Raw genomic sequence first — 57,671 nt, forward strand, 5'->3', positions numbered from 1 at the left:
GTTTGCGGCTCGCCATCCGGTTACGCTCAAGGGCGAGCTCAAGAAGTGGCTCGGGCAGGACGAGATCATCGTCAATTCGCTGCACGGACAGGGCATCAAGTCCCTTGCCGAGCCGCTCGTCGCCGAAGCATTCGCCGAAGACGGGTTGATCGAAGCTGTGCGGGCGGCTTCCGGGCATCCGTTTTCGCTTGGCGTGCAATGGCACCCCGAGTGGCAGATCCATTCAAACCCTCAGTCCCTGGCTCTGTTCCGTCGCTTCGGCGACGCTGCGAGAGGCAAGATCGCAAAAGGACAGGCCGCATGACCGACACTTTCATCACCATCGACGAAGCGGCCGCGTTCCTCGACGCCAATCCGACCGTCACCTGGATCGACATCGTCCTCTTCGACATGAACGGCATGGCGCGGGGCAAGCGGGTCCGGCGCGCCGATCTCGTCGGCGCCGTCAAGAACGGCCTCCTGCTTCCGGCGTCGGTTTACGTGCTCGACCCGCGCGGCAACTCGATCGCGGAGACGGGCCGTCTTTGGGAAACCGGCGATCACGACATTCCATTCCGCATTCTCGCCGGCACGCTCAAGCCGGTGCCGGCGGGCGCGGGAACGCACGCGCAAGCCGTGATGGTGCCGGTGGATTTCTGCGATATGTGTCCGCGGGCCGTGCTTCGGGGGCAAGTCGATCGCCTCGCTGTCGCCGGGCAGACGCCTGTCGTCGCCGTGGAGCTTGAATTCTACGTCACGCGCCGCTCGCCCGATGGTCATTTCACTCTCGAGACGCCGCCCGGTCTCTCGTCCGATCCCGAACGGCCGATGACCTTCCAGTTCGAGGAAATGGATACGCTCGGGCCGTTCATCGACGACGTTTACCGGATCGCCGAGGCCCAGGGCCTTCCGGTCGATGCGGTGATGCAGGAATCCGGTCCCGGGCAGTTCGAGATCAACCTCAAGCACAGCGATGCCATGTCGGCGGCGCTCAACGGCGTATTGCTCAAGCGGGCGGTAAAGGCTGCGGCGCGCGCCCACGATCTCGAAGCGACCTTCATGGCCAAGCCGCATCACGACTGGACCGGCTCGGGGATGCACATCCACGTCAGTCTCGTCGACAGCCAAGGCAAAAACCTGTTTGCCGGCGAGCCGATGGCGCCGATGTTCCGTCAGGCCATCGGCGGCTTGTGCCAATCCATGCCGGACTTCATGGCCATCTGGGCGCAATCGGCCAATGCCTACCGGCGCTATGTGCCGGAATCCTATGTTCCGATGGCCGCCCACTGGGGCTTCAACAACCGCACCGTCGCGCTGCGCATTCCAGCCGGCTCAGGCCCTGCGACGCGCATCGAACATCGCGTTTCGGGGGCGGACGCCAACCCGTTCCTCGTCGTCGCCGCGATCCTGGCCGGTATTCGCCACGGCTTAACCAATGCGATCGACCCAGGACAGCATGCCGAAGGCAACGCGGAAACGCTCGACGGCGCCTCCCTTCCGACAGCCTGGGTCAACTCGCTTGAGAAATTCCGCTCATCGAAAATCGTGCGGGAAGCATTCGGCGCGCCGTTCCAGGACGTCTATTATAGGCTGAAGCAGACCGAACGGATCGCGTTCGAACGCATCGTCACCTCTCTCGACCACGCGTGGTACGCTCAAGTTGCATAAGGCATAGCGTCATGACATCGCTCGCGCATTTCGAAGCGATAGCTGGCTCGATAAAGCTTCCGGGAGAGGCCGTCATCGACGGCCGCCTCGCCGGTAGCGCGTCGGGCAAAACGTTCGACAACGTCACGCCGCGGAACGGACGAATTCTCAATCGCGTCGCGCAGTGCGATGCGGCCGACGTCGACGCCGCCGTCAGAAGCGCACGCCGGACTTTCGAGAACGGGTCATGGCGGAAGCTCCATTATCGCGAGAAGAAGAAAATACTTCTCAAGCTCGCGGACTTGATGGAGCGCGATATCGAGACCTTGGCGGTTCTCGAAAGTCTCGATGTCGGCAAGCCGATCTCGAACGCGCTCGGGGGCGATGTACCGAATGCGATCCGCAGCCTCCGTTATTACGCCGAAGCACTCGACAAGATTTACGGCGAGGTCGGCCCCGAAGCGCCGGACCGGTTTTCGTTCGTGGTGCATGATCCGCTCGGCGTGGTCGGCGCCATCGTGCCGTGGAATTTTCCGCTCCACATGGCGATGTGGAAGGTTGCTCCGGCGCTCGCGATGGGGAACTCCGTCGTTCTGAAGCCCGCCGAGCAGTCGCCTCTCACGGCGCTGAAACTTGGCGAACTCGCGCTCGAAGCCGGGCTGCCGCCCGGCGCTCTCAACGTCGTCCCCGGTTTCGGCACTGAAGCCGGGAAAGCTCTCGCGCTGCACAACGACGTCGACATGATCGCCTTCACCGGATCGGGCGCGGTGGGTCGACTGCTGATGCAGTATTCCGGACAGAGCAACTTGAAGCGCGTTAGCCTGGAGCTCGGCGGCAAGTCTCCGCACATCATCTTTGCAGATTGCCCGGATCTTGATCGCGCTGCCACGGAAGCAGCCTGGGGCGTCTTCTATAATTCAGGGCAGGTATGCACTGCCGGGTCTCGTCTCCTTGTGCAGGAATCTATAGCGGATGATTTCCTCGATCGGCTCATAAGGATCGCCCGCAAGATCGTTGCCGGTGATCCCCTCGAGCCTTCGACCGCCACGGGCGCCATGGTGAATGAAGAGCAGATGAAAACGGCACTACGCTACATCGAAACGGCGAAGCGCGAGGGCGGGTCCCTGGCGCTCGGGGGTAGTCGCACGCTGGCTGACACCGGCGGCTTCTATGTCGAGCCGACGGTGTTCGATCAGGTCAAGCCTGAGAACACGCTGGCGCGTGAGGAAGTTTTCGGTCCTGTGCTCGCCGTCACCCGATTCAAAGAGCCCGATGACGCCATTCGCATCGCCAACGATACGAACTATGGTCTCGCAGCCGGACTCTGGACGAAGGACATTTCGCTCGCGCACCGTGCCGCCCGCGAAATCCGCGCCGGCCTCGTCTGGATCAACGGCTGGGACGCCTGCGATATTACGATGCCGTTTGGCGGCTTCAAGCAATCCGGCTTCGGCCGCGACCGCTCGCTTCACGCACTCCATAAGTATGCCGACCTGAAGTCGGTATCGATCACGTTCTGACGCCCCCGGAGACGATAATGAATATCAAGCCCTCGACCCCCTTCCCGACCGCCGCACTCATCGACGGACAGTGGGTCAACTCGCCGAAGACGTTCGCGGTTCTCGACCCGGCGACGGGCGAGAAGATCGCAGATGTGCCGGATCTGACGCCGGAGGACACCAAGCGCGCCATTGATGCCGCCGCCAAGGCGTTCCCGGCCTGGGCCGCCAAACCCGCGAAGGATCGCGCAGTCATCCTGCGGCGCTGGTTCGATCTCATCATTGCCGAGACGGAGTCGCTTGCGCAGCTGATGACGGCTGAGCAGGGCAAGCCCATCGCCGAAGCGCGCGGCGAAGTCGCCTATGGTGCGTCGTTCATCGAGTGGTTCGCCGAAGAAGGCAAACGTGCCTACGGCCATACGATCCCGACGACGGTTGCTTCGCGCCGCTATGTGACGATCAAGCAGCCGATTGGCGTTTGCGCCGCGATCACGCCGTGGAACTTCCCGATCGCGATGATCACGCGCAAAGTCGGCTGCGCGCTTGCCGCCGGCTGCACGATCGTCGTCAAGCCTTCGGAAGAGACACCGCTTTCGGCTATCGCCCTCGCGAAGCTCGCCGTCGATGCGGGCGTGCCTGCCGGCGTGTTCAACGTCATCACGACGCTCGATGGTCCAGGGTGCGGCAAGGTTCTGACCGCTGACGACCGCGTCCGGAAACTGACGTTCACAGGGTCGACCGAGGTTGGCCGCATCCTCTATCGCCAGTCCGCCGATACGATCAAAAAGCTGACGCTCGAGCTCGGCGGCAACGCGCCGCTCATCGTCTTCGACGACGCCGACTTGCAGCAGGCGGTCGCCGGAACGATGGCTTCGAAGTTCCGCAACGCGGGCCAGACGTGCGTCTGCGCCAACCGCATCCTCGTGCAGGCGGGGATCTTCGACAAGTTCGTCGCTAGCCTGAAGGAAGCCGCCGGAAAGCTCGTCGTTGCTCCGGGCCGGGAAGCGACGTCCACCATCGGGCCGCTGATCAATGGGGACGCGATCGAGAAGGTGAAATCTCTGCTTTCGGATGCCGTATCCCATGGCGCGAAAATCGAGATGGGCGGCAAGCCCGACGATCACGGGGCGCTGTTTTTCTCGCCGACCATCGTGACAGGGATCACGGACAAAATGGCCATCGCGACAGAGGAAATTTTCGGGCCGGTCGCTTCGATCTTCCGCTTCGAGACGGAAGCCGAGGCGATCCGGATCGCCAACGACACCCCGTTTGGCCTTGCTGCCTACCTCTTCAGCCAGAACCTGTCGCGGGCGTGGCGGGTGGCGGAGGCGCTCGAAGCCGGCATGGTCGGCGTCAACGAGGGCGTCTTCTCCAACGAGGTCGTGCCATTCGGCGGCATCAAGCAGTCGGGTCTCGGCCGCGAGGGCGCCCAGGAAGGTCTCGACGAGTACCTCGAGACGAAATTCATCTGCCTTGGCGGCATCAGCGCCTAGCAGTCAAGTTTCGGCGGGGCAATTCGACTATTGCTCCGCTGAGCCATCATAGACAGCCAGCCCATTTGAAGGACCGACAATGGCTACCTCCGTCGAACTCCAGGCCCGCCGCGTTGCCGCCGTTCCGCGCGGCGTCGGCAACGTCACGCAGATCTTCGCCAAGACGGCGAAGAATGCCGAAATCTGGAGCGAAGACGGCAAGCGCTACATCGACTTCGGCGCGGGCATCGCGGTCGTCAATACCGGGCATCAGCATCCTCGCCTCGTGGCCGCGATCCAAGAGCAGCTTAAAGCCTTCAGCCACGTCTGCTTTCAAGTAACGCCGTACGAGAATTACGTCAGCCTCGCCGAGCGGCTGAATGCCATCGCACCCATTCCGGGGCCCGCGAAAACGATGCTCGCCTCGACCGGCGCCGAAGCGGTCGAAAATGCCGTCAAGGTCGCGCGTGCGTTCACCGGCCGCTCCGGCATCATCTCGTTTGCTGGCGGTTTTCATGGCCGCACGCACATGGGCATGGCGCTGACGGGCAAGGTCGTTCCCTACAAGAAGGGCTTCGGACCGTTTCCGTCTGACGTCTACAATGTCGAATTCCCGAACCTCTATCACGGCGGCAGCACCGAGCAGAGCATCAGAAGCCTGAAGTCTCTCTTCAAGCACACGGCCGATCCGTCGAGCATTGCCGCAATCATCATCGAGCCGGTGCAGGGCGAAGGCGGCTTCAATGTCGTGCCGAAGGATTTCATGGTCGCGCTCAGGAAGCTTTGCGACGACAACGGCATCCTGCTGATCGCGGATGAGATCCAGACCGGCTTCGCGCGAACCGGCAAGCTCTTCGCGATGGAGCACTACGGCGTCAAGGCCGACGTCGTCACCATGGCGAAGGGGCTCGCAGGCGGCCTTCCGCTCTCGGCCATCGTCGGGCGCGCCGACGTGATGGATGCGTCGAACCCCGGCGGTCTCGGCGGCACGTATGCCGGCAATCCGATCGCCTGCGCGGCCGCTCACGCCGTGCTCGACGTGATCAACGAGGAAAAGCTCTGCGATCGCGCCAACGCCATCGGCAAGATCATCATGGATCGGTGCGCGTCGCTTCAGAGCAATTCGAACCTCAATTGCATCGGTGACGTGCGCGGTCTCGGCGCCATGTGCGCGGTGGAACTCGTCAAGGACAAGGCGAGCGGGGAACCCGCGCCCGAACTCACCGCCGCGCTGCTCAAAGCCGCCAACGAGCGCGGGCTGATTTTGCTATCGTGCGGCACGTACGGCAACGTCGTCCGCTTTCTCGTGCCACTGACGGCGAGCGATGAACTGGTTCGCGAGGGCATGGATGTTTTCGAAGCGGCGCTGACCGACGCCGTCGCTCGCGCTGCTTGATGATTGGCCTCGGCGACTCCCCTCCGGGGAGCCGGCCGCCGAGGCCGAAGAGAATGATTGGCCTCAGCTGCTCCCTCCGGGGAGCCGGCCGCCGAGGCCGAGAAGAGATGAAATAATTGGCCCAGACGGCTCCTCTTCGGGGAGCCAACTGGCGAGACCGAAATAGAGGAAAGAGACCCATGAACGTCCAAATCAAACCGAACGATCTTGCAGCGTTCTGGATGCCGTTCACCGCGAACAAACAGTTCAAGGCGAACCCGCGCTTGTTCGTCGGCGCCAAGGACATGCACTACATCACCAACGATGGACGGCGCGTTCTCGATGGCACGTCAGGTCTCTGGTGCGTCAACGCCGGTCACTGCCGGCCGAAGATTGCCGAAGCCATCAAGGCGCAAGTCGATACGCTCGACTTCGCAGGCACCTTCCAGATGGGGCACACACGCGCTTTCGAAGCCGCGACGCGTCTCGTCGATCTCGCGCCTGAAGGGTTCAACCAGGTATTCTTCACCAACTCGGGATCGGAGTCGGTCGAGACTGCCCTCAAAATGGCGATTGCGTATCACCGCGCGAAGGGCAACGCTTCGAAGGTGCGCCTGATCGGCCGTGAACGCGGCTATCATGGTGTCAACTTCGGCGGCATGTCGGTCGGCGGCATCGGCCCGAACCGCAAGATGTTCGGCGCGCTCGTCGCGGGCGTCGATCATATGCGCAACACGCATGATATCGCCCGCAACGCGTTCTCGCGCGGCGAACCGGAACATGGCGCCGAGCTTGCCGACGATCTCGAACGTCTCGTCGCGCTCCACGACGCTTCGACGATCGCGGCCGTCATCGTCGAGCCCGTCGCCTGCTCGGCTGGTGTTTTGATCCCGCCGAAAGGTTACCTGAAGCGCCTCGAAGCCATCGCGCGCAAGCACGACATTCTCTTGATCGCTGACGAAGTCATCACCGGGTTCGGCCGTCTCGGCACCTCGTTCGGGTCGGATTACTTCGGCATCTCGCCCGACATCATCACGACGGCGAAGGGTGTGACCAACGGCACCGTTCCGATGGGCGCGGTGTTCGTCAAATCGCACGTCCACGACGCCTTCATGAACGGCCCGGACTGGATGATCGATTTCTTCCACGGCTACACGTATTCGGGCCATCCGGTCGCCTGCGCGGCCGCCATCGGGACGCTCGATACCTATGCCGAGGAAGGCCTGCTGACGCGCGCGGCCGAGCTTGCGCCCTATTGGGAAGAGCGCGTGCATGCTCTCAAAGGGCTTCCGCACATCATCGATATTCGCAACATCGGCCTGATCGGCGCGGTCGAATTCAATCCGGATCCGGCGCAACCCGGAAAGCGCGCCTACGAGCGGTTCGTCAAAGCCTTCGAGGCAGGCCTTCTCGTCCGGCAGACGGGCGACATCATCGCTCTGTCCCCGCCGCTCGTTATTTCGAAGAGTGAGATCGACCAGCTGTTCGACATCTTCACGAAGGTGCTGAAGGCGGATTACTGATGAGAGCGGCGCCTCATTCCTCTTTCCCCCTCCCCTCCAGGGGAGGGGTTAGGGGTGGGGTGATACTCAGCGGACGGTGGAAAAACGCAGGCAGTCACTAGCCTCGTCTCCCCACCCCCGACCCCTCCCCGCTGGGGAGGGGAGAAGAGAAACGGTACATCCAAGCTCGCACGATCGAGCGCGACGATATTGGAAGCGAGATACCCATGCACATGATCGAGAATGCCATCAACGGCCGCCGCGCCGCCGTCCACGCTGCGCGCACCGCGCCCGTCTTCAATCCGGCGACGGGCGAGGAAGTCGCGCGGCTGCCGCTGTCGAGCGCGGAAGATCTCAATGCGGCTGTGGCCGCGGCGAAGGCTGCCGCCGCTTCGTGGGGCACGACGCCCCCGATGAAGCGCGTCCGGCCGATGTTCAAGTTCAAGGAGCTTCTGGAGAAGAATGCCGACGAGATCGCACGGGCGATTTCGCGCGAGCACGGCAAGACGCATGCGGACGCGCTCGGCGAACTGGCGCGCGGGATCGATGTCGTCGATTTCGCCTGCGGAATTCCTCATCTCCTGAAAGGCGAGTTCAGCCGCAACGTCGGGCCTGACATCGACAGTTGGTCGGATCGCCAGCCGCTCGGCGTCGTCGCCGGCATCACGCCTTTCAATTTCCCGGCCATGGTGCCGATGTGGATGTTTCCGGTCGCCATCGCGTGCGGCAACACTTTCATCTTGAAGCCCTCGGAGCGCGACCCGTCGGCGCCGATGCTGCTCTGGGAGCTTTTCCAGGAAGCGGGCCTGCCGGCGGGTGTTTTCAACATCGTGCACGGCGATAAGACGATCGTGGACGCCATCCTCGACCATCCGGATATCTCGGCTGTGTCGTTCGTCGGCTCGACGCCCGTCGCGCAGTACATCTACGGCCGCGGTTCGGCCAACGGAAAGCGCGTCCAGGCTCTGGGCGGCGCGAAGAACCACATGATTGTCATGCCGGACGCGGACATGGATCAAGCCGTCGATGCTCTCATGGGCGCGGGTTACGGCTCGGCCGGCGAGCGCTGCATGGCGATATCGGTCGCGGTTCCGGTCGGCGAGAAGACGGCGGATCGACTCGTCGAAGCTCTCGCGCCGCGCGTCGCCAACCTGAAGGTCGGCCCCGCATCGGATGCGGCATCCGAAATGGGCCCCGTGGTGACGGCAGACGCGAAGCGGCGCATCACGTCGCTCATCGACAAGGGCGTCGCTGAAGGCGCCAAGCTCGTCGTGGACGGCCGCGGCCTGAAGCTTCAGGGCTATGAGAACGGCTACTTCCTCGGCGGCACGCTGTTCGATCGCGTCACGCGCGACATGACGATCTATCGCGAGGAGATTTTCGGGCCGGTTCTTTCCGTCGTTCGCGCCCAGAACTACGACGAAGCGGCCGATCTCATCAATACGAACGAATACGGCAACGGCACCGCGATCTTCACCCGCGACGGCGATACCGCGCGCGCCTTTGCGGATCGCATCGAAGTCGGCATGGTCGGCATCAACGTGCCGCTGCCGGTTCCGGTCGCGTATCACTCATTCGGCGGATGGAAGCGGTCCGCGTTCGGAGACCATGCGATCTACGGTCCGGAAGGCGTGCATTTCTATACGCGCCTGAAGACGGTCACCTCGCGGTGGCCGGCCGGCATCCGCAAGGGCGCGGAGTTCAATTTCCCGAGCTTGAAATAAAATAAATGCGGCGCCGGGATCATCCGATCCGGCGCCGCACTTCTTTAAGAATAAGGAATGTTCCGCGAGCGAACGACTTTAGCTCGCGAATGCCAAATCAGCGAAGATACGGGCAGACCCGTTCGATGCCGCGGCGATCGATGTACGTGCCGGTCCGATAGCTGAAATCCGGGAAGTCCCGCGCGCAGCGATTCATATCAGCCCGATCAGCGCGTTGCTCGGCGACTGCGGACGCGATCAACGCGCCGCCGACGATACCGCCGATGAAGGCTCCCGGTCCCCAGCCCCAACCACCGCCGCCGCCGCGCCAACCAACGTTCGTCACGCCGTTGTGTTGCGCCAAAGCCGGTACGCCAGCACTGAACGGGGCTGCGGCTGCTTGCTCGGTCGCTGCAAACGTTGCCGTCATCGAGACGGCGACGAGAGATGATGCGATCAGTTTTTTCAGTTTGGTCATGGATGCGTTCCCACCGTGAAACGATGTGCCTTTCCCGCCTAACGCGGCCAACGAATTGATCCGTCGCTAAACCGCGAAACGATCACAGGCATTGATGAATCGTTGAAAAAAAACATCGCGCGCGTTCGCGACATTTCGAAGGCACACCTAGTGGCGCAATACGTCGCCGATAGAACGCTTCGGAGAACAAGTACCGGAAAAGAAAACCGGCCGCTCCGGGGGGAGGAGCGACCGGTTTGATGGCCGCCGGTGAGGGATCCGGCGGCACGGGGGTTCTTCAAATTACTCAGCAGCGAGACGAACAGCGCGACTGGTTTCTACACTGTCGAAACCTAACGATGCGGCCACTGCCGCATGCATTATGCGTCCATCCTTGACGTTCAACCCAGCTGCTAGATGGGGATCTCTATCAAACGCTGCAAGGCCTCTTTCCGCAAGCTTCAGGACGAATGGCAGTGTTGCATTATTGAGGGCCTGCGCCGACGTGACGGGCACGGCGCCCGGCATGTTGGCGACGCAGTAATGAATGATGCCGTCGACTTCGAATGTCGGGCGGGCGTGGGTGGTCGGCTTCGATGTCTCGAAACATCCGCCCTGATCGATGGACACGTCGACGAGGACGGCGCCCCTTTTCATGTCCTTCAGCATCGCGCGATTGACGAGCTTCGGCGCGCTCGCGCCTGCGATCAACACCGCGCCGATCACGACATCGGCTGCGAGCACTTCGTGCTCGATCGTCTCCATCGTCGAGGCCAGCGTCGTGGCGCGCCCTTTGAAGACTTCGTCCAGCTGACGGAGACGCGGGAGCGACCGATCTATGATGGAAACCTCGGCTCCGAGACCGACGGCCATGCGGGCCGCGTGCGTGCCGACGACCCCGCCGCCGAGCACGACGACCTTCGCGGGCTTCACGCCCGGAACGCCGCCCAGCAGAACGCCACGCCCGCCTGTCGGGCGGCGCAGAGCAATCGCAGCTGCTTCAATCGAAAGACGGCCGGCGACTTCGCTCATTGGGGCGAGGAGCGGCAGGCCGCCCGCGGGATCCGTGACCGTCTCGTAGGCGATCGCCGAGACGCCCGATTCCATCAGGCCAATTGCCTGGGGGGCGTCGGGAGCAAGGTGCAAATAGGTAAACAGGATTTGATCAGACTTCAGGCTCTTCCACTCGGCCTGCTGGGGCTCCTTAACCTTCACGATCAACTGAGCTTCGGAGAACACTTCGTCCGCCGTCTTGACGATGCGAGCGCCGGCCTTTTCGTAAACGGCGTCGTCGGCGAAAATGCCGACTCCGGCGCCGGACTGGACGATGACCTCATGACCGCGGGCAGCCAGCTCGCGAACGGAGCCTGGCACCAGACCCACGCGAAATTCGTCAGTCTTGATTTCCGTAGGAACACCGATCCGCATCTTCGATCCCCTCGGTTGGCGCCTCAATAGGCCGCCGTGCTCTTCTACGGTGTAGGTTGGCACAAAAGCTGCGCCGTTACCCAGCAATTCCGCTTGCCCTGGGCTGATATTTCGCAGCAAATCATCGTCACTTGGCTGAAGGACGCTGGAAAATGGCGGAAATTGCGATGGATGCGCTGGATAAGGCGATTCTGACCGCGCTCCTCGCCGATGGCCGCCAGAGCCAAGTCGAACTGGCGGAGCGGGTGCCCCTCTCGCCCACGGCTATCGGCCGGCGGATCCGCGCACTCGAACAGTCAGGCGTGATCTCGGGTTATGAGGCCAAAGTCAATCGCAAGGCCCTCGGCTTTACGATGATGGTCGTCGTGCAGATCAGCCTCGAGAGCCAGAACCAGGATCTGCTCGTGGCGTTCGAACAGGCGGCTGCAGCGGCGCCGTCGATCGTGTCCTGTTACATGATGTCGGGGCAGGACGATTATCTGATCACGGTGCTGGCGCGAGATCTTGCCGATTTCGAGCGGATCCATAAGGAGCAGCTGTCGCGGCTCCCCGGTGTTTCCCGACTGCATTCGAGCTTCGTGCTGCGCGAGGTCACAAGCCGATCCCTGCCGGGATCGGCCTTGCTACGTTAGGGTGCGAGAGCCGCCGCGGCCGATGCAGGCGGGGCATCATCGGCGTCGCGCTGATAGGACATCTGCATCGCAGAGCCGTCGCGGCCATAGATGTCCGGGCGGAATTCAATCGCGCCGGTGGACGGCTCGGCCCACGCCGTGATGTAGGTGAAGTAAACCGGAATGGGACGCGTCAGCTTCAGTTCCATGGGCTGGCCCGAATCGAGCTGCTGACGGACGCGGCCCGGCTGATCCCAACCCGCCTCGTAATGGGCGATCCAATCGCCCAGATCGAATACGTTCTGCACGCGAACGCATCCGGCGCTGAAGGCGCGGCTGCGCTGGTCGAACAGATTCTTCATCGGCGTGTCGTGCATGTAGACGCCGTATTGATTGGACATGTCCAAACGCAGCAGACCGAGCGCGTTCTTTTCTCCCGGATCCTGCTTGAACTTGTAGTTGGCGGTCTGGGGCGACGACCAATCAATGGTCTTGCGATCGAGTTCGGGGCCGTTGTAGCCGTTGTAAACGCGGATGCCTTCTTCCTCGAGGTAGCCGGGTTCCTTCCTGAGGCGCGGGATGAGGTCGAGCGTTGCGACACTGTCGGGCACGCGCCAGAATGGGAAGAAGTTGAGCGCCTTGATCGTCGCGCGGACATCGGGCGTTTCGCGGCCCTGCCGTCCAACGATCACGCGATGGCGAAGCTGCACTTCGAACTTGTCGACGGCTTCGAGCTGGAATGCCGGAACGTTGACCAGCACGTACCGCTCTTCGACGCCTTGCATCAGGCCGCGAAGCCGTTCGTAGTTCAGTTTGAGCTGCGCCAAGCGCTGTTCGGCCGTGATGTTCAGTACGGGATAGACCGATTGCTCGATTCGCCCCGTCTCGCGGATGCCGTTGCGCTTCTGGAAGCGCTTCACGCCTTCCGTCAGTTCAGAGTCGAACGTTTGAACATCGTAGTAGGAGCCCTTTGCGGGCATGTCGCCGCTGATCCTCAGACGCTTCCGCAGAATCGGAACGCGCGGATCATCATCGCCTTCACGCAGCATGCGTCCTTGCGGAACGACCGGCCAGCCGCCGCTATCGACGATCTTCTGGTAACGCTCGATCGCCGCGGCGACGGCATTGAGCATCACGTCGCTGCGCCACGGGGTTGCGTCCGGCCTCAGGTCATCGAGCGCAACCGGTGTCGGCGGCGGCGGGGTATCGCTCGCGCCACGACCGAAGCTCGGTCCCTGGATCTGATCCCAAAGGCTGATCTGCGCGTGACCCTCGGTCGCGAACTGCGGGAGAAGCTGAATGACCGAAACAACCAGCATCAGCGCGGCAGCCTTCAGAACCGAAGTTCCAAACCGCGTTGTCAAAACCAAATCCCTCATCCCGCTTGCCCGGCTTTCCGCTAAATGATGCGTACCAGTTATAAAACTTCTTCCGGCTACGCTTTTGAATTTCGACGCCGCTCATCTATGTGGCAGCACACGTGCCTTTTCAGCCACTTAAGTACCAGCACCCATATGGCCAAACAGTGACGATCTACCAACCCAATCCCGTCGCAGCCAGAGGCCGAAATGCAGATCTGTGTTGCAGGCGAGCCCCGCTTCGCCGCCTGTTTACGGCCTAGCGGGAGAAATGGTCGTAGCCCAACTGCTGCCCGTCGATCAGCGTTCCGTGTTGGTCGCGAATTTCGAATTTCCGCCCGGCCTCGAGCACACCCAGACGGCTGATCGCGATGCCTGCTCGTTCGGCACCGATTTTGAAATCCGCGATTGCGGCGGGAGGGACGGCAACAAGCAGCTCATAGTCGTCCCCTCCGGTTAGGACCGTTTTCGCGACGGCGGCGTCATGGGCCAGTGCGGCACCGACGGCCGGAGACATGGGGACGGAGCCGAGGCCGAGAGAAATTCCCGATGGTCCGGCGAGCCGGGCGAGGTCCTTCATCAGACCATCAGAAATATCGAGCGCGGCGGACGCATGATTTCGCAATGTTTCAGCGAGCGCCAGCCGGGGCTTCGGACGGAGATAGCGGCCGAGAACGAAGGCGCGCTCGTCGTCGCTCAAAACCCCTTCGAAAGCCGAGGCGTCTCTGCGGACGGCAAGTCCGAGCGCCGCATCGCCAATGGTTCCCGTGACGAAGACGTGGTCGCCGGCTGCCGCTCCCAGGCGGGGCACGAATTTACCGGCCGGCACGGCACCGAAGATCGTTATGCCGATCGAAAGCGGACCGGGCGTGCGGTCCGTATCGCCGCCAATGAGACGGCAGCCGAAGCTTTCCTGTGCGCTTCTGAGGCCATCGGAGAATCTCGTCATCCAGGCACGGGTGGGCGCATCCGGCAGGGCGAGCGTCAATATGTAGGCGAGCGGTCTTGCGCCCTTTGCAGCCATGTCCGAGGCGTTGACCGCGAGCGCTTTCCAGGCGACGTCCTCGGGCGCGTCGTCGATGAAGAAATGTACGCCCGCGATGATGGGATCGCTGCTGACGACGAGATCGGTTCCGGGCTCGGGAGAGATCAGTGCGGCGTCGTCGCGAAGTCCGAATGCGCCCGCGCTACCTGCCGCGAGCGGCGCCAAATAGGTCTGCACGAGATCGGTTTCGCTTTCGACGCGATCTGCTGGCCGATCTTCTGGCCGATCCTCTGATCCTGGCGCGTTGGCGTGCGTTGGCGGCATACTCTCCAAGCCCAGCGCTCGCGCGCTACGTCCTCAGGATGGCGTTACTCGCCTGACGAATTCGTGTCCCCGAACCTTTCGCGCGATCTTGTCGAGCACGCCGTTCACCACGCGGGGTTCTTCGTCGTCGAAGAAGACGTGCGCGACATTGACGTACTCGTTGATGGCGACGCGGGCCGGAACGTCCGCCCGATCAACGAGTTCGGCGACGCCTGCCCGGAGAATGGCCCGCAAGATGGAATCGACGCGTATCAGGCTCCAGCCGATCGCGAGCTGCTCGTCGATCATCGGATCGATTTCGCGCTGCCGGCGCAGAACCGCACGCAGGATGTCGGCGAAGAAAACGCGATCAGCCGTCGCCAGAACTTCATCGCGATTATCGCCTTCAAAGCGCTGTTCGATGAACTCGGCTATGACATCGTTGACGTCCGTTCCCGCCATGTCCATCTGATAGAGCGCCTGCACGCCCGCAATCCGAGCTGCGGTACGAGGCGTTATTTCCTCCAGCCTGGATTTGCCTTTGGCGGTCATGCCGTCGTTTCCCAGAAAGCGCGCTTCGCCTCGATAAGCCGCAAGCATGCGCGCGCGGCATCGCCGCCTTTACCTGTAATTCCGCCTTCGGCGCGTGCCACTGCCTGCTCGCGCGTATCGACTGTGAGAATGGCATTGCCGACGGGAATGTTCTGGCGCATGGCCACATCCATCATCCAGTGGTTCGCGTTATTGCACACGATGTCATAGTGCGCTGTCTCTCCGCGAATGACACAGCCGAGAGCGACGGCACCGTCGAACGCGGTCCGTCCGGCTGAGCGCGCGTCCGCCGCGGCGGCCAAAACCTGGGGAATTTCGAGCGCACCCGGGACGGCAATCCGCTCGTATGTGGCGCCGCGCTTTTTGCACTCGGCGATCGCCCCTTCGATGAGCATATCGGCGATGTCGTCGTAGTAGCGCGCCTCGATGAAAAGGATATGCGCGCGAATCGGAGCCGCGCTCTTTTCGTCCCGCGGTGCTCCTGGGGTTTTCTGAATCATGTGTCGTGCTACTCGATTTTTCTTGTGCCGGTCACACGCAGCCCGAACGCTTCGAGGCCGACGTAGACATGCTGCGGTTGTGTCGTGAGAAGCACCATGTCCTTGACGCCAAGGTCCGCAAGGATCTGCGAACCGACGCCGATTTCGACTTGGCGCCGTTCCTTGCTCAAGTCTGCGAGCGCGCCCGGTGTGTTTCTCCGCGTCACCCAATCAGACACGGATTTGGGACGCAAGTCTCGAATGAGAACTAAGACGCCGCGGCCCTCGGCTTCGATGGCGCGCATCGATTGTTCGATGACCGTGCCGCTCTCGGTGTGGCCGTCAATGCCGAGCACGTCGTGCAGCACGTTCAAGGCATGGACGCGCACCAGGACGGGACCGCCCTTGGAGACGTTGCCTTTGACGAGCGCCAAGTGCTCTCCGGTCTCGACCGTCGTCTCGTAGACGTGCAGATCGAAGCTGCCGGCCGTCGTCGTCTCGACGGGTGTCTGAGCGATGCGCTTGACGATGCGATCGTTCTTGAACCGGTAGGCGATCAGATCCTCGATGGCGCCGATCTTGAGGTCATGGTGCTTGGCGAAGCGGGCGAGGTCTGCCATGCGCGCCATCGTGCCGTCTTCGTTCATCACTTCGCAGATGACGGCGGCAGGCGAAAGACCGGCGAGCTTCGCAAGATCGATCGACGCTTCGGTGTGGCCTGCGCGGACGAGGACGCCGCCGTCGCGCGCGATCAGCGGAAAGACGTGACCGGGAGAGACGATGTCGGCTGCGCCTTTCGTCGGATCGATGGCCGTCGAGATCGTGCGAGCCCTGTCGAAAGCGGATATGCCGGTCGAGATGCCTTCGCGTGCTTCGATCGACTGCGTGAAGGCGGTGCGGTTGCGCGAGCCGTTCGAGCGCACCATGAAATCGAGATTGAGTTCGTGGGCGCGCGCCGGCGTCAGCGCGAGACAGATCAACCCACGGCCATGCTTGGCCATGAAGTTAATGGCGTCGGGTGTCGCCATCTGCGCCGGGATGATGAGGTCGCCTTCGTTTTCGCGATCTTCGGCATCAACGAGAATGACCATCCGGCCATTCTGCATTTCCTCGACGATCTCTTCGATCGGCGAGAGCGCGCTGTTGCTACCCGCGGATTGCAAATTTGTCGTGCCCGACATCATGGGCGAAACTCCATCAGGCGCGCAACGTAGCGCGCGAATACATCGACTTCGAGATTGACGAGATCGCCGGGGGTTTTCGCGCCCCAGGTCGTCACCGTCAAGCTGTGCGGAATGAGATTGACGCCGAAACGGGCTTCCGCAACCTCGTTGACCGTCAGCGAGGTCCCATCCAACGCGACAGACCCCTTGGCAGCTATATAGCGGGAAAGATGCTCGGGCGCTTCCAAAAGAAAGCGTTTGCTGTCGCCGTCGCGGGTGATTGCGATGATTTTGGCGACGCCGTCGACGTGGCCGGACACGATGTGACCGCCGAGTTCGTCGCCAGCCCGCAAGGATCGTTCCAAATTGACGCGCTTGCCGGGTTGCCAGCTGCCGAGCGTCGACTTGGCCATCGTCTCGTTGGAAACGTCGACCGAAAATTCGGCTCCATCAGCACGCGGCGTTATGGCCGTCGCCGTGAGGCATACGCCGTCGCAGCAGATTGAAAGCCCTGTCTCTTCAGGCTTGAGCGCGTAAGCCGTTTTCAAGGTAAAGCCGCCGGGCGATTTCGCGATCACCTCGCCGACATCCGTAATCAATCCGGTAAACATCTGATCAGCGTCCTTCCATGTCCGCTAGGCCTTGTCCGCCTTGTCCGCTAAGCGGCGAAGCCGCCACATCGTATCGGTGCCGATTGTCCGCCGTTCGACGGCCGTCATTCCGAGCGGGCCGAGCCAGCGCGAGAGTGTATTTTGTGCATCGAGATCGGTCGGGTTGCCGGCCATGTAAAGAACGATCTCGTCGACGAGAGAGGCTGCCGCGAAGGAGCGCCATATCGCCGGGCCGCCTTCGACGAGCAACCGGGTTATTCCGCGCGCAACGAGTGCTTCCATGATCGAGGGCAGCCACAGCGTATTTCCGACGACGCCGACGTCGACGATATCCGTGCCTCCGGCCGCGATCGCACTTTTCCTTCCGGAGTCGGCGTCTCCAGCCGTCATCAACCAAACCGGAACTTTGGCCGCGCTCTGAAACAGCTTCGCGCGCGGCGAAAGATCGAGCGAGCGCGAAAGAACGATGCGAACGGGCGAGCGGCCTATCAGGCCCGGCAGTCTGCACGTCAGTTCCGGATCATCGTCTCTGACCGTCGCGCTGCCGACGAGGATCGCGTCGAATTCACTGCGCAACAGCATGCCGTGAGCGCGCGCTCTTTCACCGGTGACCCAGACAGGTGCGGTGCCCGAGCCACGCGCGATGTCGCCCTTCTCGTCGACGGCGAGCTTCAGGGTGACGAGCGGACGGCGCTCGGTGATGCGAACGACGTGGCCTCGCGTCAGCCATCGCGCCCGGCTAGCGCCGACGCCCCGAACGACCTCAATTCCCGCTTGTCTCAGCCTATCGAGACCGCGGCCGGCGACGCGGGGATCAGGATCTTCGATCGCGACGACTGCACGTTTCAGTCCTGCCGTTACGATCGCATCGGCGCATGGGCCCGTCTGGCCGTAATGGGAGCACGGCTCAAGCGTGACGTAAATCGTGGCGCCGCGCGCTCTTTCTCCCGCCGTTGCAATCGCGGTCGTTTCGGCATGCGGACGGCCTTTGTCTGCCGTCCTCGCGCGCGAGATCAGCTCGCCTGTCGCCTCATCGGCAATGACGGCGCCGACGGATGGGTTCGGTGCCGTTGCGCCAAGTCCGCGCTCGGCCATACGGAGCGCGATCTCCATCATCTCGTCGTCGAACGCACGACTTGGGAAACTCGACATAGGCTCCGCTCAGTGCTTCTTCTGGCTCACGATCTTGTCGAGAGCGGGAGTACCGAACCGCTCGTTGAGATCGAGCGGCTCGAGGGTATCGCTCGCGAGCTCGCGGAGGACGGCATGGAAGTCCGCGGTATCGCGAAAATCGCGATACACGGACGCGAAGCGCACATACGCTACGGGATCGAGCTCGCGCAAGGCCGCCATGACGAGCTCGCCGATTTCGGCAGACGTTATTTCCGTTTCGCCAGAGCTTTCGAGCTGGCGTACGAGGCCCGAGACGAGACGATCGATCCTCTCGGGCTCGATCGGACGCTTGCGCATCGCGACCGAGATCGATTTCGAAAGCTTGTCGCGATCAAACAGGACCTTGCGGCCCGAGCGCTTGACGACGGTCAACTCGCGAAGCTGGACGCGTTCGAACGTGGTGAAACGACCGCCGCAGTCGGCGCAGATGCGCCGGCGCCTGATCGCGGCGTTTTCATCCGACGGCCGGCTGTCTTTGACCTGGCTATCCTCGCTTCCGCAAAATGGACAGCGCATCTTTAGCTCCTCGCAATCGGCGACCGCTCCCTATCGGCGCCGCCTCTTTCTCGCTCAAACTGGCCCGCTCAAACCGGCTTCGTCTTAACCACAAGCCAGATTCCGGCGGCGGCACACATTCCCGAGATGGCCTACGGGGAGGTTTTCAACAATGAGAAAAGACGTGCTTTGACCCATCGTAGCCCGGAACGCGAGATTATCGTTACTTATAGCGTGTTCCGGGAGTGTTCGCGCGAAGCGGTGTCACACCGCGAAGAGCATTACGAACATCGTGCCCAAATAAAAAGAGCGCCGGACGTATCCGGCGCTCTCGATCGAACAAACCGAGCGTTCAGCTCAGGCTTAAGTTCAGCTTAGGCGTAAATCGGGAAGCGTTCGCAAAGCGCCGTCGCCTTCGCCTTGACGGCGGCTTCAGTTGCAGCGTTGCCCTCTTCGCCGTTCTTCGCCAAGCCCTCGAGAACTTCGGTGATCAGACGGCCGATCTCCTGGAATTCCGCGACGCCGAAGCCGCGCGTCGTGCCGGCGGGCGAGCCCAGGCGAATGCCCGACGTCACCATCGGCTTCTCGGGGTCGAACGGAATGCCGTTCTTGTTGCAGGTGATATGAGCGCGTTCGAGCGACTTCTCGGCCTTGTTGCCGGTGAGCTTCTTCGGACGGAGATCGACGAGCACGACGTGCGTGTCGGTGCCGCCGGAGACGAGCGCGAAGCCGTTCTGGACCAGCACTTCACCCAGCGCCTTGGCGTTGTCCATGACGCCCTTGATGTAGACCTTGAAGTCGGGACGCAGCGCTTCGCCGAAGGCAACGGCCTTTGCGGCGATGACGTGCATCAGCGGGCCACCCTGGATACCAGGGAAGATCGCCGAGTTGACCTTCTTCGCGATGTCTTCGTCGTTCGTCAGGATCATGCCGCCGCGCGGACCGCGCAACGTCTTGTGCGTCGTCGTCGTGACGACGTGAGCGTGCGGGAACGGGCTCGGGATGAGACCGGCTGCAACGAGACCGGCGAAGTGCGCCATGTCGACGAGGAAGTGCGCGCCGACTTCATCGGCGATCGCGCGGAACGCGGCGAAGTCGATCTTGCGCGGATATGCCGAACCGCCGGCGATGATGATGCGCGGCTTGTGTTCGTGGGCGAGCTTCTTCACCTCATCCATGTCGATCAGGTGGGTGTCAGGCTTCACCATGTAGTGCACGGCCTTGAACCACTTGCCCGACTGGTTGACGCTCGCGCCGTGGGTCAAGTGACCGCCGGCTGCGAGCGACAGGCCGAGGATCGTATCGCCGGGCTTGGCGAGCGCGTTGAAGACGCCCTGGTTCGCCTGGCTGCCCGAGTTCGGCTGCACGTTGGCGAAGCCGCAGTCGAACAGCTTCTTGGCGCGGTCGATCGCGAGCTGTTCTGCGATGTCGACGTACTGGCAGCCGCCGTAATAGCGCTTGCCCGGATAGCCTTCCGCGTACTTGTTCGTCAGGACCGAGCCTGCAGCATCGAGCACGGCCTGGGAGACGATATTCTCCGAAGCGATCAGCTCGATCTCGTGCTGCTGGCGTCCGAATTCCTTCTGGATGGCGCCGAAGACTTCGGGATCGGTTTCAGATAGGTGCGCCTTGAAAAAGCGCGAGGTTTGCGAAGTTGCTGCCGGTGCAGTCGACATGGGCTTTCCTCTAAATTGGGGAAACGTTTTTTTAGCGCTGGCGGGCACTTTGGAGCAAGCCCGGACCGGCTTTCAACCATAGTTGCGAGCTACTATGCCAGCGCTCAACTCTATCCGCACCCGCGTAATAAAGGCGCGGGCTGCAGGTATTGCAGCGCAACTGAGGCGGTGCCTCTCCGGGCGTTCCCGCGAGGCCTTACTCAGCCGCTTCGGCAAGGCTCTCGATCAGCGCCAGCGGGCACTGAGACCAGAGATCCGTCAGGGCGTTGACCAGATGCTCCATATCGGCGTCGGTGTGCTGGGGTGATGGTGTCAGCCGCAGCCGCTCGGTGCCACGCGGAACCGTCGGATAGTTGATCGGTTGAACGTAGATACCGTAGCGATCGAGCAGCACGTCGGTCAGGGCCTTGCAACGCACCGGATCGGCGACGAGCACGGGCACGATATGGCTCGGCCCCGAAATGACCGGGAAATCGGCCGCTGCGAGGCGCCGCTTCAGAGCACGGGCGCGCTCCTGGTGCTGCTCACGCTCGAGGTTGCTCGACTTCAAATGGCGGATGGACGCGAGTGCGCCGGCCGCGATCGCGGGCGCCAGCGAGGTCGTGAAGATGAAGCCCGGGGCATACGACCGGATGGCGTCGCACAGCGTCTTGGACGCTGCGATGTAGCCGCCCATGACGCCGAAGCCCTTCGCGAGCGTGCCGTTGATGATGTCGATCCGATGCATGACGCCGTCGCGCTCGGCGACGCCGCCGCCGCGCGGGCCATAGAGCCCAACCGCATGGACCTCGTCGAGGTACGTCAGCGCATTGTACTTTTCTGCGAGATCGCAGATCGCAGCGATAGGCGCCACGTGGCCGTCCATCGAATAGACGCTCTCGAAGGCGATGATCTTCGGCGTGTCGCGCGGCACTTTCTGCAGGCGCGCTTCGAGATCGGCGAGGTCGTTATGAACGAAGATCTGCTTCGGCCCGCGGCCGTTGCGAATGCCAGCGATCATCGACGCGTGATTCTTCTCGTCGGAAAAGATCACGCAGCCGGGAAAGAGCGTTGCGAGCGTCGATAGCGCGGCCTCGTTGGCGACGAACGCCGACGTGAAGAGAAGGGCCATTTCCTTGCCGTGGAGATCGGCAAGCTCGCGCTCGAGTTCGACGTGGTAATGGGTGGTGCCTGCGATGTTGCGCGTGCCGCCGGAACCGGCGCCGACGAGATCAATGGCCTCGTGCATCGCTGCGAGCACCTTCGGGTGCTGGCCCATGCCGAGATAATCGTTGGAGCACCAAACGGTTATCTGCTTTGCAGCTTCACCTTTGACGACTTCAGCTTTGGGGAAGGCGCCTCTGCGGCGCTTCACATCAGCGAAAACCCGATAACGTCCCTCACGCTTTACAGTATCAAGGGCGTCCGAGAGCATCTGCTCGTAGTTCATCAGTCGGTTTCCGCTCCCTAAAGCACGGCCGTTCATTATTTTGGTCCTTTTATGTACCCAGGGGCCTGAAAGGACCAGTGCCGTTTCGTCGCGCAGAGGATGAAAATTTGGTCAGGTCAGAAGACCTTTCGTCTGAGTCTGCGGTTTTGTTTCTGGCAGCTCAAGGCTCTGGCGGCAAGTCGACGGGCGCATATCAGCCCTCCCGCATCTTGAAGTTATGATGCCATCGAGACGGTATGGTGGCATCGAGACGTTAATAGGACGCTGCCACCTCGCCGATGCCGTCCTTCTGGTAAATGTCGCGCCGGAATTGCACGACCCCATCCTCGGTCGCCCAGGCGCTGATGTAGACAAACAACAATTGAACGGGCTTTTTTAAGCGAACGTCCAGGCGCTGCCCCTTCTCCTTCAGCTGCGCGATCCTGTCGGCATTCCAGCCTTGCTGATCGGCGAGCAACCAGGCCGCCAGATTTTCGATATTGTGGACGCGGATGCAGCCCGAGCTTTCGGAACGAAAGTTGCGGCCGAAGATACGATCCGACGGGGTGTCGTGCATGTAGACGGAGTGGGCGCTGTCGAAGTTGATCTTCAGGAACCCGAGCGGGTTCTCCTTGCCCGGCTGCTGGCTGTACGTGTAGGTGCCCGGCGTCACCCGCTCCCAGTTGATGCTTTGCGGATCGACCTTCTTGCCGCCTGCGTAAGCGTCGATGCCGAACTTCACCAGAACGTTCTGGCCCTTCTTCTGCATCTCGCGCCCACGCGGGATCAGATCTTCCGAGACGACCGTCGGCGGCAGACGCCACATAGGGTTGAAGTTGAGGTCGGTGATCGGCGTGCGCAGAAGAGGTGTCGGACGCTCGGGCTTGCCGACGACGCCTGCGTACCGGGCAACGATGGCGCCATTCTCGACGGCTTCAATATGTGCCGCCGGAATGTTGACGACGACGTATCTCTTCGATGTTGTCGGAATGGCTTCCTGCAAGCGCCCCAGATTGACCTTCAGCTGCTTCAGGCGGGCGTCCGCGGACACGTTCAGGGCGGCGATCGTCCGCTTGTCGGCGATGCCGGTCGGCGTCAGGCCGTTCGATGCCTGGAACCGCTGAAGCGCCTTCTCGAGGTCGTTGTCGAAATAGCTCGAGGTTGTATTGGCGCTGCGCAGGTCTCCCGAGGCCGCCAAGCGGGCGCGCAGCAATGCGACGGCGGGATCGGTTGTCCCGTACTGCATGAGACTGTCACGGGGTGTCTTTGGCGGGGGCTCGGGAATTTGCGGCCAGCCGCCCTTCCCCACGATCATCGTGTACTGGCGGACCGCCATCTTGGTCGCTTCGATATTTGCCTTGGCGAGCGTCGCGTAGCCTTTGGGCGGGTTGGCTTCCCATTCGCGGACGAAGTCTGGATCGGTGCGGTTGCTCGTGTATGACGGGCCGTCGTTGCCGGAGCCAAAATTGAACCAGCCGAGCCCTTGGGCTGCCGCGCCGCCGGAACCCAGCCAGCCGACGGCCGATATCGCAATGAATCCAATGCCCAGGACGCTGGCTACGAGCCGGCGGTCTGAGAACCGGTTTGGCAGGCCGATGCCTGCCCTAAGCTTCCGTTCCCCCAAGCCCACGTCCGTCCCCCGGCGCTTGCGATTCCTATCTGCGTTGCCGCTACCCTATCTGAAATCCGAGCATTTGACATCGGATAGATGCTAGCCCGGCTTTCGGCAGCGGGCATGTCCACAGGCGCTCATCGCTGCCGTATTCGCGAACGAAAAAGGACCTCTCCGCGCATGCAGAGAAGTCCTCAACGCCCGTCAGACGACGGCGTTCAAAAGCAGGCTATTGGCGTCGGCCGTTTTTAGAGGCGGTAACGAATCTGATCCGACCAGAAGCGTTCCAGGCGTACCAGGGCCTTGTTCAAGCCTTTGACGTCTTCGTTGGAAACTTCACCGACGGTCTGCACCGAGCCCAGCTGACGAAGATAGAGCTTCGAAACGATGTCCCGCGCCTCGAGACCCTTGTCGGTCAGGCTCACACGCACCGACCGGCGATCCGTGTCGGACCGCTTGTAGTGAATGTATCCCATGTCGACGAGCTTCTTAAGATTGTAGGACACGTTCGACCCAAGGTAGTAACCCCTGGTCTTCAGCTCGCCTGCCGTCAGCTCACTCTCGCCGATGTTGTAAAGGAGCAAAGCCTGCACGCTGTTGAGCTCGGCTCCGCCACGACGATCAAACTCGTCCTTGATGACGTCGAGCAGAAGGCGATGCAGGCGCTCGATCAAACGCAGCGCCTGAAGGTATTCACCGCGAAACCCTTCTTCCTGGGCCGGCGCGCGGTGACGCGCCATATCGTACGCTAAACTCATAACCCTGCCTCGCAATTGTTTGACGCCACCCGGTTTGCCCGGGTTTTGACAAATTGATAACTCGGAGGCCTGAATTTCGGCTAAATAGATATAGTAAAAGAATAGTAGGGGGGTGTGTTTGGAATGAATTTTTAACCAATATTCAGGTGAATTCTCCGGATTGGTAACTATCGTCCTAACGCAGCGACGACAATTAACAACAATATAGCCAGATTTTTTAAACTCGCGCTGCCTGCATCTCAGTTCTCTTAGGCAATTCGAGCTCTGCCCCTGGCAATGGCGCAAAATACGCTTCGACTACATCAGCAATACTATCATCATATCGATTTGGTTTCCATGCTGGGCTGCCATCCTTGTCGATGAGCAGCGCGCGAACGCCTTCGTGGAAATCGTGGCTCTCAATACAGCGCACAGCTAGACGATAATCTTCGATGAGTGTTTGACGTATATCAAACGAAAGCGCCGATTGAATATGGCGGATCGTAATGGCCAGCGATATCGGCGAACACTTCGCGAGATCCGCCAGCGTCTTCTTCGCCCACTCCGAGCCTTTTGCCTCCGCGTTCGTCAGCGACCGCAGAATACCTTGGAGCGTCGGCTCCGAAAAATGCTCGAGGATATGGCCTCGGTCTTTTTGCAAATCGCCGGGCGCTTGAATTTCGTTAATGGCGTCGAGCATGGGGTCGACGGGTTCGGCGTCTTTCAATTTCGCGAGTATGCCGGGAAAATGCGTCGCGGAAATGCAATGCGTAACGAGACCTAGCCATTGCGCATCGGCGCGTCCGATCGCGCGGCCCGTAAGACCCAAATAGATTCCGATGGGCCACGGCAGTTTCGCCAGCACGCGCGATATGCCGACGTCAGGGAACAGTCCGATCTTGGTTTCGGGCATCGCCCATTTGAAATTTTCGCCGGCGATGCGATGCGTGTTGTATGCGGTCAAGCCGGCGCCCGACCCCATGCACAGCCCATCGATGAACGACACGGTCGGCTTCGAGAAGCATTCGAGAAGCCAGTTGAGCGAATACTCGTTGCGGAAATAGCTCTTCGCGGTCTCGATATCGTCCTTTGCGGCAGCCGACAGCGCCCGCACATCGCCGCCGGCACAGAAGGCCCGCGGATTATTCGAGAGAAGTGCGACGATGTAGACGTCGGGATTGCGAGCGACAGTCGGGATGGCGCTGCTCAACGTCCGGCACATCTCATCGTCGAGGGCGTTGAGGACGTTCGGCCGGTTCAGCGTGAACGTCTGCAGCGCCTGCGATCGGTCCGCGATGATCTTCGGAGACTGTCCGACTGTCGACGTTTTGAGATCGGTGTTGTGCTGGTTCACTGCATGCTCGGTATGTATCGCTGGCGCGACTCGGTTGTGAAATTCGATGCTATGGCCTGTTTCATGCGAACCCGCCATATTTTGCGGCTATGGAATCGTCTTCCACACTCCAGACGCGTGCCGTATCCCCGATCGGATCAACGGCTGAGATCAGTATGAGCTTGGCCTGAAAAGGGAATTCTGGAATATTCAGGCTCCCGCCAAGATCAACGCTCGCGTCGACTTTGTAGAGCGGCCGTGAAGGATGTACAGACAGAAATGACGACATCCCCCAGCGCGGGGCACGACACCAGACAGTCGCGCCTTCGGTACATCGCAACCGCCGCCATTTTTGTCGTCTCATTGCTTGTCGGCGAAATGCCGGTTGATGCTCAGGCTAAGCAAAAGGCAACGCCTCCCGCATCGGAGGCGACTTCCGCGGCCGAGCCCGGTGCCGCAGCACCACCCGTTCAGGCTCCGTCAGACGCGGCGAAGGCCGCTCAGAAACCGGAGGATGGCGCAAAGCCAGCCGATCCCGCGACGACTGCCGCAGCGCCGAAGGAGCCTCCGACGTGGTCCGCAGCGGAGATCGCAGATGCCAAGGCGCATTGCGCGGTCGTACTCCAGCGCATCCACGCCGTTGCCTTGCCGCATGAGCCGATCAAGGAGGGTGCATGCGGTACGCCTGCTCCCATCGAACTCATCAGTATCGGTCAGAACCCGCAAGTCGCGTTGTCGCCGCCGGCGATCGTGACCTGCGATCTCGCCGAGTCTCTCGTGAATTGGTTCGAAGGCGACGTGCAGCCGCTCGCTCGCAAGCACCTCAAATCCGAAATCATCACGATCCAGACAATGAGCTCCTATTCGTGCCGCAACGCTTACGGCCGCAAGAAGACGAAGCTCAGCGAGCACGGCTTGGCGAACGCGCTCGATATCGGCGGTTTCGTAACTGCGTCGACGAAAACGGCCGATGTGCTTAAAGACTGGGGAAAGCCGCAGCGCCAAATCTTGGCCGAGGCTGCCGCTGAACAGCGCGCCGCAGAGGAAGCGGCTGCCAAGGCCGCAGGCACGGCCATCGCGGCCAATCCGGCTCAGGCCGCGCTCCCGTCAGCTCTACCGTCAACCGCGGGAGCAGCTGTTACTTCACTCGCGCGTTCGACAATCATCGACGGCGTCAGCGAGGCCGAGATCGTCGCAACGCCGACTTTGGGAACGTCCGATCCGGTCGTCGCGAACAAACTTGGCGGGCCACTCGTGAAGCTCAATAAGGGCGCGCCAGCTCAGAAAACGTCGCAAGTGGGCGGGCGTTCGACGTCCAATCCGAAACCCGAGGTCAAGGCGTTCCTGCGCGAGGCGCACACCGCTGCATGCCGGATCTTCGGAACGACGCTTGGGCCGGAAGCAAACGACGATCACCGGAACCATTTCCACATCGATATGGCGCAGCGGAAGTTTACCAAGATCTGCGATTAGCGGGTTTTGCGACCGGTAAACTCCTGCAATCGGGCGGCGTCATTCCCGCCCTGCATCTCTGACATCCCTGACCGGAGATCTGCGGCACGTCGGGCTGCTTGCGCCCGGGCGCGGCTCGTGTCCATTGTCGGCCGAAATTCGAGCGGCGCGGAATTCGCTGCCTTCTGCCCAGGAAACCTGTTCATGTCCTCCCGCACACGTTCATCGACCCGGACCACGACTCCGGGCCCCGAAACAGAGACGCTTTCCGGCGGCTTTCCGGCGATCCGTATGCGCCGCAACCGGAAGGCCTCGTGGTCTCGCCGGCTCGTCGCCGAACACCAGTTATCGCCCGCCGATCTGATCTGGCCGATGTTCGTCGTCGACGGCGCGGCGCTGCGCACGCCTGTCGCGTCCATGCCAGGCGTCGAACGGCTGAGCGTCGACCTCATCGTCGAAGCTGCGAAGCACGCCGTCGATCTCGGCATTCCGGCGATCGCGCTCTTTCCTTTCACCGATCCGAAAAAGCGCAGCGAGGATGCAGCCGAAGCTTTCAACCCGGACAATCTCGTCTGCCGGGCGACGCGCGCGATCAAGGCTGCGAACCTCGATCTCGGCGTCATCCTCGACGTCGCTCTCGATCCCTACACGAGCCACGGGCATGACGGCCTTCTCGTCGGCGACGAGATCGTGAACGACGAGACGAATGCTGCTCTCGTCAAGCAGTCGCTCGTGCAGGCGGAAGCGGGCGCCGATGTTCTTGCGCCATCCGACATGATGGACGGACGCATCGGCGTCATTCGCAGCGCGCTGGAAGGGAAGGGATTCAAGAACACGCAAATCATGTCGTATGCAGCGAAGTATGCGAGCGCGTTTTACGGTCCGTTCCGCGACGCGGTCGGATCTTCGGGACTTCTGAAGGGCGACAAACGCACCTATCAGATGAACCCCGCGAATACCGAAGAAGCGCTTCGCGAAGTCGCCATCGATCTCGACGAGGGCGCAGACATGGTGATGGTGAAGCCCGGGATGCCCTACCTCGATGTCGTGCGTCGCGTATCGGAAACATTCGGGGTGCCGACGTTCGCGTATCAAGTCTCGGGCGAGTACGCGATGCTTGCCGCGGCTTTCGAGAAGGGCTGGCTCGATCCGGACAAGACAATGCTCGAAAGCCTGCTCGCCTTCAAACGCGCGGGCGCTTCCGGCGTTCTCACGTATTTCGCACCAAAGGCGGCGCGGCTGCTGGCGGAATAGCAGCATTCGTCCGAGGGTGACGGTGACGGCAAACTAGCGGCGGACGCGACGGCGGTAGTCCTGGTCGACAGGCGCTTCGCCGTTGTCCTGATAGCCACCATCCGGCGGTTGCTGGCCTTCGGCAGTGGCGGGCGCGTCGGCCGGAGCGGCCTCGGGCGGGACGGGCTTCTGCTCAACGATCGTGCGGGCCGGCTTGTTGCACTCGGTCAACCAGACGTCATAGGTCGGATGCTCGAGGCCATAGATGCCGGGGCTCTCGGCAAACATCCAGCCAGTGAAAATTCGCTTTTCCGAGCCATCGAGCTGCGTTTCGTCGATCTCGACGAACGTCGTCGTCTTCGGCTCTTCCGTCGGCGGGCGCGAGTAGCAGGCGCGCGGCGTGATCTTCAACGCACCGAACGTCGCCGTTTCGCCCAGCGCCACCTCGAATTTCGATATGTGCGCCGTCACCTTGTCGAGCGCGGAAAAGACGGCAACCTGATTTTCGATGCGATCGGCCTTGGCGGGCGCCGTCGCTACGGTCATTGCGCCGGCGAGCAAAAGCGTCAGCGACGTCAGGGCCGCTCCGCGACGGTTAAGCCGTACGCTCAGCGCAAAATTCAAAAGCAACGGCTTTCTCAATTCAGAATCCAGTGAGGGGGGCGCTGCCCGGCGGAGGCCCTCGATTGAGCCTCAAAGCGGGCGAATTTTCGATCAGGCGGTCAGTGCGGCTTCCACGCCTTGTAGTCGCTGGTCGACTTAGCGCGCTCGCCTTTACCCAAGATCGAGCCTTTCGGGCGATACGCGAGCGGCGTTCCCGTCAGATTCGCTTGGTGCGGCTTCTGCCACGGGCGGCGATGATAGCGTTCGTCGGTCGGGATCGTATCGACGGTGTAATGAAGCCAGCCGTGCCAATCGGGCGGCACCTGGCTCGCCTCGGAAAGCTTCGGGTATATGACCCAGCGCGCGGGCACGCCGAGCGGTCCGACGCCCGACTTTTGGACGAAGTAGCGATTTCCAAATTCGTCCTGGCCGACCTGCTTGCCCTTACGCAGCGTGAAAAGTCTGGTTCCCCAGGTATTTCCGCCCCACCAGCTGAAGATTTCGCTGAGTAAGCCCATGTCTTGAAGGTCCTTTTCCCGCCGCGCCTCAGTTTCGACTTAGCTGCACCGTGGGGCTTATGTCCAGACTGTAGGAAGGAGATGCAGCCGCGCAACAGCCAGTGTGCGGAATCGCACTAAGCTCCGGGTCGTCAGGGTGAGCAAAATCGAGAAATCCCACCTCATCCACATGGTCAACGGCTTAGAACCACGTTGAAACATACGGAAATCGGCGCGAAACGCGTCATCCGCTCAAAATTACTAACAGCACAAGATATAGTATGTGTTGCGGCTGCTACCCCAATATATATCCCAGAAAGCGTGACGAGCGGATCGAATCGTCCTACCTTTGATGAGTGTTCGGCGAGCGTGCGACAGTCCCAGGGGAAGCTGTGGACCAAGCCATCGTCGAGTTGAGACTAAGCATTTCGGAGCGTTATTTCCTGTCGCGTCCAGCGTAGCGCACGAGCACCTCGTCGCCACCAACCAATCATGTGGTCGGCAGAACGCCGGCGGATTGCGGCCATTGGCCGTCGTCGCTGGCGCGGAGAAGTGCGCGCTCTAAACGCGGCAAGTTGTGTGCGTCTCAGTCATGCGTCGTCGTCATCACGCCTGAGCGCCGGAAAGCAGGGTCCAGCGCTAGGCAATCATTCCATACGGCAGGCGGACGAGCGTCCGTTTGCCGCGAAATCTCGGGGGCACTTACATATGAAGATTACGCGGCGTTTCACTGAAGCCGGACTCTCGCCTTATGCCTCGATCCCGTTCCGCCGTGCGACGTCCGAAATCAAGAACCCCGACGGCTCGGTCGTTTTCAAACTCGACGGCTTCGACGTTCCAGAGCAGTTCAGCCAGGTTGCAGCAGACATCCTCGCGCAGAAGTACTTCCGCAAAGCCGGCGTTGCGCGCCGCCTAAGGCGTTGCGAAGAAACGCAGGTTCCCTCGTGGCTCTGGCGCTCGGCTCCCGATGAAGCAGCACTTGCGGAGCTTCCGGAAAACGAGCGCTTCGGCGGCGAGACGGACGCGCGGCAGGTGTTCGACCGCCTCGCCGGCACGTGGACCTATTGGGGCTGGAAGGGCGGCTACTTCACGTCCGAAGCCGACGCTCAGGCCTTCTTCGACGAGCTTCGCTATATGCTCGCGATGCAGATGGCGGCGCCGAACTCGCCGCAGTGGTTCAACACCGGCCTGCACTGGGCCTATGGCATCGACGGCCCGGGCCAGGGCCACATGTACGTCGATTATCAGACGGGAGAGCTCGTCAACTCGACATCCGCCTACGAGCACCCGCAGCCACATGCCTGCTTCATCCAGTCGGTTGCCGACGACCTCGTCAACGAGGGCGGCATCATGGACCTCTGGGTTCGCGAAGCACGTCTCTTCAAATACGGTTCCGGCACGGGTTCCAACTTCTCGTCGCTGCGCGGCGCCAATGAAAAGCTTTCGGGCGGCGGACGTTCGTCGGGGCTGATGAGCTTCCTGAAGATCGGCGACCGGGCGGCTGGCGCCATCAAGTCTGGCGGCACGACGCGCCGCGCGGCCAAGATGGTCGTCGTCGACGTCGATCATCCCGATATCGAGGAATACATCACCTGGAAGGTGCGCGAGGAGCAGAAGGTCGCCGCCCTCGTTACGGGTTCCAAGATCTGCCAGAAGCGGCTCAAGGCCGTGATGAAGGCCTGCGTCAACTGCGAAGCCGAGGGCGATGCCTGCTTCGAGCCGACGAAGAATCCGAAGCTCAAGATCGCCATCCGCGAAGCCAAGCGCGACGGCGTTCCCCAGAACTACATCCTGCGCGTCGTCCAGTTCGCGAAGCAGGGCTACAAGGAAATCGCGTTCGACACCTACGACACCGATTGGGATAGCGAAGCCTACCTGACGGTCGCCGGCCAGAACTCGAACAACTCGGTGCGCGTCACCGACGAATTCCTCAATGCCGTTGCCGACGACAAGGACTGGCAGCTGCGCGCCCGCCTCGGGAACAGAGTGACAAAGACGATACGCGCCCAAGACCTTTGGGAGCAGATCGGGTTTGCGGCGTGGGCTTCGGCCGATCCCGGCATCCAGTTCCACACCACGATCAACGACTGGCACACGTGCCCGCAGTCGGGGCCGATCCGCGCGTCGAACCCGTGCTCGGAATACATGTTCCTCGACGATACGGCGTGCAATCTCGCGTCGCTCAATCTCTTGCGCTTCCGCCGCGAAGATAAGTCGTTCGACATCGAATCCTACGAACACGGCTGCCGCATCTGGACGATCGTGCTCGAAATTTCGGTGCTGATGGCGCAGTTCCCGTCGCGCCAGATCGCCGAGCTCAGCTATCGTTACCGCACGCTCGGTCTCGGCTTCGCGAACATCGGCGGATTGCTGATGTCGGAGGGCATTCCTTACGACTCGGCTGAGGGCCGCGCGATCTGCGGCGCGATCTCCGCGATCATGACCGGCGTTGCCTACGCGACGAGCGCGGAAATGTCGGCCGAACTCGGACCGTTCCCAGGATACGGGCCGAATGCGCAGGACATGCTGCGCGTGATGCGCAACCACCGCCGGGCGGCTCACGGTGAAACCGAGTTCTACGAGAAGCTCGCGACCGCGCCCGTTCCGCTCGACCATGCCTCGTTGACGGACGCGCGCCTCGGTGAAGCTGCGAAGCGTGCGTGGGATAACGCGCTCGAACTCGGGCAGGAGCACGGGTATCGCAACGCGCAGGCAACCGTCGTCGCGCCGACCGGCACGATCGGCCTCGTCATGGACTGCGATACGACGGGCATCGAGCCCGACTTCGCACTCGTCAAGTTCAAGAAGCTTGCGGGCGGCGGCTACTTCAAGATCATCAACCAGTCGGTGCCGGAAGCGCTGCGCGCCGTCGGCTACCGGGAAAGCCAGATCGCAGAGATCGAGGTCTATGCGGTCGGTCATGGGTCGCTGAAGCAGGCGCCTGGCATCAACACCCAGACGCTCAAAGCCCGCGGGTTCACGGATGAAGCGCTTGCCAAGATCGAAAAGAGCCTCGCTACGGCGTTCGATATCAAGTTCGTTTTCAACCGCTGGACGCTCGGCGATGCCTTCCTGATCGAGACGCTCGGCGTACCGGCCGACAAGCTCAACGATCCGACGTTCGATCTCTTCGCGCATCTCGGCTTCTCGAAGAAGGATATCGACGCCGCGAACGAGCACGTCTGCGGAGCGATGACGCTCGAAGGTGCGCCGCATCTGAAGCCCGAGCATCTGCCGATCTTCGACTGCGCCAACCCATGCGGCAAGAAAGGCAAGCGTTACCTTTCGGTCGAGAGCCACATCCGGATGATGGCGGCGTCGCAGCCGTTCATCTCGGGCGCCATCTCGAAGACGATCAACATGCCGAACGACGCGACGGTGGAGGATTGCAAGCAGTCCTACATGCTGTCGTGGAAGCTGGCGCTCAAGGCCAACGCGCTCTACCGCGACGGCTCGAAGCTCTCGCAGCCGTTGAACAGCCAGGTTCTGGGCGATGACGTCGATGATGCGGAAGAAGCCGCCGACGCGCTGATGGCGCAGCCGATGGCGGCGCGCACCGCGGCGATTACCGAAAAGATCGTCGAGAAGATCGTCGAACGCATCGTCTATGTGAAAGAGGAAGCAGCCGCGCAGGATCGCGCCAAACTTCCCGGACGGCGCAAGGGCTACACGCAGAAAGCCGCTGTCGGCGGCCACAAAGTGTACCTCCGCACCGGCGAATACGACGACGGGCGCCTCGGCGAGATCTTCATCGACATGCACAAGGAAGGCGCCGCCTTCCGGTCGTTGATGAACAACTTCGCCATCGCCATCTCGCTCGGCCTGCAATATGGCGTGCCGCTCGAAGAGTACGTGGAAGCCTTCACCTTCACGCGCTTCGAACCGGCCGGGCTCGTGCAGGGCAACGAGACGATCAAGAACGCGACGTCGATCCTCGACTACATCTTCCGCGAGCTCGCAGTTTCGTACCTCGGCCGTCACGATCTGGCCCACGTCGATCCGCGCGAGATCGTCGGCGAGACGGGTCTCGGCTCGAGCGACGACACGACGGATGAGCAATTGGCGCTGGATCTGCCGGAAGCCGTTCTGAAGAACGTGTCGAAGGGTCTTGTTCGTGGCAATCCGATCGTTCGGCTTGCCAGCAGCAACACGACGAGCGGACCGAAGGCCTCATCGCTCGGTGCCGCCGCCGTTCAGAGCAAGGGCAGCTACGACGTCAGTTCCCGGTATGTGGAGCAGACGTTGACGCATGGCGCCACCGCCCTCGCCTCAGACAGCGAAGAGGTGCACGCCGTTGCGTCTTCGTCGCCCGTGCTGACGAAGTCGGAGATCTTCAAACAGCGCGTCTCGGAAGCGAAATTGCGCGGTTACGAAGGTGTTTCGTGCAGCGAGTGCCACAACTTCACGATGGTGCGGAACGGCACGTGCTTGAAGTGCGACACGTGCGGATCAACGAGCGGATGTTCTTGATCGCGCGCTCGTGAGGGCGACCTTGAGGATTCTCATAGGCACCTTCTTGCGTCCTCCGCGATTTGAGGTGAGCCCCTGAACGACAAAGGCCGCAGCCATGCTGCGGCCTCAACCAAATCACCCGGGACAACATGGATGAGCGGCGAGCGGATAACGGCCTCCGGCAACGCGATACCGCACCGGTTCTACCACGGCACTCGTGCTGACCTGAAACCGGGAGACCTTATCCTGGCCGGGCGCCGCTCCAATTTCGGCACGCGAAAGCAGTCGTCGTGGGTCTATCTGACAGGCACCTTGGATGCGGCCATCTGGGGTGCCGAGCTTGCCGTTGGCGACGAACGGGAACGGATCTACGTCGTGGAGCCGACCGGTCCGATCATGGATGACCCCAATCTGACGGATAAGAAATTCCCAGGCAATCCCACTCAATCCTATCGCTCCCGAGAGCCCCTAAGGGTCACTGGTGAGGTCACAGGCTGGCAGGGTCACTCCCCCGAGCGGCTCAAGGAGATGAAAGATCGTCTCGAACAGCTGAAGGCGCAAGGCATCGAAGCGAACGACTGATCCCATATCGTCAGACGGTTTTGACTCATCGAAGATGACCGGGCGCCTCGCAAGTGGCGCCTTGTTTGTTTTTGGCTTGTCTGGATCCCGGCCTGCGCCGGGATGACGATGGTTCTAAATTTGCGCGAAGCAAACAAAAGCCGCCAAGGGCACTTTCCGAACGCGGAACGGAAAGTGCCCTTGGGCGGCGGCTGATAACGCTATCCCGCCCCCCGGCCGGAACGCGATCAGGAGTTAGTGTTTCACCTTCTTGACCTTGTGTGCACGAGCCTGATGCGCGGGCGCCTTGTGCGGTTTGGGCTTCGCATGCACTTCAGCGACCTTGTGCTTGTGCTTGTGTTTGTGCGCGCGGTGCGCGTGAGCGTGCTTCTTCTTCTCGTCCTTCACCGTATGCGCGGCGAGCGTCTTCACGCCCGGAGCATGGAGCTTCGGCGCTGACGTTGCGGCTTCGGCGGAGATGCTCGCGCCCAAAACGAAGGCCCCAAGCAAAGCCAATTTCGCGATCTTCATTTTCATTTTTCCCCGAGCTAGTCCCAGCCGTCTTGAGCTGTCCCACAAGGCTAGGGACCGGTTCCCCAAAAGCGAACGAAGAAAAAGTGAAATGCTCTGCAAGAAACTTTTCGTATGACGACGCCTATCAATCGGGATTTCCCAAGCCGCCAATAGCGGCAGCACGGGGCTAAATCGTTCGAGTACGAATAATTTTACCGCCGACAGTTGACGCGCCGCGGCGTTTTGAGGACGTTGTTCATCGTAGCGTTGCTGTTGGAGGTTCCTTTGCCGCCGGAAGTCCTCGCCCTCTCCTGGGCCCTGCTCTTCGTCGTCGCCAGCGGCCTGGTTTTCCGGTTTTACTTCTGGCTCGGCCGTCGCTCCCGAGACCGGCAATCGTCGAGCATCACGCCGAATAGAGCGGAAGATGCAGTTGCTCCGAAAGCGGCCGCGCCCGTTCCCGTTACTGCGCCGCCACCTGCGCCCCGGGCCGTTGATGTGCCGCGAACTGCGTCGCGCCCAGCGGTTGCCGCAAATGTGCCGAAGCCGGCACCTGCCCGGGCTTACGCTTCGCCGCGATCATCAATCGAACCTATCGCGCCGAACGTCGAGCGCTCCGTTGGCATTGCCGATAAGCCGGTCGCGGAAGCTCTGGAACCGCCAAAGCCTTCCATCCGCGCTGCGCTGAAGCCGAGCATCGGGGCGACCCTCGCTCCAACGCCACCGCCAACGGTGCTGCAAAAGCCGAGCACTGCGGCCACGCTACCGCCTGCGCAGGCTGAGCCGACTGCGCAGATTGCGGAGGTGATTGCGGAGCGCGTCGCAGAGCCGGCCGCTCCGGCCATTGCGACAGCATCCGATCCGGCGCCGGATCTTCCCGCACCTGCCGCTCCTTTCGTCGCGCGCACGACGTTGTTCAATTCAAAGCTTCTTCGAGCCTGGAAGCTCGGCGCGATCGCTCAGCGGCTCGACGTTCGCCTCAAGGAATCGCGGAACCGCAAAGTGGTTTCGGGTCCGAAGACGAGCCGGAAGCCGCCAGAGGCGGTTAGTACGAAGGAATTGAAGGTGCTTGCGCAACGAACCGCCCCGGACCGGGCACCGGTTCGGCGCATCCGTCGTAAGGCCGGAGCGGAAAACATTCTGGCTTCAGCACAGGCTCAAACGCGGATCGTTGGGGTGCCTCCGCGCGGCTATCGCGTCCTCGCGGCGAATGAGCTGTGAATTTCTGTGTGACTGTGGCTGATTGAGCGAGCCAAAACCGACCTTCTCGAACCGTCTCCCTGCACCATTTTCTCAATCGTGATTCTTCCGGATCAGCGGCAGACGCTCGGTTTTGTGCGGTTTTCCTCACGTTCGGCATAACCGGCTGAGCACGGTCCACACCTTATCCTCATCTCTCCCCATTGTTCGTCGGCGACTCGGTGTCCGGCTGGCTCAGGGCCCGCGAATCAGGGCAATTTCCGGCCAGATTAATCTTTGAGAAATGCGGAGTTAGAGATGGCACAGCAGGTGCGGGCACCCCTGTCGGTTTACATGCTCGCTGATCATCTCGATGCCGCGCTTGCAGCGGGCGAGGACTTGATGGCTCGCGGCGGCGACTGGCGCGCGCTTACCGAGACGCCTGCCGATCCGAGCGACTTCATCCTGCGTCAGCGCGCTGTTGCGGAAGAGGTCCGCAGCTTCGAACTGATGATCGTCGCCCGCATCCTGAAGGCACGCACCCACGCAAGCTCGCTCGCCGAATGCGACGACCGCTTCCGTGTAATTGCCAAGCTCTTCGTCTCGGGCACCGCTATCCTGCTTGATGCCGTCGAGGAAAGCGGCGACGCCAGAGCCACGGATTTCGACACAGCGGACGACATCGTCGCCTATGTTCGGAGCCGCGGCCTCATCGCGCCGGATGCCCCGGCTATTCGCGTGGCTTCGGATCTGACGATCGACGATAATTTCCTCATCGCGAAACGCATCGCTCTCGGGCCGCTTCTCGATATGGCGGCGGCTTTTCTCGATGCGCTCGACGTTCAGTACGAGCTTTTCGGCGGCGACGCGCCGGTCACGTCGAACGTGCGCACGGCCGATGCCGAAGAGAGCGAGCGGGCGCGACTGAACTGACGCGATCGGCGGCGCCTCACACGCCCAGCGCCGCTTTGAGCGTGTCGACCGCCTCCCGCAGGCGGTCTTGATCGGAACAGCGCAGCACCAAATCGGACGCCGGGCGGCCATCGCGCAGCAACGGGTAGCTTCCCATCTGCACGTCCCGGTAGCGGCTCTGATGCGCGGAGAATATCTCGGCGATTTCGCTCTCGGGACGATTGACCGGTATCGTGACGGACAAGAGCTTGGCGCCGGTCTCCAGCATCGGCGTCAGGCATTGGAGCATCTCTCGCATGATGCTCGGGACGCCGGCCATGACGAAGACATTCCCAAGGCGAAAGCCCGGCGCGGCCGACACAGGATTTTCGATCAAGTCCGCGCCTGACGGTATCCGCGCCATGCGAAGTCGCGCCGGCGTCAATTCGAGGCCCTTCGCGGCGTAATAATCGCTCAGAATTTTCTCGGCGCGCTCATCGAGGACGATCGGCACTCCGAAGGCCTTCGCAATACTGTCGGCCGTGATGTCGTCGTGGGTCGGACCTATGCCGCCGGTTGTGAAGAGATAGTCGTAGCGGCGGCGCAGGGCATCGACGGCGGCGACTATATCGGCCTCATCGTCCGGCACGACGCGGACTTCGCGGAGCCTGATGCCGACATTCGTCAGATGCTCGGCGAGGGCTCCGATATTCTGATCTTTGGTTCGCCCGGAAAGGATTTCATCGCCAATGACGAGCAAAGCCGCCGTCACGATCCGTTCTTCTGCCAAGGTGCTGCTCGCCGATATGTGCATTGCTTCCTCGTCTTAGCATTCCCGGCCCCCGCACGAAAACACTTGCCCGCCGGTCCCGCCGGCCGATATGGGCTAGCGATGAAATTCGCACATCCCCTCGTCCCCGGCATTCTCATTCAACGCTACAAGCGGTTCCTCGCCGACGTTACGACATCGGGCGGCGTCACGGTGACGGCCAGCTGCCCGAATACGGGCTCGATGCTCGGGCTCGCGACGCCCGGGTCCCGCGTTTGGCTCTCCGAAAGCGACAGCCCGACGCGCAAATATCGCCATACGTGGGAAATGATCGAAGCCGATCTCGGCCAAGGGTCTCATATCGTCGGCATCAATTCCGGGCGTCCGAACGGGCTCGTGACCGAAGCCATTCAGGCGGGACTAATCGCGGAGCTTTCAGGCTATTCGACACTGCGGCGCGAGGTGAAGTACGGGCTCAACAGCCGGATCGACATTCTGCTTTCGGGCGGCCCCGATAAGCGCGATTGCTATGTCGAAGTGAAAAACGTGCACCTTATGCGGACTGCAGGGCTCGCAGAATTTCCGGACAGCAAAACCGAGCGCGGCGCCAAGCATCTGCGCGAGCTTTCGAGCATGGTCGAGCAGGGACATCGCGCGGTGATGGTGTTTCTTGTGCAGCGCAGCGACGCCCAGAAATTCACGGTCGCCGCGGATATCGACGCCGCATATGCCGCGGCATTTCAGACCGCGGCGGCTTCCGGCGTCGAAATGCTCTGCTATACGTGCCGCCTCAGCCCCATGGAAATCGAGGTTGAGAGGCGGATCGAGATTGCCGATCTTCCATAAGAAAAAGCCGAACAACGGCCGAAACGAAAAAGAGAGAGCCAACGTACTCTCCACAAGACGACGGCGTTAGGGCGCCGAAAAGGAAACGGAACCCAAGGTGACGAGCCATGTATTCACGGCGCGATTTTTCACGATTGGGCATCGCTCTGGGCGGAGCCTTCGCGATGCTGAAGTCGGCTTCGGGGTATGCTGAAGCGGCACCTGAGACGTTCGAGATTACCAAGTCCGATGACGAGTGGAAGAAAGAGCTGACGCCGGAGCAGTTCGACGTCCTGCGCAAGCATGGCACCGAGCGCGCCGGGACATCTCCCCTCGACCAAAACGATGCCGCCGGCATTTATGACTGTGCGGGTTGCGATTTGGCGCTTTTTTCTTCGGCAACCAAGTTCCACAGCGGCACAGGCTGGCCGAGCTTTTGGAAGCCTCTCGATAACGCCGTCGCCACAACCACCGACAACAGCTTTTTCATGACCCGTACGGAGGTTCACTGCCGGAGATGCGGCGGACACCTCGGGCACGTCTTCGAGGACGGACCGAAGCCCACGGGCTTGCGCTACTGCATGAACGGCGTGGCGCTCAAGTTCATCCCGAAAGCAATCGGTTAATCATCGCCCAAACACTGGCGAGCAACACTCTTCATGGGCCGTCGCGCAATTTCGCGGCGGCTTTTTGCGTTCCTGGGTCGGGGGATCGGTGGCTGCCTCCGCCCCCGGCCTCCACCAGGATGACTGGGCGGGTGTTCGCAGACTCGTTATCTCTTAACTGAGTGCTACCGACGCAGCGCTGTCCTGACCGTTTGAAATAAGACGCTAATTTTACAATATGGGGCGTTCGCGCCTTGCGCACAGCGCGCGACGAGCCCGTCCGAGCATATCCGAGCATAAAAGGGCCTCGGATGTAGGCCTTTTTCGAAAGATTAGCCTGGTAGTCTGGAGCGCGGCGGCCACGCCATGCGTTGCATGTCGCAGGCGAAGCTCGGCCGGTATAGATGTGGGACTTACGGGGGCAACGGATTTCTCCGAACCGTGCGTTTCATGTCCGGGTGACAGGACGAACAGAGCCGATGCGTGCCGTGTTGTGACGGCATCCGGCAGAGTTGAAGCGGAAAAGAGCGACGATGACGCTACTTCGGTGGGTTTCTATGGTTGTCCTTGTCGGCGCTCTCGCCGGTGGCGTTTATTACACGATGCAAGGCCGAACGCCTGATGGCGCCGCCGCCAGCCGGCGCGGCGGCATGGGAGCCGGCGGCCCCGTCGCCGTGGTCGCCAAGAAAGCCGATACGGCGGACGTGCCGATTTATCTGGAGGGCGTCGGCTCGGTCAAAGCACTCAACACGGCGACCGTCCGCGCGCAGGTCGACGGAAAGCTCTTGAGTGTCAACTTCACCGAGGGCGAAGACGTCAAGAAGGGCGATGTGCTGGCGAAGATCGATCCCGTGACCTACCAGGCGCAGCTCGATCAAGCCATCGCGAAGAAGGCTCTGGACGAAGCACTTCTCGCCAACACCAAGCGCGATCTCGAACGGTTCCAGAAGGTCGGCACGCTTGCGATTTCACAGCAGCAGATCGATACGCAGGTCGCGCTCGTCAAGCAGCAGGAAGCACAGGTCAAATCCGATGCGGCGGCGATCGAGAATGCGACTGCGATCCTCGGATATACGACGATCGTCGCGCCGTTCGACGGCCGCACCGGCATCCGCCTCGTCGACGAAGGCAACCTCGTCCATGCGGGAGACGCGGGCGGCATCGCCGTCATTACGCAAGTGCAGCCCATCTCGGTCGTGTTCACGCTGCCGCAACAGCAGTTGCCGACGTTGACCAAAGCGAGTTCGGAAGGGACACTTCCGGCGCATGCGCTGTCGACCGACAGCCAGACCGAGCTCGATACCGGCGCGCTCAAGGTCATCGACAATCAGGTCGATCAGCAGACCGGCACGATCCGTCTCAAGGCTGAGTTCCCGAACGACAAGCGCCAGCTTTGGCCGGGACAGTTCGTCAACGTCCGGCTTCTCGTCGATACGCTGAAAGGTGTCATCGTCGCGCCGGCGGAAGCCGTGCAGCGGGGCCCGGACGGCACATACGTTTACGTCGTCGGCGCCAACAACACAGCCGAGATGCGTCAGGTGAAAATTTCGCGGCAAGACGACAAGTTCGCCGTCATCGCCGAAGGTTTGACGGCTGGAGAGAAAATCGTCACGAGCGGTTTCGGCCGGCTCAAGGATGGTGCGACCGTTTCCGTTACCGACGGCTCGGCGGCTCCGGCGGACAAGCCCGCGATACAGAACAAACCGTCGGACGGCAAGAAAGCCACGCAGGCGGACAAAACCGCGAGCAGCAGCGTGCAAGCGGCACAAGCCTCGGCTCAGGCTGCCTCTCCGGCCTCACCGGAAGCGGCTCTCGTGACGGGCTCGACCAGCGAGGGCGGCAAGCGCTCGGGCAAGCACAATCAGTCTCACCGGGATAGCGGCGCATCGCCATGAGCGTTTCCCGGCCCTTTATCGAGAGGCCGATCGCGACGTTCCTACTCGCGGTCGCGACGATTCTCGGCGGTATGCTCGGCTACTTCGCCTTGCCGATATCGTCCCTGCCGCAGGTCGATTTTCCGACCGTCGAGGTCACGACCGAACTTCCCGGCGCGAGCCCGGAGACGATGTCGACACTCGTCACGGCATCGCTCGAACGCCAGTTCGGGCAAATTCAATCGCTCGCGTCGATGTCGTCGACCAGTTCGTTCGGCCTCAGCCGCATCACGCTGCAATTCAATCTCGACCGCGATATCGACGCGGCGGCCCAGGACGTGCAAGCCGCCATCAACGCGGCCGGATCGACGCTGCCGCGCAACCTCCCCTACCCTCCGACCTACTCGAAAGTGAACCCAGCCGACACGCCGATCGTTACGCTCGCGCTGACGTCCGACACCCAGTCGCTGCGATCGCTTTCCGATCTTGCGGATACGCTGCTCGCGCAGCGCCTCGCCTCGGTGTCGGGCGTCGGGCACGTTGCGATCGAGGGCGGCATCAAGCCCGCTGTCCGCGTCGAAGCCGACGTATCGCGTCTTGCGAGCTACGGCCTCAGCATGGCCGATCTCAGCACCGCCATTGCCAGCGCCAACGTCGCCGGGCCCAAGGGCTCGCTCGATGGCGCAAAGCAGTCCTACACGATCGCCGCCAACGACCAGATCGATCAGGCAAAGGCCTACGAAGACGTCATCATTGCGTATCGCAACAGCGCGCCGGTTCGCATCAAGGATGTCGCTCGCGTCGCCGATGGTCTCGAAAATACGCGTGTCGGCGGCTGGTACAATGGCAAGCCCGCAGTCATAGTCGACGTTCAGCGCCAGCCCGGCGCCAACGTCCTCGACACCGTTTCGCGCATCAAGCAGGAATTGCCGCGCGTCGAACGCAGCATGCCGGCCGGCGTGAATCTCGCAATCGTCAGCGATCGCACGGGCACGATCAAAGCGTCCGTCAATGACGTACAGTTCACGCTGGTTCTGAGCGTCGGCCTCGTCATCATGGTCGTGCTTTTGTTCCTGCGCTCCTTCCGCGCAACGATCATCGCGGGCGTGGCGTTGCCGGTGTCGTTGATCGCCACGTTCGGCGTCATGTACTTCTGCGGCTTCAGCCTCGACAATCTCTCCTTGATGGCCTTGACGATCGGCACCGGCTTCGTCGTCGACGATGCGATCGTGATGATCGAGAACGTCGTGCGCCACATCGAAAAGGGCGAAAAGCCGATGAAGGCCGCCCTCGACGGCGCGCGGGAGATCGGCTTCACCGTCATCTCGCTGACGCTGTCGTTGATCGCGGTTTTCATACCATTGCTTTTCATGACCGGCCTCGTCGGACGCATGTTCCGCGAGTTCGCCATGACGCTGACGATCGCCGTCGTCGTCTCGGCCGTCGTGTCGCTGACGCTGACGCCGATGATGTGCTCGAAGCTCCTGCGCAGCGGCGGCCATGACGAAAAGGAAGGCGTGATTGGCCGGTTCTTCGAGCGGGTCATCAACGGCTACGGACGCTCTCTGGAATTCGTGTTTCGCCACCAAACGGCGACACTTCTTGTGGCGCTGCTGACGGTCGTCATCACGATCTGGCTCTATGTCATCATGCCGAAAGGCTTCTTGCCTGACCAGGACACCGGCGCGATCACGGCCGTGGTCGAAGGTGGCCCGCAAATCTCATTTTCCGAGATGTCGCGCTTGCAGGAGGATGTTGCCGCCATCGCCGCGGCCGATCCGGATGTTACGGGCGTCGCGTCCATCGTCGGCATAGGACAGCTCAACGCCACGCAGAACGTCGGCAGCCTCAAGATCATGCTGAAGCCGCGCGATGAACGAAAATCGAATGTGGTGCAGGTGATCCAGCGCCTGAAGCACGCCGTCAGGCCAATTCCCGGAGCGATCGTCTACTTCCAGCCCGTGCAGGACGTGCAGATTTCGACGCAGGCGAGCCGCGCGCGCTACCAGTACACGCTCGCGAGCACCGACGCCGAAGAGGTCTCCGAATGGTCGAAGAAGATGGCGGCGGCACTTCATGAGTCGCCGTTCCTTCGCAATGTCGCTTCGGAGGAAGTCGACGGCGGGCTCATCGCTCGCATCGACGTCGATCGCGTTACCGCCGGCCGGCTCGGCGTCACGATGCAGGCCATCAACGATGCGCTGAGCAACGCATTCGGTCAGCGTCAGGTGTCGACGATTTATGAACAGGCCAATCAGTATCGCGTCGTTCTCGAAGCGGCTCCCGAATATCGCAGCGATCCGTCGCGATTGAACCGGCTCTATGTTCCGTCGAGCACGACGGGGACGCAGGTTCTGCTGACCTCAGTTGCAACGATCGCATACGATACGGCGCCGCTCGCGATCAGCCATCAGGATCAGTTCCCGGCCATCACGATCAGCTTCAATCTGGCGCCCAATGCGTCGCTGAGCGATGCGCTTGCCGCAATCGACACTGCAAAGAATGAGATCGATCTGCCGGCATCGGTGACGGGGACGTTCTATGGCGATGCGGCTGAATTCTCGAAGTCGCTCAACAACCAACCCTGGCTGATCCTTGCCGCCATCGTTACGATCTACATCGTCCTCGGCGTTCTCTACGAAAGTCTCATTCATCCGTTCACGATTCTGACGACGCTGCCGTCAGCCGGCATCGGCGCGGCTCTGGCGCTCGAACTCACCGGCAACGATCTCTCGTTCGTCGCGCTCATCGGCATCATTCTGTTGATGGGCATCGTGAAGAAAAACGCGATCATGATGATCGACTTCGCGCTCGACGCCGAACGCGAGCGCGGACTTTCCCCGCGAGATTCGATCAAAGAGGCGGCGCTGCTCCGCTTCCGGCCGATCATGATGACGACGCTTGCCGCGCTGTTCGGCGCGCTGCCACTCGCGCTTGAAAGCGGAACGGGTTCGGAGCTTAGAAATCCGCTCGGCATCACGATCGTCGGCGGTCTGCTCTTGAGCCAGCTTCTGACACTCTACACGACGCCGGTCATTTATCTCACGATGGAGCGGCTTCGCGCGCGCCTCGGCGGCGGCCGGTCTGTCGATAAGAGCGAAGAGATCGAGCCAACTGCTGCCGGGCTGACAGGCAAACCAAACAGCCTCCCGGCGGCTGCGGAGTAGGCGATGAACGTCTCGCGCATCTTCATCGAGAGGCCCATCGGAACGGCGCTGCTCGCCATCGGCCTGTTTCTCGCGGGCGCGGTTGCTTATGGGCTTCTGCCGGTCGCGAGCATGCCGGCGATCGAGTTTCCGACGGTGCGCATCATGGCGTCGCGTCCGGGCGCCGACCCGACCACGATGGCGTCGAGCGTCGCCTCGCCGCTCGAACGGCGTCTTGGCGAAATCGCGGGCGTCACGGAGATGACGTCGACGAACTCGCTCGGCTCGACTTCCATCGCGATGCAGTTCGACCTCAATCGCAACATCGACGGCGCGGGCCGCGACGTGCAGGCGGCCTTGAACGCAGCGACCGCTGATCTTCCGGGCGACCTGCCGCAAGTTCCGACATTCCGGAAAGCGAATCCTTCCGCCTCGCCCATTCTCATCCTCGCGTTGACGTCAAAGACGATGACGACCGGCGCCATCTACGATACCGCCGACACCGTCATCGGCCAGCGTATTTCGCAAGTCGAGGGCGTTGCAGACGTGACGGTGAGCGGCGCCGACCAACCGGCGACCCGCATCCAAGTCGATCCCACGCTCGTTGCCGCGATGGGTGTCAGCTTCGAAGACGTGAAGAATGCCGTCTCCAACGCCAACGATCTTTCGCCGATAGGCTCGGTGGACGGTGATCGGCAAACGATCATCCTGCAGTCCAACATGCAGATGACCGAGCCCGATGAATACAAAGACATCGTCGTCAAGAACATGCCGAACGGCGATATCGTCAAGGTCGGCGACGTCGCGAAAGTCATCAAGGCAACGCGAAACGCGCGCTCATCGGCGCGGTTCGGCCATGATCCCGCGGTGCTTCTGATCATCACGAAGACGCCCGAGGCGAATGTCATCGACACGGTCGACCGGGTGAAGGCGCTGCTTCCCCAGCTCAAGGAATGGATTCCTGCAGGGATAGAGATTTCGATCCTGACCGACCGGACGACGACGATCCGTGCCTCAGTTCACGACATGCAGTTCACGCTCGGGTTGACGATCCTGCTCGTCATGTCCGTCGTGTTCGTCTTTCTCAGACGCCCGACGCCCACGATTGCGGCCGGGATAACGGTGCCGCTGTCGCTCGCGGGTACGTGCGCTGCGATGTGGGCCGCTGGTTTTTCGATCAACAATCTTACGCTGATGGCGCTTGCCGTCGCCGTCGGCTTCGTCGTCGACGATGCGATCGTGATGATCGAGAACGTCTATCGCAACATGGAAAAGGGCATGAAGCCCTATGCGGCGGCGCTCGCGGGATCCTGGCAGATCGGCTTTACCGTCATTTCCATTTCGGTATCGCTGGTCGCGGCATTCATCCCGGTTCTGTTCATGACCGGGATCGTCGGCCGGTTGCTTCACGAGTTTGCACTGACGCTGACATTCGCCATCGCCATCTCGGCCGTCGTATCGCTCACGGTCACGCCGATGATCTGCGCTCACTTCATCAAGGCTGGAGCCGAGGAACACAGGAATCTCGCCGACCGCATTTTCGAAGGCGCGCTTGCTCTTGTCGTCAAGGGCTACGCGTTCACGCTCAGAATTGCCCTTCGCAATCAGCTCGTGATGCTCGCGGTGTTCGTGGCGACGATCGTGCTGACGATCCATTTCTATACCGTGCTGCCGAAGGGCTACCTGCCCGAGGACGACACCGGCCTGATTATCGCCGCGACGGAAGCCAACGCCGACGTGTCGTTCGCGGAGATGAGCCGGCTCCAGAGGCAAGCTCTCGACGTGATCCTCGCTGATCCCGCGGTCGACAATGTCGGCTCATCCATCGGCGCCGGCGGCCCCAATCCGACGCAGAACCAGGGCCGCATGTTCATCAGCCTGAAGCCGATCGAAGAGCGCCACAACGTTTCGACTGCGGTTGTGATCGATCGACTGCGCGCGCCTCTCGGCAAAATCGTCGGACTGGCGACAAGGCTCATGCCGTCTCGCGACATTCGGGCCGGAGCACGCTCGGGCAAGGCCGATTATCAATATACGCTGTGGGCGATCAACGCCGAAGATCTCTACGAGTGGGTGCCGAAAGTCATCGACGCGGTTCGTGCCGTTCCTGGACTTGCGGACGTGACGTCCGATCGCGAGGCGGGCGGGCTGCAGCTCAACGTCAACATCAATCGCGACGTCGCCTCACGACTGAACGTCGCCATCGTCGATATCGACAACGCGCTCTCGAACGCCTTCTCGCAAACGCAATTCTCGACGATTTACGGCGATCGCAACCAATACAAAGTCATCCTCGAAGTCGATCCGAAGCTCCAGGTTCATCCCAATGACCTGTCGCGGATCTATGTGCCGACGATCGACCGCACGCAGCAGATCCCGCTCTCGAGCGTCATTTCGACGAGCGAAGGCATCGCGCCGCTGGTCGTCAACCATCAGGGCCCATTCCCTGCCGTGACGATCAATTACAATCTGCGGCCTGGCGTCAGCATGGATACGAGTCTCCAAGGCATCGACGCCGCTCTCCAGGCTTTGCATATGCCGGAGACAATTCACGGTGAACCCGCGGGCGATGCCAAGGCGTTCATCGAGCAGGCACGCCAACAGACGCTGCTGATCCTGGCGGCACTCGTTGCGATCTATATCGTGCTCGGCGTGCTCTACGAAAGTCTCGCGCATCCGCTGACGATCATCTCGACGCTGCCTTCGGCGGGACTCGGCGCGTTGCTCGCGTTGCAGATGGCAAGCATGGACCTCTCCGTCATTGCGCTCATCGGCGTCATTTTGCTGATCGGCATCGTGAAGAAGAACGGCATCATGCTCGTCGATTTCGCGCTGAATGCGGAACGTGAGCGCGGGCTCTCGCCGCACGCTGCGATCTACGATGCCTGTCTGCAGAGGTTCCGTCCTATCTTGATGACGACGCTGGCCGCGCTACTCGGCGCTATTCCGCTCGCCGTTGCGGTGGGCCCAGGGTCGGAATTGCGCCGGCCGCTCGGTATCACGATTATTGGCGGGCTCGTCGTCTCTCAGGTCCTGACGCTTTACACGACGCCGGTGATCTACCTGCTGCTCGAGAAGCTGAAGGCAAGATTTGCGCGCGACGGCGAGAAGAGTTCGCCGGCGGGCTCCACAGCCGAAAGCGCCTAATCGGCTGCTGCTACAGATCTCCAGCACTTCTTTCCGGCTATCCCAGATGGCGGATGCACGCCGGCACATTAGCCAAATCCTGTAATTCGGCCGCACACAGATGGAATCGCTCTCGACACTGTCGCGATTGGTAAGATAGCGTTCTTTGCGTTTCCTTGCCGTTCAGGACTGGCGGATTTCTCGTCAGCCATGGCGGCATCAGGAAGCGGGGCTCACTTTGAGCGTTGACGCCCTTCCTCGAGCGTCGCCCCAGTTGAGATCGAGCGGGATGAACGATCACCCCGTAGAGATGTGCGCATTCGGAACGGCGGCGCCGCCGGTGGAAACACAAAAGCGGCGAGAGGCTTCCTGTTGGCGATTGCTCAACATCCTCAGCTCTTTTTTATTACCGGACTGGCGCGAAGAGACTTTCGCGTCCGCCAACGACGTCGAAAAATTGTTTGGCTGCGTCGCGCGCCGGGATTCGTTCGACTGGTTTACCATCGCCCGTCAGCTCGGGCATCCGTCGGCTCGGCTCGCGGCGACCATTGCAGCGGAAATCCGCGCCCTCAGTGCCGCAATCAAAGACAGGGATCGGGACGCTTTTGCTGATGCGCGGACGGTTCTTCTCGAACTCCCCACTCGCCGCTGTATCTATGCCTTTCTGAAGCGGAAAAAAATTGCGGACGAGCCGAAAGCCGGTTGGATTTTCATGCTGGCCAATGCCGATCTGATCTCGGCCGGGATAACGACCCACACCGTCGAGCATCGGCTCGAGGAAATCAATCGGGCAACAGACGTAGAGAATACGTTCGGGATTTACCGTTGCTGGCGCGTTTCGGATCCGGTCCGCGCCGAAAACATCGTGATCGAAGCTCTCTCCAAAAGTGGATGCTTCCGGGCGCCAACTTCCGTCGCCGGAATGAAGTTGGACGCCGCCATTGACGAAAGTGGGCTCGAGATCAGGACGCTGAATGCCTTCGGCTCTTTGGAAGAGCGTCACCTCTGGGCAATTTTCCCTCGTCATTTCGTTGGCGGATACCGCAAAGCGTCGAGCCGCCACTAGCTCCGCATTTCGGTTACATGGGCACGCCCTAAAGAGAGTTGGTAATGCCACTTTGTTGCAGCTTAACGCAGAGGAACGTATACTGCCTTTCTTGCCACATCAGCCACGGCATTCGCCGTGATTCACCTATAATTTCTAAATCTCGATTTAGAAATGGAATTACAACGATTTTCCGTTGGCTGAGAAAAGATTGCAGTGTTCAATTCCGACACCCCAAGTGCGATGTCTACGACCGGAATGATGATGAAATCAAAAGCAGGCATCGCAAATTCCGCACATTTTTGCGCCGAAGGCGATCCGCTGCTCAGCGTCGAGACGATAATTGACGACTCCGGCCTGCACGATTCGATTGCGCAGTGGGATTCGCTGCACGAGCGCATCTCGCCTCGCCTGCCGTTTACGACGCATTTATGGGTTTCCACCTGGTGGCGACATTACAAACGCAACAACGTAAAGGCGAAAGATTTCCCTCGCCTTTTTCTATTGCGTAACGACAGCGGCGAGCTTGTCGCGGTTGCACCGATGGTTGTGACGCAACGGCCCGGCTATGGGCCGCTGAGCTCGAAGGAGCTTCAGTTTTTTGGAGCGGACGCAAACGTTACGGAATTCCGCGGTCCCCTCTGTCTCCCCGAGCACACCCCAGCGGTCGTTCGCTCGATTTCTGATTTTCTGGACAACGCGAACGGAGCCGACTGGGTGCAGTGGCGCGGGCTGCGATTGCAACAGGCGTCGACGATGTTGCCCGCGAGAATCCGTCAAAAACCTTACCTAGACACGACGGTTCATATTCTCCATCTGACATCGACCTGGGAGCAGTTCAGAGCGAACCTATCCAGGAACATGAAGCAGGCCATTAGAAAGTGTTACAATTCCTTGGCCAGCGAAAAAATCACGCCTCAGCTCCGCATCATAAAGAAGCCTGAGGATGTACCATCAGCACTTGATCGACTTTTTGCTCTTCATGCAGCGCGTGCCAATGCGGCCGCTTCGATCAAACATGCCAATGTCTTTGCTTCGCCTGTCAGCCGTTCCTTCATGCTTCAGTACTGCACGGAACTCGCTCGGCGCGGGGCGCTGCGAATTTTTCAACTCGTGATAAACGACGAGGTCGTGGCAACCAGAATCGGCTTCAAATTCGGGGACGAATTATATCTCTATTACTCCGGTTACGATCCCCGCTGGGGCCGCTACAGCGTAATGACGACGGTCGTCGTGGAAGCCGTTAAATGGGCGATCGACAACAAGTTGCGGATCGTGAACCTATCGACCGGAACCGATATTTCGAAAGCTCGCTGGGATCCGCACGTCATCTCCTATACGGGAGGCTTTTCAGTCCGCAAAGGCTACAGGAGCCGAACCCTGTTCGATATGGTTTCCCGCTATCGGGAGCGATCGCTCCGAGCAATCATTACTGCGACTCTCGTAGCTCCCCAGCTTCAGGATAAACTGGGGTTACTTGTCATATAATCGCTGAAGCCCCGCCCGTGCATGGAAGCGTGCCTGCGGATCGATCAACTATCGAGCACGTGCTTCGCGCCGACGCTGCATCAAGTCTCTGCGGAAACTGGCGCGGTTCTGTTCCGGGGCAACAGATGCCGCATCACGTTCGCGGTTTGCGAACGAAGCGGCCAAGCTTCGCAAAGTCGGGAACTGAAACAGGCGCACAAGCGACACTTTCGTACCCATGCGCGTGCGGATCTTCTCCACGACGCTGACCATCGTCAAAGAACTGGCGCCGAGGTCAAAGAAGTTGTCATCGAGCCCGACCTCAGCCAATCCCAAAACGTCCTGGAAGATGCTCGCTAGCTCGCGTTCCACGTCCGTCGCCGGCGCGACAAAGGCCGTCGCGGTCTCGTGGCGCGCGCGATCGGGCGCGGGCAGAGCTTGGCGATCGAGTTTACCGTTGGGAGTTAAAGGCAACGCATCGAGCAAGACAAATGCCGACGGCAGCATGTACTCCGGCAGCGCCTTGCGCAGATGCTGACGCAAGGCCGGCATGAGAGAATCTTCCCCTGCGGCCCGGAGCACAGGGCGATTGGCATACTGAGACCAATCCGGCGAAGCGCTATCATCGGTGTTGGCGACACCAATGACGCCCGTCTCAGTCGCGCGTGTCACTCCCGGCACGCGAGGACGATAGACTGCATCGAAGAATTCGCGTCCGGCGGCTGACCACTCGATGGCCACATCGCCGTTTTCAGCGAGGGATCTCACGTCTTCGGGGTCGATGCCCTCGGTTTGCAGACGGCTGTCGGTGGCGTGACCGGCCAGAGAGCCCAATCTCGCCGAAGGTGGCAGCGCGTTGAGCGCGTCAAGTGCCGCTACCGCCGATGCCACGCGGGCATTCGGGATTCCGGTCACGCGAATGGGTGATTGTGCAGATCGCAAGATGTCGCCCAACGCTTCGATCGTGCATAGTTGCGGCGCCTGCACCGTCGTCGTTGCGACGGGCGAAAGCGATATTCCACCTTGCTTACGGATGACGACGTCGTACCGGAAGCGCGTCATCTCGGTCTGCGCGCGCCCGGTCTTCAGTTCCACTTCGACACCTTCGACCGAGGGCATGAACTTCGGTAGTGCCTGAAACAGCTCTGGGTCCAGAACCAACTCCGCCTCGTCATCGACCCGCTTGCGCAGACGTGCGCGAAGCTCGTCAGCCTGCGTTTCCGGCGAGGCTTTGAGCAATTCGATCTCTGCCAGCATGACCTCAAGAAGGGCCCGGCTACGCACATCGCCCACGAAGATCGCCCCGCCCGGCGCCAGCTTTTCGACGCACTGCGTGAGAACATCGACGAAGTAATCGACGTTCGGAAAGTACTGCGCCACGGAATTTATGATGATCGTGTCGAACGGTCCGCCATCCATGGACGCGAGCGTGTTTGCCGCTCGCTGCTCGAGAACGACGTTGCCTAGCCCCTTCTGATCAGCCTCGTTTCTCACGCGGGCAAGTGCCGCCGCGGAGAGGTCAATGCCGTGGTAGCGATCGCAGTTGGGCGCAACGCGCAACAGGATCATGCCTGTTCCGCAGCCGATCTCGAGGATGCGTCGTGGCCGCAGATCCCGGACCCGCTCAACCGTCCGTTCGATCCAATCCTGCATCTCGGCGTCGGGGATTTGTTCGCCGGTGTAACTGCTCCGCCAGCCCACTGTTTCAGAGACCGCGTCACCGGTACCGCGATACGTTTCGTCCCAGATCGTTTCCCAATGCGCCGTGCTCGGAGCGGCAGACGCGCGGCTCCCATTGGCTGCAGGCACGACATAGGCAATGAGGCGTTGCTCGCCGCTACCTTCGTCGGACCGCGAGACGACTGCGCTTTGTTTCACCGAGGGATGCCGGCTCAGCACCGACTCGATCTCGCCGGGCTCAATCCTATGACCGCGAATCTTAACCTGCTGATCGAGCCGGCCGAGGTACTCAATCGTACCATTGTGGAGCCAGCGCCCGAGATCGCCCGTGCGGTAGAGACGCTCATCGCCCCGGCCGAACGGATCGGGGACGAACCGCTCTTCGGTCAGTTCGGGCCGTCCGAGGTAGCCGCGCGCAACTCCTGCGCCACCGATGACGATTTCACCGGGCACGCCAATAGGCAGTGGACGCATGGATTGATCGACCACGTAGACACGGGTGTTCGCGATCGGCCCGCCAATGGTGATCGGATCGCCGGCGCCGCCGACCTTGGCCGTCGTCGACCAGATGCAGGTTTCGGTTGGGCCGTACATATTATGGATCGGTCCCTGGTATCTGGAACGCAATCGATCGATCAACACGCCCGGGAGCGCCTCCCCGCCCAGCAGCAGCATACGCAAATGCCCCAGCGCATTGAGTGAAGCATCGTCGGACGCCAGGATGCTCGCAAGAGATGGCGTGGCCTGCAGGTGGGTCACGCTGTGGCGGGTGATTTGAGAGGGAATATCCTGGTTCAGCTCATCGTCGCCAGGATTGGCCATCCGGCGCAATTCATCGAGGTTTGGAAGGTTGGCCAACACGTCTTCAGTCGAGATGCCGAAATCGATCAAGCAGGCGATTTCGTCGACGCCATAGGCCTTAAGCTTCTCGATCTTGGCGACGCAGGATGCCGGCGTACCAAATAGACCTGCCGTTTCGAAGTAGCGCGCGAAGGCGTGCTCCATGATGGCGTCGAGTTCTTCCGGCTGCAGATCCGACAAGGCCATACGAGGGTCGGAAGCGTCGCGGTCATCGCGCTTGGCAAAGGGCGTCAACTCCCACCGCATTTTCGCAACCAGGTCGGTGGACGTCTTGAGGTATTCAATGAAGGGGCCGCGAACCGTGCGACGCACTTCTTCTTCATCTGCACCGACGAAGGTGTGCAGCATCAGCGACACCGACCCCCGACCCTCATGGCCCGCATCGGCCCAGGCCTTGCGATAGACGGCAACGTTTTCGATGAACTGCTCGGGCTTCATCACCAGCAGGTTCGTCAGCACGTTGGCGCCCATTCTCCCTGCGAGCGCAAACGTATCGGGGTGAGAACTGGCAGTTACCCATAATTTGGGTTCTTTCTGCACCGGCGGCGGGAAGGTCTTCAGCTGAACCGTCTGCCCATCGCCATCGATCGTCTCGACGGCCTCGCCGCGCCACAGCGCTTTGACAGTCTCGATACCGCGAGCAAAAAGCTCGCGCCGGTTTTTGTAGTTTTGAGGCTGCAAAGCGAAATCACGTACGTGCCAGCCGGAGGCGAAGCTCAGACCGACGCGGCCGTTGGACAGATTGTCCACTATCGACCACTCTTCGGCGATACGAAATGGACTGTGCAACGGGAGCACGACGCTGCCGGCGCGGATGGCGACGCGCTTGGTGACGGCCGCGACTGCCGCACCCGTCACCGCAGGGTTCGGGTACAGACCGCCAAACGGATGGAAGTGACGTTCCGGCGTCCAGATAGCGGAAAAGCCATTCTCGTCAGCGAATTTTGCGCCCTCAAGCAACAGACGGTATCTGCCGCTGGCTTTGCCCGCAGCATCGTCGGAGTCGGCTGCAAAATAGAACAAACTGAAGTCGATGGGTGTGGCGCTCGCTCGTTGCTGGGCTGCGCGTGCCTCGCGCTCAGCTTCTTTCTGGATCACCACCTTAAATCCGCGCGCCAGCGTCCAGAACAGCTCAAGCACCGATATGTCGAACGAGATGCTGGTTGTTGCGAGCCACACGCCGGGTGCCGTTCCGAGCGCTTCATCCATCCCGGTGAAGAAGCTCGTTACGTTACGGTGCTCCAGCATCACGCCTTTGGGGCGTCCTGTGGAGCCGGACGTGAAGATCACGTACGCCAGGTTGTTACCCGTCACCGCAACCCGCGGCCGCTCGCCATTTCCATTCTGACCGGTTGGGTCGGCGCAGATGACATTCAATCCCGCGGGCAATTTGGTGCGCAGGTCCGATGTCGTAACGACGATGCGCGCTTGCGTGTCTTCGAGAATGATCGCGAGGCGCTCGCTCGGGTATGCCGGGTCCATCGGCACATAGGCCGCGCCGGCTTTCAGAATGCCGAGCAGGCCAACCACCATCTCGATGGAACGCTCGATAAATATTCCGACCATCTGATCCGGCTTCACGCCTTGGGCGAGGATCTCGTGGGCCAGCTGATTGGCGCGCTTGTCCAACTCGCGGTAGGTGATCGCCCTGTCGCCATCAACGAGCGCTACTACGTCGGGCGTGCGATCGGCCTGCGCCTCAAAGGCTTCGTGAATGCAGCCGGGGCCGGGCAACGGCTTTTCCGTCGCGTTCCAGGTCTCAAGCACCAACCGTGCATCTTGCGATGGGAGTCGCGGCAGGTTGACAATCTTCGCATCCGGATTGTCGGCGATCGCATCCAGCACCACCTGCAGCATGTCGCCGATCCTGTCGGCCGCCGATCGCGAGAAGCAACCGGTATCGTAAGACAGCTTGAACGTTATCTGAGGCCCGTCGTAGGCCATCACGTTGAATGCAAAGTTCGTCTGGTCGTGGAGCTTGAAATGCCGGTGTTGCCACTCGGGTCCAAACGACTTGAAGCGCGCGTCGTTGGTCTCTGCGTTGAAGACGACAATCGTGTCGAAGAGAGTCTGCGAGCGGGGCAGCTCGCTGTGGCGAAGCACATCCGGCAGGGGCGAATGCTCGAAGGCGCGCGTCTCCACCTGATTGCGCCGCAATTGCTGGCAGAATTCGAGCGCACTCAGATCACCGTCAAGCTTTACCCGCACGGGCAGAGTATTGATGAAAAGTCCGACGATCCGATCGGCGTCCTTGATGGATGACCGGCGGCACGTCCGCGTAGCGCCAAAAGCCACATCGTCACGGCCGGAAAACGCCGAAAGCACGAGCGCCCAGGCCGCCTCTACGACGGTCGACGTTCGCAGCCCAGCCTTATCGCAGAGTGCGTGAAGTTTCGCGGTGTGCGCCGGAGACAGCGCAAACTCCAGCGTGGCGTGAGGTCCGGATGTGCGCGCCGGGCCACCCGAAAGGCGTAATGCCTCCAAGTTGGTCGGCGTCTGAAACCCCGCGAGGGCCGTCCGCCAGAAGGTCTCGGCAGCATCAGCGCTCGACGCAAGATGCTCGCCGAGCCAGGCTATAAAATCGCGATACGGCGGCCGGTTTGAAAAGGACGGTTGGTCACCTCGCTTAAGGGTGGCGTACGTATCGAACACGTCCTGGACAACAAACGCGAAGCAGGAGTCGAGGATCGCGTGGGAGTAGGTGAAAACGAGCTGGTGCCGGTCTGCGCCAAGGTGAAACAGAGTTACACGCCAGAGCGGCGCGACGTCCAAAGGCAGAGCCGTCAATCGATCTTCCGTCAGGAAGGCGCTGAGCGCCGCCACCTGATCATCAGACGATAATGCGGATAAATCCCGCACTACTAACGGGACTTTAACCTCGCTTAAAACTTCCTGAATCGGGTTTCGCAAATCCTTCCAGCTGAAGCGGGTGCGCAGGATCGAATGCTGCGCGGCGACGATGGCCCAGGCGCGCGCGAGAAGATTGGCGTCGATCGGCTCGTTGATCTCGACCTCAAGTTGCTCCACGTCAACGCCGGGAATTTGCGCCTCGAGGTGGTGGAACAGCATTCCCTGCTGGAGCGGGGAAAGAGGATATAAATCTTCAACCATGGTTCCAGCTTCCGATAACATGCGTGCAATTTCGAATTGTTGAATGAGCACCTCGTCCTCCCGCTCAGAACCGGAGGACATCATGCGGATAATTTGTATCGAGACTTTACCGTTTAGGGTGTAGAACCCGCGGGTCCGCGTCCACTTACAATGCCATCCATCCTTTACATTAATTTTAAGTCTACCCTGCCCTAATAAGTGCCAGGATTGATTAAAGACTGAAGCAGGTTCAGTTTGGCGCCCTTTTCCTTGCGCGGCTTCGCCCACATCGATTGGGAATTCGCTTTCGGGAAACGATTATGGGGTAAACGGAGGCCGCATGACACAGGGGGATCGGACTATTAGCGAAGATAGTGCGATTGCTATCATTGGCCTCTCGGGCAGGTTCCCCGGCGCCTCCAATGTCGCCGCGTTCTGGAAAAACCTCCGGGAAGGCCGCGAGTCCATTCGCGTATTCACCGAAGAAGAACTGCTCGCCTCAGGCGCTTCGCTCGAAGTCGTTCGGGATCCGGCATACGTCAAAGCTTGCGGCTATCTGGACGGAATAGACCAATTCGACGCTGCATTCTTCGGATTGTCGCCGCGCGATGCCGCGGTCTTTGATCCGCAGCACCGTTTCTTTCTGGAATGCTCTTGGGAAGCTTTCGAGGACGCGGGATACGTCGGCGAAAAAATCGACGGACGAGTCGGGATCTTTGCTGCCTCCGGCGCCAGCGAATATTTCACTTATAATCTCGTCACCAACCAAGAGGTTCTGGAAACGATCGGCGCATGGCTTTTGCGCCATACGGGCAACGACTCCAATTTCCTTGCCACACGTGTTTCGTACGAGTTGAACCTCAGCGGCCCGAGCATGAACGTGCAGACGGCCTGTTCGTCGTCGCTCGTCGCAGTGCATGTTGCATGTCAGAGCCTGCTCAATGGCGAATGCGATGTTGCGCTGGCCGGCGCTTCGACGATCTATCCCGAGCAAACCGGCTATCTCTATAGGCCGGGAGAGATCCTCTCGCCTGACGGCCATTGCCGTCCCTTCGACGCCGATGCCAGTGGAACCGTCATGGCTTCGGCGGCGGGTTGCGTCGTGCTGAAGCGGCTTGCCGACGCCGTCCGCGACGGGGATTGCATTCGTGCTGTGATACGGGCTTCTGCCATCAACAACGACGGTTCCGACAAGGTGGGTTACCTTGCGCCAAGCGTCAGCGGGCAGGCGCGGGTGATCTCCGAAGCCCTCGATCTGGCCGGTATCGACCCGAGCGACGTATCCTACATCGAGGCCCATGGAACCGGCACGCTGATAGGCGATCCGATTGAGGTCGCAGCGCTTGTCGAGGCGTTTGGTCCGGAAGTGCCCAAGCAGTCCTGCGCCATCGGCTCGGTCAAATCCAATGTAGGGCACGCGGGAGAGGCCTCGGGCATTTGCGGCCTCATCAAGGTGATCTGCGCACTCGAGCACCGCGAACTTCCGGCAAGTCTTCACTACCAAAGGCCAAACCCGCAGGCCGATCTGTCGAATACGCCGTTCTTCGTCAATGCCGGCCTTCAGCCATGGGATGTCCGGTCCGGCAAGCGCCGGATCGCCGGCATCACGAGCCTCGGTGCCGGAGGTACCAACGCTCATCTCATTCTCGAAGAGGCACCGCCGCGAAGGCCAGCCATTGGCCGCGAAAACGAATCGCAGTTGCTGGTGCTCTCGGCGCGCAGCAACAAGGCGCTCGATGCGGCTTCCAAAAACCTCGCCGATCATCTGCGCACAGATCCCCATCAGCGGCTCGACGACGTCGCCTTCACGCTGATCAATGGACGCGAGACGTTCGAGCATCGCCGGGCGTTCGTCGCGACCAGCGCGGCTTCGGCTGCTGCGTTGCTCGATGAGAACGATGTGCGTCGTGTGTTCACGAGCAAGGCTGCACGCGAGCCTCATTCCACGGCATTTCTTTTCCCCGGCGGCGGGGCGCAATACTGTGGGATGGGCGCCGAACTCTACGAAAAGTTTCCTGAATATCGCAAAGCGATCGACGAATGCCTTGCGGTCGTCCAGCCGGAACTTGGTGTCGATCTGCGCTCGCTGATGTTCGCGCCGCCGAGCTGGGCTGAGATCTCAAACCTGCGGCTTGCCGCGCCGTCGCTCGCCTTGCCTGCTCTCTTCGCAACGGAATATGCTCTGGCAAAACTGCTGGCATCGTGGGGCGTGACGCCTGCTGCCCTGATCGGCCATAGCGCCGGCGA

42 protein-coding genes (2 of these 42 cut by a window edge) are annotated in these 57,671 nt (G+C 61.3%); 22 read left to right on the top strand and 20 right to left on the bottom strand.

The genetic code is table 11. The annotated features are described in order from the left end of the window. The 7 genes from BM399_RS09390 to BM399_RS09420 all read left to right on the top strand — a co-directional run. On the top strand, nucleotides 1–304 hold the 3' portion of the coding sequence (locus BM399_RS09390; protein WP_092867377.1) for a gamma-glutamyl-gamma-aminobutyrate hydrolase family protein. It extends 449 nt beyond the left edge of the window; 304 of the gene's 753 nt are visible here — the last part of the coding sequence; the start codon falls outside the window, past its left edge; its stop codon occupies nucleotides 302–304. Further along, nucleotides 301–1,647: a glutamine synthetase family protein gene (locus BM399_RS09395; RefSeq protein WP_092867379.1), complete on the top strand. Its 1,347-nt coding sequence runs from the start codon at nucleotides 301–303 to the stop codon at nucleotides 1,645–1,647. Before BM399_RS09390 ends, BM399_RS09395 begins: the two co-directional genes overlap by 4 nt. Before the next feature lie 11 nt (nucleotides 1,648–1,658). After that, complete coding sequence (locus tag BM399_RS09400) at nucleotides 1,659–3,146, top strand: aldehyde dehydrogenase (protein WP_092867381.1); 1,488 nt, start codon at nucleotides 1,659–1,661, stop codon at nucleotides 3,144–3,146. Nucleotides 3,147–3,163: 17 nt separating this feature from the next. Continuing rightward, on the top strand, nucleotides 3,164–4,618 hold the full coding sequence (locus tag BM399_RS09405) for an NAD-dependent succinate-semialdehyde dehydrogenase (RefSeq protein ID WP_092867384.1): 1,455 nt from the start codon (nucleotides 3,164–3,166) through the stop codon (nucleotides 4,616–4,618). A 79-nt stretch (nucleotides 4,619–4,697) separates the two neighbouring features. Continuing rightward, nucleotides 4,698–5,993 carry a 4-aminobutyrate--2-oxoglutarate transaminase gene (gabT, locus tag BM399_RS09410; RefSeq protein ID WP_092867386.1) on the top strand — a complete coding sequence of 432 codons (1,296 nt, stop codon included), beginning with the start codon at nucleotides 4,698–4,700 and terminating at the stop codon, nucleotides 5,991–5,993. A 179-nt stretch (nucleotides 5,994–6,172) separates the two neighbouring features. Beyond that, nucleotides 6,173–7,495: an omega-aminotransferase AptA gene (aptA, locus tag BM399_RS09415; protein WP_092867388.1), complete on the top strand. Its 1,323-nt coding sequence runs from the start codon at nucleotides 6,173–6,175 to the stop codon at nucleotides 7,493–7,495. A 206-nt stretch (nucleotides 7,496–7,701) separates the two neighbouring features. Next, complete coding sequence (locus tag BM399_RS09420; RefSeq protein ID WP_092867390.1) at nucleotides 7,702–9,198, top strand: CoA-acylating methylmalonate-semialdehyde dehydrogenase; 1,497 nt, start codon at nucleotides 7,702–7,704, stop codon at nucleotides 9,196–9,198. Nucleotides 9,199–9,295: 97 nt separating this feature from the next. On the opposite strand, the gene BM399_RS09425 is transcribed toward BM399_RS09420, so the two are convergent. Together BM399_RS09425 and ald are read right to left on the bottom strand one after the other, a co-directional pair. Further along, entirely contained in the window at nucleotides 9,296–9,655 is a 360-nt protein-coding gene (locus tag BM399_RS09425) for a hypothetical protein (protein WP_092867392.1), read from the bottom strand. 282 nt (nucleotides 9,656–9,937) lie between these two features. Continuing rightward, nucleotides 9,938–11,062, bottom strand: a complete 1,125-nt coding sequence (gene ald / locus BM399_RS09430) for an alanine dehydrogenase (protein WP_092867394.1) — start codon at nucleotides 11,060–11,062, stop codon at nucleotides 9,938–9,940. A gap of 152 nt (nucleotides 11,063–11,214) precedes the next feature. On the opposite strand from ald, the gene BM399_RS09435 reads away from it, so the two are divergent. Continuing rightward, a complete protein-coding gene (locus BM399_RS09435) occupies nucleotides 11,215–11,694 on the top strand; it encodes an Lrp/AsnC family transcriptional regulator (protein ID WP_092868143.1) in 480 nt (159 codons plus the stop codon). Here BM399_RS09435 and BM399_RS09440 read toward each other — a convergent pair. The 13 genes from BM399_RS09440 to BM399_RS09500 form a co-directional block, all read right to left on the bottom strand. After that, on the bottom strand, nucleotides 11,691–13,037 hold the full coding sequence (locus tag BM399_RS09440) for a L,D-transpeptidase family protein (RefSeq protein ID WP_244531175.1): 1,347 nt from the start codon (nucleotides 13,035–13,037) through the stop codon (nucleotides 11,691–11,693). The genes BM399_RS09435 and BM399_RS09440 overlap by 4 nt on opposite strands. Nucleotides 13,038–13,290: 253 nt before the next feature. After that, the gene (gene thiL / locus BM399_RS09445) at nucleotides 13,291–14,340 is read right to left on the bottom strand and encodes a thiamine-phosphate kinase (protein ID WP_092867398.1); all 1,050 of its coding nucleotides are present in this window, start codon (nucleotides 14,338–14,340) and stop codon (nucleotides 13,291–13,293) included. 33 nt (nucleotides 14,341–14,373) lie between these two features. Next, a complete protein-coding gene (gene nusB / locus BM399_RS09450; RefSeq protein WP_092867400.1) occupies nucleotides 14,374–14,871 on the bottom strand; it encodes a transcription antitermination factor NusB in 498 nt (165 codons plus the stop codon). Next, nucleotides 14,868–15,371: a 6,7-dimethyl-8-ribityllumazine synthase gene (gene ribH, locus BM399_RS09455; RefSeq protein WP_092867402.1), complete on the bottom strand. Its 504-nt coding sequence runs from the start codon at nucleotides 15,369–15,371 to the stop codon at nucleotides 14,868–14,870. The genes nusB and ribH overlap by 4 nt, the downstream gene beginning before the upstream one ends. A gap of 8 nt (nucleotides 15,372–15,379) precedes the next feature. Continuing rightward, entirely contained in the window at nucleotides 15,380–16,531 is a 1,152-nt protein-coding gene (gene ribB / locus BM399_RS09460; protein WP_092868144.1) for a 3,4-dihydroxy-2-butanone-4-phosphate synthase, read from the bottom strand. Then, nucleotides 16,531–17,124, bottom strand: a complete 594-nt coding sequence (locus tag BM399_RS09465; protein ID WP_092867404.1) for a riboflavin synthase — start codon at nucleotides 17,122–17,124, stop codon at nucleotides 16,531–16,533. The genes ribB and BM399_RS09465 overlap by 1 nt, the downstream gene beginning before the upstream one ends. Nucleotides 17,125–17,148: 24 nt before the next feature. Continuing rightward, nucleotides 17,149–18,276, bottom strand: coding sequence for a bifunctional diaminohydroxyphosphoribosylaminopyrimidine deaminase/5-amino-6-(5-phosphoribosylamino)uracil reductase RibD (gene ribD, locus BM399_RS09470; RefSeq protein WP_092867406.1), 1,128 nt, complete (start codon nucleotides 18,274–18,276; stop codon nucleotides 17,149–17,151). Between the two features lie 9 nt (nucleotides 18,277–18,285). Continuing rightward, on the bottom strand, nucleotides 18,286–18,813 hold the full coding sequence (gene nrdR, locus BM399_RS09475) for a transcriptional regulator NrdR (protein ID WP_092867408.1): 528 nt from the start codon (nucleotides 18,811–18,813) through the stop codon (nucleotides 18,286–18,288). Between the two features lie 353 nt (nucleotides 18,814–19,166). Then, a complete protein-coding gene (gene glyA / locus BM399_RS09480; RefSeq protein WP_092867410.1) occupies nucleotides 19,167–20,468 on the bottom strand; it encodes a serine hydroxymethyltransferase in 1,302 nt (433 codons plus the stop codon). A gap of 196 nt (nucleotides 20,469–20,664) precedes the next feature. Next, nucleotides 20,665–21,897: a 5-aminolevulinate synthase gene (hemA, locus tag BM399_RS09485; RefSeq protein WP_092867412.1), complete on the bottom strand. Its 1,233-nt coding sequence runs from the start codon at nucleotides 21,895–21,897 to the stop codon at nucleotides 20,665–20,667. Nucleotides 21,898–22,150: 253 nt separating this feature from the next. Beyond that, nucleotides 22,151–23,506 carry a L,D-transpeptidase family protein gene (locus BM399_RS09490; RefSeq protein WP_244531176.1) on the bottom strand — a complete coding sequence of 452 codons (1,356 nt, stop codon included), beginning with the start codon at nucleotides 23,504–23,506 and terminating at the stop codon, nucleotides 22,151–22,153. 230 nt (nucleotides 23,507–23,736) lie between these two features. After that, nucleotides 23,737–24,246 carry a transcriptional regulator LdtR gene (gene ldtR / locus BM399_RS09495; protein WP_092867414.1) on the bottom strand — a complete coding sequence of 170 codons (510 nt, stop codon included), beginning with the start codon at nucleotides 24,244–24,246 and terminating at the stop codon, nucleotides 23,737–23,739. A gap of 217 nt (nucleotides 24,247–24,463) precedes the next feature. Next, nucleotides 24,464–25,579 carry an enoyl-CoA hydratase/isomerase family protein gene (locus tag BM399_RS09500; RefSeq protein WP_244531177.1) on the bottom strand — a complete coding sequence of 372 codons (1,116 nt, stop codon included), beginning with the start codon at nucleotides 25,577–25,579 and terminating at the stop codon, nucleotides 24,464–24,466. A gap of 258 nt (nucleotides 25,580–25,837) precedes the next feature. Here BM399_RS09500 and BM399_RS09510 point away from each other — a divergent pair, with 258 nt between their 5' ends. Next, complete coding sequence (locus BM399_RS09510; protein WP_244531178.1) at nucleotides 25,838–27,031, top strand: extensin family protein; 1,194 nt, start codon at nucleotides 25,838–25,840, stop codon at nucleotides 27,029–27,031. A 183-nt stretch (nucleotides 27,032–27,214) separates the two neighbouring features. Then, entirely contained in the window at nucleotides 27,215–28,264 is a 1,050-nt protein-coding gene (gene hemB / locus BM399_RS09515) for a porphobilinogen synthase (protein ID WP_092868147.1), read from the top strand. 33 nt (nucleotides 28,265–28,297) lie between these two features. Here hemB and BM399_RS09520 read toward each other — a convergent pair whose 3' ends face one another. Continuing rightward, nucleotides 28,298–28,873, bottom strand: a complete 576-nt coding sequence (locus BM399_RS09520) for a DUF2155 domain-containing protein (protein WP_425284070.1) — start codon at nucleotides 28,871–28,873, stop codon at nucleotides 28,298–28,300. A 92-nt stretch (nucleotides 28,874–28,965) separates the two neighbouring features. Further along, a complete protein-coding gene (locus tag BM399_RS09525; RefSeq protein WP_092867420.1) occupies nucleotides 28,966–29,364 on the bottom strand; it encodes an NADH:ubiquinone oxidoreductase subunit NDUFA12 in 399 nt (132 codons plus the stop codon). A gap of 687 nt (nucleotides 29,365–30,051) precedes the next feature. Between BM399_RS09525 and BM399_RS09530 the strand changes: the two genes are divergently transcribed. Then, nucleotides 30,052–33,813: a vitamin B12-dependent ribonucleotide reductase gene (locus BM399_RS09530; protein ID WP_092867422.1), complete on the top strand. Its 3,762-nt coding sequence runs from the start codon at nucleotides 30,052–30,054 to the stop codon at nucleotides 33,811–33,813. 135 nt (nucleotides 33,814–33,948) lie between these two features. Further along, a complete protein-coding gene (gene arr, locus BM399_RS09535) occupies nucleotides 33,949–34,377 on the top strand; it encodes an NAD(+)--rifampin ADP-ribosyltransferase (RefSeq protein ID WP_092867424.1) in 429 nt (142 codons plus the stop codon). 234 nt (nucleotides 34,378–34,611) lie between these two features. On the opposite strand, the gene BM399_RS09540 is transcribed toward arr, so the two are convergent. Beyond that, a complete protein-coding gene (locus BM399_RS09540) occupies nucleotides 34,612–34,887 on the bottom strand; it encodes a hypothetical protein (protein WP_143111391.1) in 276 nt (91 codons plus the stop codon). A gap of 234 nt (nucleotides 34,888–35,121) precedes the next feature. Between BM399_RS09540 and BM399_RS09545 the strand changes: the two genes are divergently transcribed. Further along, the gene (locus BM399_RS09545) at nucleotides 35,122–36,087 is read left to right on the top strand and encodes a hypothetical protein (protein WP_143111392.1); all 966 of its coding nucleotides are present in this window, start codon (nucleotides 35,122–35,124) and stop codon (nucleotides 36,085–36,087) included. 276 nt (nucleotides 36,088–36,363) lie between these two features. Beyond that, the gene (locus BM399_RS09550) at nucleotides 36,364–36,978 is read left to right on the top strand and encodes a hypothetical protein (protein ID WP_092867430.1); all 615 of its coding nucleotides are present in this window, start codon (nucleotides 36,364–36,366) and stop codon (nucleotides 36,976–36,978) included. 16 nt (nucleotides 36,979–36,994) lie between these two features. Here BM399_RS09550 and BM399_RS09555 read toward each other — a convergent pair whose 3' ends face one another. Then, entirely contained in the window at nucleotides 36,995–37,750 is a 756-nt protein-coding gene (locus BM399_RS09555) for a competence/damage-inducible protein A (protein ID WP_092867433.1), read from the bottom strand. Nucleotides 37,751–37,828: 78 nt separating this feature from the next. On the opposite strand from BM399_RS09555, the gene sfsA reads away from it, so the two are divergent. From sfsA to BM399_RS09590, 7 genes are all read left to right on the top strand, one after another. Then, a complete protein-coding gene (gene sfsA / locus BM399_RS09560; RefSeq protein ID WP_092867435.1) occupies nucleotides 37,829–38,551 on the top strand; it encodes a DNA/RNA nuclease SfsA in 723 nt (240 codons plus the stop codon). Nucleotides 38,552–38,658: 107 nt separating this feature from the next. Then, nucleotides 38,659–39,156, top strand: coding sequence for a peptide-methionine (R)-S-oxide reductase MsrB (gene msrB, locus BM399_RS09565; protein WP_092867437.1), 498 nt, complete (start codon nucleotides 38,659–38,661; stop codon nucleotides 39,154–39,156). A 512-nt stretch (nucleotides 39,157–39,668) separates the two neighbouring features. Further along, nucleotides 39,669–41,030 (top strand): efflux RND transporter periplasmic adaptor subunit, encoded by a 1,362-nt coding sequence (locus tag BM399_RS09570; protein WP_092867439.1) that lies wholly within the window; start codon nucleotides 39,669–39,671, stop codon nucleotides 41,028–41,030. Further along, a complete protein-coding gene (locus BM399_RS09575) occupies nucleotides 41,027–44,176 on the top strand; it encodes an efflux RND transporter permease subunit (RefSeq protein WP_244531179.1) in 3,150 nt (1,049 codons plus the stop codon). Before BM399_RS09570 ends, BM399_RS09575 begins: the two co-directional genes overlap by 4 nt. 3 nt (nucleotides 44,177–44,179) lie before the next feature. Beyond that, nucleotides 44,180–47,302, top strand: a complete 3,123-nt coding sequence (locus BM399_RS09580) for an efflux RND transporter permease subunit (RefSeq protein ID WP_092867441.1) — start codon at nucleotides 44,180–44,182, stop codon at nucleotides 47,300–47,302. 268 nt (nucleotides 47,303–47,570) lie between these two features. Continuing rightward, on the top strand, nucleotides 47,571–48,347 hold the full coding sequence (locus BM399_RS09585; protein WP_143111393.1) for a GIY-YIG nuclease family protein: 777 nt from the start codon (nucleotides 47,571–47,573) through the stop codon (nucleotides 48,345–48,347). 195 nt (nucleotides 48,348–48,542) lie between these two features. Then, a complete protein-coding gene (locus tag BM399_RS09590; RefSeq protein WP_143111394.1) occupies nucleotides 48,543–49,814 on the top strand; it encodes a GNAT family N-acetyltransferase in 1,272 nt (423 codons plus the stop codon). A 48-nt stretch (nucleotides 49,815–49,862) separates the two neighbouring features. Here the strand turns inward: BM399_RS09590 and BM399_RS09595 are convergent, their stop codons facing one another. Next, nucleotides 49,863–55,445 carry a MupA/Atu3671 family FMN-dependent luciferase-like monooxygenase gene (locus tag BM399_RS09595; RefSeq protein ID WP_177228106.1) on the bottom strand — a complete coding sequence of 1,861 codons (5,583 nt, stop codon included), beginning with the start codon at nucleotides 55,443–55,445 and terminating at the stop codon, nucleotides 49,863–49,865. Nucleotides 55,446–55,764: 319 nt separating this feature from the next. Here BM399_RS09595 and BM399_RS09600 point away from each other — a divergent pair, with 319 nt between their 5' ends. After that, on the top strand, nucleotides 55,765–57,671 hold the start of the coding sequence (locus BM399_RS09600) for a type I polyketide synthase (RefSeq protein ID WP_092867449.1). 4,549 nt of this gene lie beyond the right edge of the window; only the first 1,907 of its 6,456 coding nucleotides appear in the window; it begins with the start codon at nucleotides 55,765–55,767; its stop codon lies off the right edge, out of view.

This window comes from Hyphomicrobium facile, assembly GCF_900116175.1.
Classification (GTDB): domain Bacteria; phylum Pseudomonadota; class Alphaproteobacteria; order Rhizobiales; family Hyphomicrobiaceae; genus Hyphomicrobium_B; species Hyphomicrobium_B facile.

Bases quoted from the DNA above. Each gene is read 5' to 3' on its own strand.
- BM399_RS09395 (WP_092867379.1), top strand. From the start codon at position 301: ATGACCGACACTTTCATCACCATCGACGAAGCGGCCGCGTTCCTCGAC.
- BM399_RS09400 (WP_092867381.1), top strand. From the start codon at position 1,659: ATGACATCGCTCGCGCATTTCGAAGCGATAGCTGGCTCGATAAAGCTT.
- BM399_RS09405 (WP_092867384.1), top strand. From the start codon at position 3,164: ATGAATATCAAGCCCTCGACCCCCTTCCCGACCGCCGCACTCATCGAC.
- gabT (WP_092867386.1), top strand. From the start codon at position 4,698: ATGGCTACCTCCGTCGAACTCCAGGCCCGCCGCGTTGCCGCCGTTCCG.
- aptA (WP_092867388.1), top strand. From the start codon at position 6,173: ATGAACGTCCAAATCAAACCGAACGATCTTGCAGCGTTCTGGATGCCG.
- BM399_RS09420 (WP_092867390.1), top strand. From the start codon at position 7,702: ATGCACATGATCGAGAATGCCATCAACGGCCGCCGCGCCGCCGTCCAC.
- BM399_RS09425 (WP_092867392.1), bottom strand. From the start codon at position 9,655: ATGACCAAACTGAAAAAACTGATCGCATCATCTCTCGTCGCCGTCTCG.
- ald (WP_092867394.1), bottom strand. From the start codon at position 11,062: ATGCGGATCGGTGTTCCTACGGAAATCAAGACTGACGAATTTCGCGTG.
- BM399_RS09435 (WP_092868143.1), top strand. From the start codon at position 11,215: ATGGCGGAAATTGCGATGGATGCGCTGGATAAGGCGATTCTGACCGCG.
- thiL (WP_092867398.1), bottom strand. From the start codon at position 14,340: ATGCCGCCAACGCACGCCAACGCGCCAGGATCAGAGGATCGGCCAGAA.
- nusB (WP_092867400.1), bottom strand. From the start codon at position 14,871: ATGACCGCCAAAGGCAAATCCAGGCTGGAGGAAATAACGCCTCGTACC.
- ribH (WP_092867402.1), bottom strand. From the start codon at position 15,371: ATGATTCAGAAAACCCCAGGAGCACCGCGGGACGAAAAGAGCGCGGCT.
- ribB (WP_092868144.1), bottom strand. From the start codon at position 16,531: ATGTCGGGCACGACAAATTTGCAATCCGCGGGTAGCAACAGCGCGCTC.
- BM399_RS09465 (WP_092867404.1), bottom strand. From the start codon at position 17,124: ATGTTTACCGGATTGATTACGGATGTCGGCGAGGTGATCGCGAAATCG.
- ribD (WP_092867406.1), bottom strand. From the start codon at position 18,276: ATGTCGAGTTTCCCAAGTCGTGCGTTCGACGACGAGATGATGGAGATC.
- nrdR (WP_092867408.1), bottom strand. From the start codon at position 18,813: ATGCGCTGTCCATTTTGCGGAAGCGAGGATAGCCAGGTCAAAGACAGC.
- glyA (WP_092867410.1), bottom strand. From the start codon at position 20,468: ATGTCGACTGCACCGGCAGCAACTTCGCAAACCTCGCGCTTTTTCAAG.
- hemA (WP_092867412.1), bottom strand. From the start codon at position 21,897: ATGAACTACGAGCAGATGCTCTCGGACGCCCTTGATACTGTAAAGCGT.
- ldtR (WP_092867414.1), bottom strand. From the start codon at position 24,246: ATGAGTTTAGCGTACGATATGGCGCGTCACCGCGCGCCGGCCCAGGAA.
- BM399_RS09510 (WP_244531178.1), top strand. From the start codon at position 25,838: ATGACGACATCCCCCAGCGCGGGGCACGACACCAGACAGTCGCGCCTT.
- hemB (WP_092868147.1), top strand. From the start codon at position 27,215: ATGTCCTCCCGCACACGTTCATCGACCCGGACCACGACTCCGGGCCCC.
- BM399_RS09525 (WP_092867420.1), bottom strand. From the start codon at position 29,364: ATGGGCTTACTCAGCGAAATCTTCAGCTGGTGGGGCGGAAATACCTGG.
- BM399_RS09530 (WP_092867422.1), top strand. From the start codon at position 30,052: ATGAAGATTACGCGGCGTTTCACTGAAGCCGGACTCTCGCCTTATGCC.
- arr (WP_092867424.1), top strand. From the start codon at position 33,949: ATGAGCGGCGAGCGGATAACGGCCTCCGGCAACGCGATACCGCACCGG.
- BM399_RS09540 (WP_143111391.1), bottom strand. From the start codon at position 34,887: ATGAAGATCGCGAAATTGGCTTTGCTTGGGGCCTTCGTTTTGGGCGCG.
- BM399_RS09550 (WP_092867430.1), top strand. From the start codon at position 36,364: ATGGCACAGCAGGTGCGGGCACCCCTGTCGGTTTACATGCTCGCTGAT.
- BM399_RS09555 (WP_092867433.1), bottom strand. From the start codon at position 37,750: ATGCACATATCGGCGAGCAGCACCTTGGCAGAAGAACGGATCGTGACG.
- sfsA (WP_092867435.1), top strand. From the start codon at position 37,829: ATGAAATTCGCACATCCCCTCGTCCCCGGCATTCTCATTCAACGCTAC.
- msrB (WP_092867437.1), top strand. From the start codon at position 38,659: ATGTATTCACGGCGCGATTTTTCACGATTGGGCATCGCTCTGGGCGGA.
- BM399_RS09570 (WP_092867439.1), top strand. From the start codon at position 39,669: ATGACGCTACTTCGGTGGGTTTCTATGGTTGTCCTTGTCGGCGCTCTC.
- BM399_RS09575 (WP_244531179.1), top strand. From the start codon at position 41,027: ATGAGCGTTTCCCGGCCCTTTATCGAGAGGCCGATCGCGACGTTCCTA.
- BM399_RS09580 (WP_092867441.1), top strand. From the start codon at position 44,180: ATGAACGTCTCGCGCATCTTCATCGAGAGGCCCATCGGAACGGCGCTG.
- BM399_RS09585 (WP_143111393.1), top strand. From the start codon at position 47,571: ATGAACGATCACCCCGTAGAGATGTGCGCATTCGGAACGGCGGCGCCG.
- BM399_RS09595 (WP_177228106.1), bottom strand. From the start codon at position 55,445: ATGGTTGAAGATTTATATCCTCTTTCCCCGCTCCAGCAGGGAATGCTG.